This is a genomic window from Verrucomicrobium sp. BvORR034 (assembly GCF_000739635.1).
Classification (GTDB): Bacteria; Verrucomicrobiota; Verrucomicrobiia; order Verrucomicrobiales; family Verrucomicrobiaceae; genus Verrucomicrobium.
The window spans coordinates 1-57671 of the sequence record NZ_BATQ01000117.1; the positions used below are offsets into that span (position 1 = coordinate 1).

Annotated in this window: 47 protein-coding genes (1 of these 47 running past the window's edge); 27 read left to right on the plus strand and 20 right to left on the minus strand. The window is 59.6% G+C overall.

Annotated features, from left to right (window positions below):
• Positions 1 to 820: 820 nt before the first annotated feature.
• The gene (locus tag BV034_RS19120; RefSeq protein WP_050028596.1) at positions 821 to 2470 is read left to right on the plus strand and encodes an ATP-binding protein; all 1650 of its coding nucleotides are present in this window, start codon (positions 821 to 823) and stop codon (positions 2468 to 2470) included.
• 1247 nt (positions 2471 to 3717) lie between these two features.
• Here the strand turns inward: BV034_RS19120 and BV034_RS19125 are convergent.
• The 5 genes from BV034_RS19125 to BV034_RS19145 all read right to left on the minus strand — a co-directional run bounded on the left by BV034_RS19125 (position 3718) and on the right by BV034_RS19145 (position 8531).
• Complete coding sequence (locus BV034_RS19125) at positions 3718 to 4470, minus strand: CAAX prenyl protease-related protein (RefSeq protein ID WP_081887937.1); 753 nt, start codon at positions 4468 to 4470, stop codon at positions 3718 to 3720.
• 19 nt (positions 4471 to 4489) lie between these two features.
• Positions 4490 to 5689, minus strand: a complete 1200-nt coding sequence (locus BV034_RS19130) for an aminotransferase class I/II-fold pyridoxal phosphate-dependent enzyme (protein WP_050028598.1) — start codon at positions 5687 to 5689, stop codon at positions 4490 to 4492.
• Positions 5686 to 6165 (minus strand): Lrp/AsnC family transcriptional regulator, encoded by a 480-nt coding sequence (locus BV034_RS19135; RefSeq protein WP_009961507.1) that lies wholly within the window; start codon positions 6163 to 6165, stop codon positions 5686 to 5688. The genes BV034_RS19130 and BV034_RS19135 overlap by 4 nt, the downstream gene beginning before the upstream one ends.
• Before the next feature lie 225 nt (positions 6166 to 6390).
• Positions 6391 to 7476: an ATP-dependent 6-phosphofructokinase gene (locus BV034_RS19140; RefSeq protein WP_050028599.1), complete on the minus strand. Its 1086-nt coding sequence runs from the start codon at positions 7474 to 7476 to the stop codon at positions 6391 to 6393.
• Positions 7477 to 7553: 77 nt separating this feature from the next.
• Entirely contained in the window at positions 7554 to 8531 is a 978-nt protein-coding gene (locus BV034_RS19145) for a serine hydrolase (RefSeq protein ID WP_050028600.1), read from the minus strand.
• A 344-nt stretch (positions 8532 to 8875) separates the two neighbouring features.
• Between BV034_RS19145 and BV034_RS19150 the strand changes: the two genes are divergently transcribed.
• Positions 8876 to 9292, plus strand: a complete 417-nt coding sequence (locus tag BV034_RS19150) for a ketosteroid isomerase-related protein (RefSeq protein ID WP_050028601.1) — start codon at positions 8876 to 8878, stop codon at positions 9290 to 9292.
• A gap of 15 nt (positions 9293 to 9307) precedes the next feature.
• Here BV034_RS19150 and BV034_RS19155 read toward each other — a convergent pair whose 3' ends face one another.
• Entirely contained in the window at positions 9308 to 9592 is a 285-nt protein-coding gene (locus tag BV034_RS19155) for a 4a-hydroxytetrahydrobiopterin dehydratase (protein ID WP_050028681.1), read from the minus strand.
• A 134-nt stretch (positions 9593 to 9726) separates the two neighbouring features.
• Between BV034_RS19155 and cysK the strand changes: the two genes are divergently transcribed.
• From cysK to BV034_RS19170, 3 genes are all read left to right on the plus strand, one after another.
• Positions 9727 to 10710, plus strand: coding sequence for a cysteine synthase A (cysK, locus tag BV034_RS19160; protein ID WP_050028602.1), 984 nt, complete (start codon positions 9727 to 9729; stop codon positions 10708 to 10710).
• Between the two features lie 57 nt (positions 10711 to 10767).
• Entirely contained in the window at positions 10768 to 11808 is a 1041-nt protein-coding gene (locus BV034_RS36190) for a tetratricopeptide repeat protein (RefSeq protein ID WP_050028603.1), read from the plus strand.
• 272 nt (positions 11809 to 12080) lie between these two features.
• The gene (locus BV034_RS19170; RefSeq protein ID WP_050028604.1) at positions 12081 to 13091 is read left to right on the plus strand and encodes a polyprenyl synthetase family protein; all 1011 of its coding nucleotides are present in this window, start codon (positions 12081 to 12083) and stop codon (positions 13089 to 13091) included.
• 40 nt (positions 13092 to 13131) lie between these two features.
• Here BV034_RS19170 and BV034_RS19175 read toward each other — a convergent pair whose 3' ends face one another.
• Positions 13132 to 14061 carry a transglutaminase family protein gene (locus BV034_RS19175; protein WP_050028605.1) on the minus strand — a complete coding sequence of 310 codons (930 nt, stop codon included), beginning with the start codon at positions 14059 to 14061 and terminating at the stop codon, positions 13132 to 13134.
• Between the two features lie 18 nt (positions 14062 to 14079).
• On the minus strand, positions 14080 to 14967 hold the full coding sequence (locus tag BV034_RS19180; protein ID WP_050028606.1) for a transglutaminase family protein: 888 nt from the start codon (positions 14965 to 14967) through the stop codon (positions 14080 to 14082).
• 74 nt (positions 14968 to 15041) lie between these two features.
• On the opposite strand from BV034_RS19180, the gene radC reads away from it, so the two are divergent.
• Entirely contained in the window at positions 15042 to 15737 is a 696-nt protein-coding gene (radC, locus tag BV034_RS19185) for a DNA repair protein RadC (protein ID WP_009961495.1), read from the plus strand.
• A 313-nt stretch (positions 15738 to 16050) separates the two neighbouring features.
• Here the strand turns inward: radC and aqpZ are convergent, their stop codons facing one another.
• On the minus strand, positions 16051 to 16746 hold the full coding sequence (gene aqpZ / locus BV034_RS19190) for an aquaporin Z (RefSeq protein WP_343123295.1): 696 nt from the start codon (positions 16744 to 16746) through the stop codon (positions 16051 to 16053).
• A gap of 502 nt (positions 16747 to 17248) precedes the next feature.
• Between aqpZ and lpxA the strand changes: the two genes are divergently transcribed.
• Positions 17249 to 18046 carry an acyl-ACP--UDP-N-acetylglucosamine O-acyltransferase gene (gene lpxA / locus BV034_RS19195; RefSeq protein WP_050028607.1) on the plus strand — a complete coding sequence of 266 codons (798 nt, stop codon included), beginning with the start codon at positions 17249 to 17251 and terminating at the stop codon, positions 18044 to 18046.
• A 28-nt stretch (positions 18047 to 18074) separates the two neighbouring features.
• On the opposite strand, the gene BV034_RS19200 is transcribed toward lpxA, so the two are convergent.
• From BV034_RS19200 to BV034_RS19210, 3 genes are all read right to left on the minus strand, one after another.
• Positions 18075 to 18950, minus strand: coding sequence for a transglutaminase family protein (locus tag BV034_RS19200; protein ID WP_050028608.1), 876 nt, complete (start codon positions 18948 to 18950; stop codon positions 18075 to 18077).
• Positions 18951 to 19021: 71 nt separating this feature from the next.
• Complete coding sequence (locus BV034_RS19205; protein WP_050028609.1) at positions 19022 to 21529, minus strand: circularly permuted type 2 ATP-grasp protein; 2508 nt, start codon at positions 21527 to 21529, stop codon at positions 19022 to 19024.
• A gap of 42 nt (positions 21530 to 21571) precedes the next feature.
• A complete protein-coding gene (locus tag BV034_RS19210; protein WP_050028610.1) occupies positions 21572 to 25048 on the minus strand; it encodes a transglutaminase family protein in 3477 nt (1158 codons plus the stop codon).
• 252 nt (positions 25049 to 25300) lie between these two features.
• Here BV034_RS19210 and BV034_RS19215 point away from each other — a divergent pair, with 252 nt between their 5' ends.
• The 5 genes from BV034_RS19215 (at position 25301) to msrB (ending at position 31771) form a co-directional block, all read left to right on the plus strand.
• Positions 25301 to 27760 (plus strand): LptA/OstA family protein, encoded by a 2460-nt coding sequence (locus BV034_RS19215; RefSeq protein WP_265593188.1) that lies wholly within the window; start codon positions 25301 to 25303, stop codon positions 27758 to 27760.
• Positions 27761 to 28308: 548 nt separating this feature from the next.
• A complete protein-coding gene (locus BV034_RS19220; protein WP_050028612.1) occupies positions 28309 to 29622 on the plus strand; it encodes a UDP-glucose/GDP-mannose dehydrogenase family protein in 1314 nt (437 codons plus the stop codon).
• On the plus strand, positions 29619 to 30863 hold the full coding sequence (gene rsmB / locus BV034_RS19225; RefSeq protein ID WP_050028613.1) for a 16S rRNA (cytosine(967)-C(5))-methyltransferase RsmB: 1245 nt from the start codon (positions 29619 to 29621) through the stop codon (positions 30861 to 30863). Before BV034_RS19220 ends, rsmB begins: the two co-directional genes overlap by 4 nt.
• 60 nt (positions 30864 to 30923) lie before the next feature.
• Complete coding sequence (locus tag BV034_RS19230; RefSeq protein ID WP_050028614.1) at positions 30924 to 31301, plus strand: S4 domain-containing protein; 378 nt, start codon at positions 30924 to 30926, stop codon at positions 31299 to 31301.
• Positions 31302 to 31390: 89 nt separating this feature from the next.
• Positions 31391 to 31771, plus strand: a complete 381-nt coding sequence (msrB, locus tag BV034_RS19235) for a peptide-methionine (R)-S-oxide reductase MsrB (protein WP_050028615.1) — start codon at positions 31391 to 31393, stop codon at positions 31769 to 31771.
• A 428-nt stretch (positions 31772 to 32199) separates the two neighbouring features.
• Here the strand turns inward: msrB and BV034_RS19240 are convergent, their stop codons facing one another.
• Both BV034_RS19240 and BV034_RS19245 read right to left on the minus strand, forming a co-directional pair.
• Positions 32200 to 34239 (minus strand): DNA gyrase/topoisomerase IV subunit A, encoded by a 2040-nt coding sequence (locus BV034_RS19240; protein ID WP_081887938.1) that lies wholly within the window; start codon positions 34237 to 34239, stop codon positions 32200 to 32202.
• 72 nt (positions 34240 to 34311) lie between these two features.
• Complete coding sequence (locus BV034_RS19245) at positions 34312 to 36228, minus strand: DNA topoisomerase IV subunit B (protein ID WP_050028616.1); 1917 nt, start codon at positions 36226 to 36228, stop codon at positions 34312 to 34314.
• A gap of 388 nt (positions 36229 to 36616) precedes the next feature.
• On the opposite strand from BV034_RS19245, the gene kdsB reads away from it, so the two are divergent.
• From kdsB to BV034_RS19280, 7 genes are all read left to right on the plus strand, one after another.
• Positions 36617 to 37363 (plus strand): 3-deoxy-manno-octulosonate cytidylyltransferase, encoded by a 747-nt coding sequence (kdsB, locus tag BV034_RS19250; RefSeq protein WP_050028684.1) that lies wholly within the window; start codon positions 36617 to 36619, stop codon positions 37361 to 37363.
• Positions 37364 to 37391: 28 nt separating this feature from the next.
• Positions 37392 to 39002 (plus strand): CTP synthase, encoded by a 1611-nt coding sequence (locus tag BV034_RS19255; RefSeq protein WP_050028617.1) that lies wholly within the window; start codon positions 37392 to 37394, stop codon positions 39000 to 39002.
• A gap of 244 nt (positions 39003 to 39246) precedes the next feature.
• Positions 39247 to 39519, plus strand: coding sequence for a WXG100 family type VII secretion target (locus BV034_RS19260; protein WP_050028618.1), 273 nt, complete (start codon positions 39247 to 39249; stop codon positions 39517 to 39519).
• 18 nt (positions 39520 to 39537) lie between these two features.
• Complete coding sequence (locus BV034_RS19265; RefSeq protein ID WP_050028619.1) at positions 39538 to 40074, plus strand: hypothetical protein; 537 nt, start codon at positions 39538 to 39540, stop codon at positions 40072 to 40074.
• Positions 40075 to 40147: 73 nt separating this feature from the next.
• On the plus strand, positions 40148 to 40360 hold the full coding sequence (locus tag BV034_RS19270; RefSeq protein WP_009961474.1) for a hypothetical protein: 213 nt from the start codon (positions 40148 to 40150) through the stop codon (positions 40358 to 40360).
• A gap of 4 nt (positions 40361 to 40364) precedes the next feature.
• The gene (locus BV034_RS19275) at positions 40365 to 44243 is read left to right on the plus strand and encodes an FtsK/SpoIIIE domain-containing protein (RefSeq protein ID WP_265593189.1); all 3879 of its coding nucleotides are present in this window, start codon (positions 40365 to 40367) and stop codon (positions 44241 to 44243) included.
• 135 nt (positions 44244 to 44378) lie between these two features.
• On the plus strand, positions 44379 to 45086 hold the full coding sequence (locus BV034_RS19280) for a PEP-CTERM sorting domain-containing protein (protein ID WP_050028621.1): 708 nt from the start codon (positions 44379 to 44381) through the stop codon (positions 45084 to 45086).
• Positions 45087 to 45577: 491 nt separating this feature from the next.
• Here the strand turns inward: BV034_RS19280 and BV034_RS19285 are convergent, their stop codons facing one another.
• A complete protein-coding gene (locus BV034_RS19285) occupies positions 45578 to 45862 on the minus strand; it encodes a hypothetical protein (RefSeq protein ID WP_265593190.1) in 285 nt (94 codons plus the stop codon).
• A gap of 140 nt (positions 45863 to 46002) precedes the next feature.
• On the opposite strand from BV034_RS19285, the gene BV034_RS19290 reads away from it, so the two are divergent.
• Positions 46003 to 46380 carry a VOC family protein gene (locus BV034_RS19290; protein ID WP_050028623.1) on the plus strand — a complete coding sequence of 126 codons (378 nt, stop codon included), beginning with the start codon at positions 46003 to 46005 and terminating at the stop codon, positions 46378 to 46380.
• 11 nt (positions 46381 to 46391) lie between these two features.
• Here the strand turns inward: BV034_RS19290 and BV034_RS19295 are convergent, their stop codons facing one another.
• Together BV034_RS19295 and BV034_RS19300 are read right to left on the minus strand one after the other, a co-directional pair.
• On the minus strand, positions 46392 to 46835 hold the full coding sequence (locus BV034_RS19295) for a rhodanese-like domain-containing protein (protein WP_081887939.1): 444 nt from the start codon (positions 46833 to 46835) through the stop codon (positions 46392 to 46394).
• Between the two features lie 13 nt (positions 46836 to 46848).
• Positions 46849 to 47541 carry a DUF1573 domain-containing protein gene (locus BV034_RS19300; RefSeq protein ID WP_050028625.1) on the minus strand — a complete coding sequence of 231 codons (693 nt, stop codon included), beginning with the start codon at positions 47539 to 47541 and terminating at the stop codon, positions 46849 to 46851.
• Between the two features lie 99 nt (positions 47542 to 47640).
• Between BV034_RS19300 and BV034_RS19305 the strand changes: the two genes are divergently transcribed.
• The 3 genes from BV034_RS19305 to BV034_RS19320 all read left to right on the plus strand — a co-directional run bounded on the left by BV034_RS19305 (position 47641) and on the right by BV034_RS19320 (position 51464).
• A complete protein-coding gene (locus tag BV034_RS19305; protein ID WP_050028626.1) occupies positions 47641 to 49560 on the plus strand; it encodes a flippase activity-associated protein Agl23 in 1920 nt (639 codons plus the stop codon).
• Positions 49557 to 50405 carry an FAD:protein FMN transferase gene (locus BV034_RS19310; RefSeq protein WP_050028627.1) on the plus strand — a complete coding sequence of 283 codons (849 nt, stop codon included), beginning with the start codon at positions 49557 to 49559 and terminating at the stop codon, positions 50403 to 50405. The genes BV034_RS19305 and BV034_RS19310 overlap by 4 nt, the downstream gene beginning before the upstream one ends.
• A gap of 606 nt (positions 50406 to 51011) precedes the next feature.
• Positions 51012 to 51464 (plus strand): MarR family transcriptional regulator, encoded by a 453-nt coding sequence (locus tag BV034_RS19320; RefSeq protein ID WP_009961459.1) that lies wholly within the window; start codon positions 51012 to 51014, stop codon positions 51462 to 51464.
• A 125-nt stretch (positions 51465 to 51589) separates the two neighbouring features.
• Here BV034_RS19320 and BV034_RS19325 read toward each other — a convergent pair whose 3' ends face one another.
• From BV034_RS19325 to BV034_RS19335, 3 genes are all read right to left on the minus strand, one after another.
• Complete coding sequence (locus BV034_RS19325; RefSeq protein WP_050028629.1) at positions 51590 to 52303, minus strand: carbonic anhydrase; 714 nt, start codon at positions 52301 to 52303, stop codon at positions 51590 to 51592.
• A 138-nt stretch (positions 52304 to 52441) separates the two neighbouring features.
• The gene (locus tag BV034_RS19330) at positions 52442 to 53917 is read right to left on the minus strand and encodes a sulfatase (protein ID WP_050028630.1); all 1476 of its coding nucleotides are present in this window, start codon (positions 53915 to 53917) and stop codon (positions 52442 to 52444) included.
• 47 nt (positions 53918 to 53964) lie between these two features.
• Positions 53965 to 55440: a sulfatase gene (locus tag BV034_RS19335; protein WP_050028631.1), complete on the minus strand. Its 1476-nt coding sequence runs from the start codon at positions 55438 to 55440 to the stop codon at positions 53965 to 53967.
• A gap of 91 nt (positions 55441 to 55531) precedes the next feature.
• On the opposite strand from BV034_RS19335, the gene BV034_RS19340 reads away from it, so the two are divergent.
• The 4 genes from BV034_RS19340 to BV034_RS19355 form a co-directional block, all read left to right on the plus strand.
• Positions 55532 to 56242: a GNAT family protein gene (locus tag BV034_RS19340; RefSeq protein WP_050028632.1), complete on the plus strand. Its 711-nt coding sequence runs from the start codon at positions 55532 to 55534 to the stop codon at positions 56240 to 56242.
• 114 nt (positions 56243 to 56356) lie between these two features.
• Complete coding sequence (locus BV034_RS19345) at positions 56357 to 56845, plus strand: hypothetical protein (protein ID WP_050028633.1); 489 nt, start codon at positions 56357 to 56359, stop codon at positions 56843 to 56845.
• A 19-nt stretch (positions 56846 to 56864) separates the two neighbouring features.
• Complete coding sequence (locus BV034_RS19350; protein ID WP_050028634.1) at positions 56865 to 57542, plus strand: response regulator transcription factor; 678 nt, start codon at positions 56865 to 56867, stop codon at positions 57540 to 57542.
• Positions 57539 to 57671, plus strand: partial view of a histidine kinase dimerization/phospho-acceptor domain-containing protein gene (locus BV034_RS19355; RefSeq protein WP_050028635.1) — the start only. 1271 nt of this gene lie beyond the right edge of the window; the window shows 133 of its 1404 coding nt (coding positions 1-133); the start codon lies at positions 57539 to 57541; its stop codon lies beyond the right edge, outside the window. The genes BV034_RS19350 and BV034_RS19355 overlap by 4 nt, the downstream gene beginning before the upstream one ends.

Genomic DNA, 57671 nt, shown 5'->3' on the forward strand with positions numbered 1-57671 from the left:
AAGAGACATTCCTGCCCCAGCCCCCCACGCCCCTCTCCCACTCCGGCCCCCCAACAAGTCCGCGGGGCCGGAGCCCCTGCCTCCTGTACTCCGCGGCCAAGTCACCTCACAGCCTGTCCCCATGATAAAGGAGGCGGGGGTTCCCAGCCCCGCTCACGCCCCAAACGTCCCACAACACCGCCTCATCACCCTCAGTTCCCAACAGCCCCGGGCTGTAGGGCATCCCGACCTGTCGGGATTGCCAAATCAGGGGTCGCTCACCTCGCGATCCCCGCCCTTGTACCACCCCAGATGACGCAACGCATTGGGTATTCCTTGGCTTGACCGCGTAAACGCGGAACTCCAACACTGAGGTCAGCTCGTTGGGCACTGAAAAGGCAGCCTCACCCCAAAAAGGGCTGGACGCTGATTACACCGAACCGTCGTGATACCGCGCTTCGTCCAGCAAACGGGATAGGGTAGCGCCAACGAAGGAATAAGGAGTAAAGCCCACGCCCTCTTTCGTCCCGGAGGGACGCTGGACTGTAGCCGGTGGTGCCAACCACCGGATCACCATCTACCCGCGCGATCGCGTCCCGGAGGGACGCCGGAACGTGTGGCGCGGCCCCTCCTCTGGGACTATCACCGCCAAAATCTCCCGCACTTTCGCGCTCTCCCCGACCCAAAACCTCAATAATCTACATCATCAAAAACTCAGTAAATCTAAACTATATGCAAATAATTATGACAATTATGTTTTGTATCCACAATAGTATGGTTATATTTCGTAATTATGGGTCGAGAGTCTCACGCGAGGGAAAGCTCAGATGACAATAGCGGCATGCCAAATTCTCCCGAGGAGAAGGTTTTGTCCGACCCTACGCCCCTTCCACCCTACCATCTGGCTCGTTTTCACGCCCTCGCCGACCTGATCCCGGATGCCTTTCTGGTGCTGGACTCAAGCAACCGTATTCTGGCGGCCAATGCAAAGTTTCTGGAGATTTTTGGTCTCGCCCCAGAACTCCCCTGCCCATCCGGACTGAAAGATCTTCAGGGGCAGTTGGAGGGCTGCTTCGCCTCGCCAGAGGCCTTTGCAAAGAAGTGGCAGATCCTGCTCAATGATCCGGCTTCCCTCTACAACGAGGAATGGGAGCTGATCAAACCCGCGCCAAAGATCCTCAAGCTTTCCACCATCCTCGTCAGCCCCATTCCAGGCACGCCAGCCACCGAAAGGGTCGTTTTCTGGAGAGACCGCACGGATATCCGCAATCTGGAAGGCGCACTTCAGCAGGCCCAGAAGATGGAGGCCATCGGAATTCTTGCTGGCGGGATCGCTCACAATTTCAACAACCTGCTGACGGCCATCACCGGCAATCTTGGGATCGCGCTCCAGCAGCTCAACGCCAATCCATCTGGGCAATCCACCGCGGAAGTGATCTCCCTGTTGGCCGATGCCTTCAAGGCAGCCGCAGGCGGGCGGGAGCTGGTAAAACAGATGCTTTGCCACGCCCGGCACAACAAGCACTCCGTTGAGAGCACCGACATCCGCACCATTGTGACTGAGGTGCGGGATCTCCTGAAGCACTCTATCTCTGTCTTGGTCCAGGTGGAGGTACAGACACCTCGCACCCTTTGGCCCGCGATGGCTGATCGCAGCGATCTCCAGCAGGTCCTCATGAACCTGTGTGTGAATGCGGTGGACGCCATGAAAGGCCGCAGCAACAGCGAAATTCTCATCACCGCCTCCAACCGGGCGCGCACCGCTCCCCCTGAAGGCCTGTCCAACGGTGCCAAGCTTGGCGACTACGTCTGCATTGAGGTGCAGGACAACGGCCCTGGCATTCCCTCGGAGGTCATGAGCCGCTTGTTTGAACCCTTCTTCACCACGAAGCCCCGCGGCGAAGGAACAGGCCTGGGACTGTCCTCCTCCCGCGATATCGTCGAAAAACTGGGGGGCTGGGTTGAATGCGAATCTCACTTGGGCCAAGGAGCCGTCTTCTCTGTCTTCCTGCCCCGGAGCACCTCGATGCCCGACATGGCCACAACGAGTGTCGTAACAGCCAATCCAATCCCACCCAAACCCTCAGGCACAGAAGTGATTTTGGTGGTGGATGACGACCCGCTTGTCCGCAACGTCAGCAAGCGCCTCCTCAGCGGTGCCGGCTACCAGGTCTTCACCGCCTGCGATGGCCAGGAAGCGGTGGACTGGATGAAAACTCCCGGCAACGTGGCTGATCTCGTTCTTCTAGATGTCGCCATGCCCCGTCTTTCCGGCCCTGACGCCATGGTGGAGATCCGGAAAATGATCCCCTCCCAGCCCGTGGTCCTCTGCAGCGGCTTCCTCTTTGACCCCGCCGCCTTCCGCGATGCCCACGGCATGCTCCCCGATGCCAGCCTCTATAAACCCTACGAAGTAGGAGAACTGACCGGCACCGTCCGCAGCGTGCTCGACAAACATTCCTCAGGTCCCCCTCCGGCCCTGCCCTCGTAAGGGAAATGATGTTGGCACCAAGAACCTTGCGTGTTGCAACACGCCAGAACAGACCGCCACAACTCCTCCGGAGTAGTCTCTCTACTCTCACCTACCCAACGTAACCTCACTGGAAGCTCGTTAACGTTGGGCTTGTAGCCATATCCTCTTCGAGGAAAAGGTACCCAGGGTTGACTGGCTTAGGGCTAGTCCAACTACTGGGCTGTGCTCCAAATCCCCTTCGGGTATGAACTGCGGACTGAGCAGGAGTTGGTTCCTTGGCTGTCACCCCAAAAAAGCGCGCAGGGGTGGTCTATTCTCCTCACGTCGATAACTACAAGGACCTCAGGTATGTCCTGGCATAAGGAAAGGCGCTGGTCGATCTTGTGCCTGAGGCAGGCTGAACGGACGAGGTCGTCATCAGCCCTGCTGACCTCTCGGGATTGCAGGAAATCACAGGGGCACCAAAGCGGCGTCGAGCCACCAGCTACTCCAAGACGCTGACGCGTTCATCGGCCATGCCACATAGGGCAACCCCTTGATTGGGACATACAAGTGTCGCGAAGCGTCTTGGAGTGCGTGCGGCTCGACGCCGATCTCGCCTACCGGATACACATGCCAACTTCACCCCTCATCTCCGCCAGCCTGCCATCCTCAGCGTGCCTACGGACACTCTGGGTCTGCGACAAAGCATTCTGCCGAGCAACCCACAACACCAATTGCTAGTTGTCGACGTAAGGAGACGCTAACTGAAGCGCCTGTAGCGATGCACTTGCTCAAGTCGCCGCCTATCCCAGCTGCCCAAGATGCATTCGGCTGATACTGCCAGTCAAGGAGGGTCAGGGGACGGAGCATCTACGCAACGCTTTCAGCGTTGGACCTCTTTTCCATACATACCCAACGTCGACTCGCTTGAGGCTCGTCCAACATTGGGCTGTGCTACACATCCCATTCTGGGATGAGCTTTGGACTGCGGCTGGCAGGCCGACAAGAAACCGGCTCAGTCGAAGTTCTTCCTCGAAGAGGATGGGGCTACAAGCCCAACGTTGACGAGCTTCCAGCGAGTCTACGTTGGGTACGGGTGTTGGAGGTTTTTACTCCGAAGGAGTTGTGGCGGTCTGGGAGCCTTGCGCATCCAAGGTTCCTTGGCAGGCACTAACTGAAGCGTCTACAGCGATGGTCCCGCTCAGATCCAACCGCCTATCCAACACCCCGCCGCTCACTCCATCACTCCATCACTCCATCACTCCATCACTCCATCCCCACCCTCACCAAAATCCCCACTGCCGTGTCCACATAACATAAAGCCCCAACAACAAATTGGCCACGGCATGCATCACGACGCAGGCCCCTAAACTCCGGGACTTCACGGTCAGCCAGTACATCAACGCCCCAAATCCCAACGCACCCAACCAATCCACGGGGGCATGGGCCGCCATAAAACAACCCGTGACAATCGCAAACGTCCGCCAGTCATGCCGGCCAAAGGGTACTTTCCTGAAATCGCCGCCATCCGCCTGGACATACCGCATCAGGAAACCGCGCCAGAAAATCTCCTCAATCAAGGGCACGACGACGACCATGCGAATGAAGCGCATCACCACAACGGCTGCATAGGCCGCACCGTTTCCTTCGAAAAGACTCGGATCAAACCCGTCCTTGCGCTCTGCCAGCCCCAGCCATTCCATCCATTCCGGAACTTTCGTTCCCGAAGCGGCGAGATTCTCATAAAGCAGCGCCGGGCCACACCACCAGACAATGCCCAGCGTCCCCAACCCGACCGCCCAGCCAAGCCCCCGCCAGGGGGCCAGCTGATAGTGCGACCGGAAGGCCAGCAGAAGCCCCCCTGCCACCAGCGTTTGCAGCGGGTAGATCCAGTGTTCTGGAGCATGCCTCCACCAGGGGAGTTGGAGATTCTCCACCCCCACGAGCGGCTGCAAGGCCCCGATCAGCATGAACACCGCCAGGGGCACGACATGCGCCGCCACAGGAGAGCGGCGTATGTCGGTCCACAACGGCATGCAGATCAGTTGGGCTGCATCAGGCTCCAGCCTTGCGATACTTGGCGACGAAAGCCGCCATCCCGTCCATGGCCTTCTCCAGGAGATCCGGCGCGGTGGCGTAGCAACACCGTACACACAACTCTCCACTCGGGCCGAAGGCATCGCCCGGCACCACGGCCACGCTCTGCTCCTCCAGCAGCTTCAGCGCAAACTCGCGGCCCGTGAGGCCCGTCGAGCTCACATCCGGGAAGACGTAAAACGCCCCGCCTGGGTTAAAGCAATGGAGGCCCATTTCATTGAGCCGCTTCACCACAAAGTTGCGGCGCTCTTCGTAGCTCTGGCGCATGCCCTCATAAGCCTCAGCCCCAAGACGCAGCGCCTCCACCCCTGCCATCTGGCTCATGATCGGAGCGCAGAGCATGCAGTACTGGTGGATCTTCATCATCGCCTCACGCAGCGGCGCCGGCGCACAGGCATAGCCCAAGCGCCAACCCGTCATGGCGAACGCCTTGGAAAACCCATGCAGCAGCACTGTGCGCTCCCGCATGCCGGGATACTCCACGATGCTCTTGTGCTTGGCCCCGTCATAGAGCAGCTCGCTGTAGATCTCATCCGTGAAGCAGAGCAAATCATGCTTCACACAGAGGGCGGCAATCTTCTCCAGTTCCTCCGGGGGCTCCACAGCGCCGGTCGGGTTGGTGGGAAAGTTCAATGCGATGACCTTCGTGCGCGAGGTGATCGCCTTTTCCACATCAGAAGCCTTGAGGGCAAAGTTGTCCTCCAGACGGGTGTTCACTGGCACCGGCACGCCATACGCCATCGTGATGCTCGGTCCGTAGGACACATAGCAGGGCTGGTGAAAAATCACCTCATCACCCGGGTTGAGCACGGCGCGGAAGGCCAGATCCAACGCCTCACTGACGCCGACGGTGACCAGGATCTCCGTCTTCGGGTCATAGGAAACACGGAAGTGCTCCTCCACGTACTTGCTGATGCCGATACGAAGCGACTCCAGCCCCAGGTTCGAGGTATAGCTGGTCTGCCCCTTTTCCAGGGAGCGGATCGCGGCCTCACGGATGGGCCAGGGAGTCGGCTTGTCAGGCTCACCCACCCCGAGGGAGATGACATCACTACGACCAATGACGAGCTCGAAGAAGTCACGAATGCCCGAGCGGGGAATCCCGCTGAGCTGGGTGGACAGCTTGCTCTCCAAATCCAGTTTGCGAGGATGGCTCATGGCGACACAAGAAGAGGGCCGTCGGTGGGCGGCGTGTTGAGCATGAAGCCGTCATGCTTGTACGTACGCAACTGGAAGTGCGTGGCGGTGGACAGCACCACATCCAGGGTGCTCAGCTTCTCGGCCACAAAGCGGGCCACGTCATAGAGGTCCTTGCCCTCCACCACCACCGCCAGGTCATAGGCGCCGCTCATCAGGTAGCAACCACGGACCTGCTCATACTGCGACACCCGGCGGGCAAAGCGGTCAAATCCGCCGCCGCTTTCCGGGGTGATGCGCACCTCAATGAAAGCCGTCACACCGGAGTGATCCGTCTTTTCACGGTCCACCACGGCATGGTACCCCAGAATGACGCCTTCTTTCTCAAGGGCGGCGATTCGGGCGGCGACTTCGGCTTCAGTGATGCCCAAACGCGTAGCGATATCGCCCGCGCTGAGGCGTGCATTTTCTTTTAGGAGTTCCAATAGACGTTCCATAGGGACGGCAAACCTAACCTAGGTTTTACAGCTTGCGAGAGGATTCACGGCCCCGTTTCGATGCAAATGTGACTGTGTTGGAATACAGTTCACGGTCGCCGGACCAGCGCCGCACCGAATTCGGCACCAACGACTTGGCCCCCATAGTCTGCCCCCCCTCCGGGCACAAAAAAGAGCGCAGGCCCGACAAACCGGGACCTGCGCTCTATGAAAGCTACGTCAAAATCAACGATCGCCAAAGCTGATGCCCACGGAGCGGGCAGCCTGCACCACTTCGCTGTCCGGCTGCACCAGACGGAGCTGGTTCACGGCCTCTTCAATGGAGACGTCACCGACGTGGTAGCTCTGGTAGCTGACCATGCGGCCGAACTTCTTCTCGCGAATCAGATTCACCGCCTTCACGCCGAAACGGGTGCCAAGAATACGGTCCAAAGGCGTCGGCGAACCGCCACGCTGAAGGTGGCCCAGACGCACGTCGCGGGTTTCCTTGCCGGTAAGCTGCTCCACTTTGCGGCCCACATATTCACCAATGCCACCCAGCTTCACCTGACGACGCTCTGCGTCCATCTGCTCGCGGGTCATGAGGCTGCCATCTTCCAGCTCTGCGCCTTCGGCCACAACGATCAGCACCGAGCGGTGACCGGTCGCATACAGGTGATTCACCTGACGGGCCACGTTGTCGATGTTGAACTTGATTTCAGGGAGCAGCACGATGTCTGCGCCGCCGCCGATGCCACCCCAAAGGGCGATCCAGCCAGCGTGACGCCCCATCACTTCCACCACCATCACGCGCTGGTGACTGTCTGCGGTCGTATGCAGACGGTCCAGAGCGTCCACCACCGTGGCTACCGCGGAGTCAAAGCCGAACGTCATCGCCGTGGCTTGCAGGTCGTTGTCGATCGTCTTGGGCACGCCCACAGCGGGCACGCCTTCGTTGCAAAGCTGCAGAGCGGTGGTCAGGGAACCGTCGCCCCCCACGATGATCAGTGCCTCAATGCCGAGATATTTGATGGTGGCCTTGGCCTGATCCATGATCTCCACAGGCACGAGCGCCACGTTGTCCACGCCAATCTTGGCGGCAAAGTTTCCCTTGTTCGTGGTGCCCAGAATGGTGCCACCCAACTTGAGAATCCCGACCGTACGGTCCACATCCAGCTTGATGTGCCCAGGGCCATTGGGCAGCAGCCCCTCAAATCCGTCGCGGAATCCGATAACCTCCCAGCCGAGTTCAGTGGCCGCCCCGACCACCCCATGAATCACTGCGTTAAGTCCGGGGCAATCGCCGCCGCTGTTGAGGATGCCAATGCGCATAGTTTAGGGAGTCTAGGTGTTGGTGTTGTTCTTAATCTGGTTGCTGTGGTGAGGAGAAATGACAGCGGGAAATGCGATCAAAAGCCGCTTAGCAATTGTTTGGCATCCGTCACAGCCCGGCCTGACTGAAGCCAGCCGTCATAGACGCCCCAAGCCTGCTGAAGCAGTCCTTGGGTCTCCGCAAAAGGGTCCGCCGAGCCCAGGACCACGGTCACCATGCGGTGACGGTAGAGGACTTCACGGCCGTTTTCCTTCATGATCGTGCCGCGGCGTTCCTCTGAAACGATCACGCAGCCTCCCGAGCGGGGCGTGTTGCCAGTCTTGATACCGTCGATCATGCCCACGCCCAGCAGCGCATTGGTATTCTGCATGGGCACACTCACCGGCTGCCCGCCGCGCAGAACCGTGATGTTGCGTGTCTTTTGGTTGGTGTAGAACCGGAAGGGAGCGCGGGAGATCGCATACATGCTGAGCCGGGCCATGTCTGCGGCGGTGGAGTATGGGACAGACCGGCTGTTCTCCAGCCCGTGCGGATTGGTAAACTTGGTGTTCACCATCCCTTCGCGGGCCGCGAGGTAGTTCATCTCCGTCACAAAGGCAGCCAGGGGATCCCCAGTCCGGCCTCGACGGTAGTTGACGTCCTGCCCGACGAAGAGCGCCAGCGTCGTCGCCGCGACATTGTCTGAGGACATCATGGAGGCGTACAGCAGGTCCCGCAGGGTGATCTGATCGCCCGGCACCAATTGCAGAGGGTTCATGCCCGCGATTTGCAACGCCTCAGGCGAGACCGTTGCCAGCGTGTTGAGAGGCACTTTGGTGGCTTCCGACCAGTCCAGAGCGACCAGAGCCGTGGCCATCTTGGTCAACCCACCCACCGGACGCTTCAAGTTCCCGCCCGCCTCGACATGGATCTTCTTGTTGTACACGTCCACGGCGATCACGCTGGACTGGGCATGCACCATGCTGGCGCCTGCAAAACAGGCGACCACCGCGACACTTAACAATCTTGCAAAAGAGCGACGCATCTTGTCGTACACATGGTTGGGGTGAAACATGGGAGCGGCACACTAGCGGGCATGGCGGAAGGGTCAAGGGTTCTTGGTTGCGCGCGGCCACCATTGATTCTCGAAATTCATCCCTGAGAACTTGTTGGGATGAAAATGCCGGGGGTGTTGCGAGGCATTTTGAGGCTGGACACACCCCGGCGAATCCTCACTTCGCTCAGTCAGTCCAATCTCACCTGCCACCGCTGGCATTTTCATCCCAACAGGTTCTGAAAGATTTTCCCTAGTGCGAATCCTTGGCGTGATGCCCTTGCAGCCGACGCCCCTGCGATCTATCAAACAGCCCACGGCCACATTGGGTTGCACCGTCCCCTTTTTTCATCCCCACCATCATCATGTCCACCGCCCGCGAATCCGCTCTCGCCCTGGTCACCTCCTACTACGAAACCTTCAACTCCGGCGACCGCGAGGCCTTTTTGGCCCTGCTCACAGACGAAGTGCGGCACGACACCAACCAAGGTGGCCAGGAAGCAGGCAGGGAAAAATTCCGCACCTTCCTGGCACGGATGGACCGTTGCTACGCAGAGCAGGTCAAAGAACTCCAGGTGTTTGCCAGCGAGGACGGCACCCGCGCCGCTGCGGAGTTTTTCATTGATGGCACGTACCAGTCCACCGACGCGGGTCTGCCCGAGGCTACCGGACAGAAATACTACCTGCGTGTGGGCGCCTTCTTCGAGTTGGTGAGCGGCAAGGTCGACCGCATCACCAACTACTACAACCTCCAGGAATGGCTGCGACTCGTCGGAGCCTAGCTTCCCCGGAAGGGATCAACTGGCAATCTGATCCACCTCGCGAGCCAGGGAGAAGTCCAGCTCCGTCAGACCGCTTTTGCTATGGGTGCTGAGACGGAGCGTCACCTTCCGCCACCCAATCTGAATGTCTGGGTGGTGATTCAGCGCCTCAGCCCGGGTGGCCACCTCGTTCACAAAGCTGATGCCCGCCAGATAGTACGGAAATGAAAACGTGCGGGTGATTTCGGCCCCCTCTTTCTTCCATTCCGGCACAGTGGCCAGTTCTGACTCCAGCGAGGGTTCATCGAGCAATTCAGGCATTTTTGACCATGGCACGGTTTTCCAGACGTGCATCCTTTTTGCCTTGCAAGGTAGTTCGCCTCACCTATAAACAACCCCTCGCCGTGGTACACACGGCGGGCTTTTCTGCAACCATCACCTGCCGCCTAAATCCTATGGGTCAGATTTACAACAATATCGTAGAAACCGTCGGTCGCACCCCACTGGTAAAGCTCAACCGGGTCACCGAAGGTCTCGAAGCCACGATCGCTCTGAAATGTGAGTTCTTCAACCCCCTGGGTTCCGTGAAGGATCGCATCGGCATGGCCATGATTGAAGACGCTGAACAGCGCGGCGTGCTCACCAAGGATACCGTGATCGTCGAGCCCACCAGCGGCAACACCGGCATCGCCCTCGCTTTCGTGGCCGCCGCCAAGGGCTACAAGCTCATCCTCACGATGCCAGAGACCATGTCTCTCGAGCGCCGCACCCTTCTCGCCTTGCTCGGTGCTGATCTCGTGCTGACGCCGGGTCCACAGGGCATGAAAGGCGCCATCGCCAAGGCCGAGGAAATCGTAAGTTCCACACCGAACGCCTGGATGCCCCAGCAGTTCGAGAACCCCGCCAACCCTGCCATTCACCAGAAAACCACAGCCGAGGAAATCTGGGCCGATACCGAGGGGCAAGTTGACATCCTCGTGGCAGCAGTCGGCACGGGCGGCACTATCTCCGGTTGCGTGGAAGTGATCAAGCCCCGCAAGGCATCCTTCCAGGCCATCGCCGTGGAGCCGGAAGCCTCCCCTGTGATCAACCAGACCCTCGCAGGTGAACCCGTCCAACCCGGACCGCACAAAATCCAGGGCACTGGCGCAGGCTTCGTGCCCAAGAACCTCCACCTCAAGGATAGCGCTGGCAATCCCCAGATCGTGGAGTGCGTGAAGGTGTCCAACGACGACTCTTTCGCCATGGCCCGCCGTCTCGCCAAAGAAGAAGGCATCCTTGTCGGCATCTCCACCGGAGCCAACGTCGTGGCCGCTATTGAGGTGGCCAAGCGCCCCGAAAACAAAGGCAAACTCATCGTCACCGTTGCCTGCTCCACTGGCGAGCGTTACCTCTCCACCGCTCTGGCGGACGAGGCCCGCGCCAAAGTCGGAGCGTAATCCGCCTCCTTGCCTCTTTTCAGTCCGCCGCACGCATCCCCAGCCAGTCACCTCAACATGTCAGAATTCACGCCCAAATCGGCCCCAGAGATTGATCTCACCCCTCCTCCCCAAGGCAAGGTTGAAGAGTTCCTGGAGCAGCACATCAAAAAGATCCTCGTGGGCGTGGCCTTGTTGGCTGTGGTCCTGTTGACTGTCGCCATTTCGCGTCACTTCAAACACAAGACTGAGGTGGAAGCAGCCGAGCGTTTCACCGCCGCCTCTACGATTGAAGATTGCGATGTGGTGATCGCCAAGTATCCCGGTTCCACAGCAGCAGGCAACGCCCTGCTGCTGAAGGCCGACCTGCTCTGGAAAGAAGGCAAAAAGGAGACCTCTACCGAAGTTCTCCAGGAATTCGTCAAATCGCACGCCCAGCACACGCTGCATGCCAGCGCTCTGCTCGCACTTGGCAGCAAGCAGATGGCCTTGGGAGACAAGGACGGGGCCGCCCAGTCCTTTGAAACCTTGAAGAAATCCCATTCCGCGAGCGAACTGCTGCCAGCTGCAGATATTTACAGTGCAGACATCCTCTGGGCTGATGGCAAGCCCACCGAGGCCAAGGCCCTCCTGGAAGGCATGTTGAGCCGCTATCCCGGCAAAATGACCGCCTTCACGAATCAGGTGGATGAGCGCATCAAGATGATTGATGCCGGCCTTCCCCAGACTGAAGTGGATCCGCCTCCAGCACCGAAGGCCCCTGAAACGCCCGGCCTGCCGATGCCGACCATTCCAGGTCTCCCCGGCCTCCCCGGTGGCCCGCTTTCTATTCCCGGGCTCCAGACACCTTCCCTTTCAACGCCTCCCGCAGTTCCGAGTCTGCAAACACCGGCGCCTGCACCTGCTCCAGAAGCTTCCGCATCCCCTGCAGTACCTGCTCCTGCTCCTGTGCCGGCTCCTGAAGCACCTGCGACTCCGGCCCCAGCGCCAGCACCCGCTCCGGCCCCAGAAGCTCCCGCGACTCCTGCTCCTGCACCGGCACCGATTCCCACCCCGGCGGCCCCTGCCCCTGCACCTGCTCCGGCCCCAGAAGCTCCCGCGGCACCTGCGCCCCAGTAGTTCAGCTACTTTTTCAGATTCCCACAAGCCGGTCCGGCACTCGCCAGACCGGCTTTTTTTGTGGCAACCTGGTCCCCTTCCGCCCGATCAACTCGCTTTTCAAAGCTCTTTGGCCCAGTCCAAGCGTAACAAAGTTGAAGGGATGCACAGGTGGAATGCCGTCACCTGCCCGTGGCAAAATGAAGTAAACTTTCCTTGCCGCCAAAGTTGACTTCGCCCGTGCCTCGCGCTCCTTGTGAAAGTTTTCACAATCAGATTCTTACGCCGGAAAAATGAAGCTTCCCTCGTTCTTGAAACCCCGCCCGGCGTTTCCATTTGAGCTTGTCAAACCGGAGATCGAACGGGTCGAAGAACTGCTGATGGAGCAGGCCCGCGCCTTTGACCCCAATGTCGAAGGCTACATCTCCTACGTCTGCAACACTTCGGGCAAACGCATCCGCCCTGCCCTGGCCGTCTTGGCTGGGGGTGCCACTGGCGGCGTGACCAACGAGCATCGGCAGCTGTCGATCATCCTGGAGATGATCCACATCGCCTCTCTGGTTCACGATGACATCATGGACGGTGCCACTATCCGCCGCGAAATGCCGACCGCTGCCGCCAAGTGGGGCAACGCCCTCAGCGTCCTGCTGGGAGACAGCCTCTTTGCCTACGCTCTCGAGCTGGCCACGCAGTTTAATGAGTCATCCATCTGCCGCAAGATCGCCCGGGCCTCCCGCGATGTGGCTTGCGGTGAAATTCTCCAGACCCAGCGGCGCTTTGATTTCACCCTCTCGATGGAGGAGTACTTCAAGATCATCGAGATGAAGACGGCAGCGTTGTTCGCCAGCGCCACTGAGCTGGGTGCCCGCCTCAATGGCCGCAGCGATTCCGTGGTGACCTCCATGTACAACTACGGGAACCGGCTCGGCACAGCCTACCAGATCTACGACGACTGCATCGACCTCGTCGGCGATGAGAAGGAGATTGGCAAGACACTCGGCACCGACCTCGCCAAGGGCAAGCTGACCCTCCCGATGCTCTTCCTCCTGCGTGACGCCACCGAGGCCCAACGCACCAAGCTGCAACGCATGGTGCTCAAAGGTGAACCCATGGACACCACCATCCTCGCCAGCATCGCCGACTACGCCGGGGCCATCGAGCATGCGGTCAACACGGCCAAGGAAATGCTGGAAGAAGCCAGGAAGGACCTGATCTGCCTCGATGCCTCCCCTCACAAGGAAGCGCTGGTCACGATCACCCAGTACCTTGACGGCCTGCTCGACCAGTGCCGCACCTCGGTGTGATTGCTGCTCGCGCCGTTCCAAGCGACGACAGTCCATTCGTTCATGAAACAATTCCGGCAGGAGCTGGCACCTCACTCGGTCGCAGCTCTTGCGCGGCACCCAGTTCCTCCCGCTGAATCAGGACGCTGACCTTCATGCCAGCGTAGCTTCCGGGAGGGCCTGAGAAGATGCCGCTCACCGGCATCACCCCACGAGGATGGGCACTCGCCCCCAACGCAATGTGCTTGTTGGAAACCTGCTCACCGAGTGTGGGATCGAACCCGCACCAGCCGCAGTCTGGCAGGTACACCTCGATCCAGGCGTGAGTGGCTCCGTGTCCGGCCGTGGATGCCCGGGTGTCGAGGTATCCGCTGGTGAATCGCGCAGCAATGCCCAAGGTGCGGCAGGCTTCCATCATCAGGGTGGCCATATCCCGACACGATCCCGTGCGGAGCGACAAGGTCTGAGTGGGACTTTGCACGCCCGCCTCTTCACGACGTCGATATCCCGTTCCTGAATGAATGGCCTGGTTGATCTGAACGACGGCCCCCATGGCGGAGGCCGCGGGAGACCGCCTTAACACCTCGTTGACCCAACTCCGGACAACCTCAGACTCGTCGGGATAGCTCAGCTTCAGATAGCCGTCGACCACGGCCGTTTCGATCAGCGGATACGCCACGGGCAGCGCTACCACGGAACAACGGCTCCCCTCCATAGGAGCCTCATCGCTCAGGGCGTCCACGACGTCCATCTTCACCTCGCTCACAATTTCCAACCGGTCTGACTCTTCTTCGATCTCAGCCAGAGCGACATGGTTTCCATAGAGGTCGTTCATCCAGAAAAACCGCGCCTTGGGCTGAAGAGCCAGATGATGTTGCAGAACCGTTGTGCGGTGGCCTTCCCTCGGCCTGAGCACCAGGCGATGAAGCCCAAACTTCACCGGAGCCGCATATCGGTACTCCGTGCGATGAACGATGCGAAATCTGGTCATGATGTGGACTGAAAGTATCTAAGCCGCCACGCTGCGCGGCCCCCTACCCGGTTCGGCTGAGGTGAGAGAAATAGCCTGTTCCCGGATCTCAGATGGGCTCATCTTCTGGTAGAAGTCGTCCACGGCCAGACAGCTCACCTTTTGGTGGTTGAGCTGGAGCGGCCCGAATGAGGTGGAAATGGAAACGTCCGCAGCATCTCTCCCCGTACCGATCCGGACCATTCCGTCTGGCGAGGCCAGCCCCGTAGCGTCCCACACCAACCAGCGCCCCCCAATCCAGGTCTCAAAACAGGCATGGAAATCCGGCGGCTCCAGTTCATACGCATACCCGGTAAAATACCGTGAGGGGATGTTCATGGCCCGGCAGAGAGCAATGCCCAAATGCGCAAAGTCCCGGCATACCCCTGCCCGCTCCACGAGCGTGTCCACCGCGGAGGTGCTCGCATGAGTGGACCCGCTTGTATAGCTCACGTGATTTCGGATCCAGTCGCAGACGGCCAGCACCTTCTCATACGGCGTGGCGGCCCCATCGAACTCACTGGCCGTCAGATCACCCAGCCGGTCTGACTGGCAATAGCGGCTGGGATAGAGGTAATTCAGCAGCTCAAGATCAAAGTGCCCGGGATCGGTTTCAGGGAGCATCCGTCCATCCAGCCTCTCCACGGACACCTCCACCGTGGCCTCGTATCGGATCTGGTAGATTCCGGGAACCTCCAGAGTGATGAGATCGAACCGGTTGCCGGTGCTGGCACAAACGTGCGTTTCAAAAGGGATTCCCCCTGTGATCACAAACCGTTCCTGCTCCACCCGCTGCCGCTCACAATCGCCAGCTCGGATGTTCAGCAGGAAGGTAACAGGAAGGGTAGCGGTGTATTCCAGCTCGCTGGCAACGTTAAATCGCGTCATGATGATAAAGGCTTGGCAAAAGTTGAGGCAAGGTGCCGCTTGACCGGGCCAGCTCTCCCGGCGTTGTTTGTCCGATGCAATTGCGCATTCAGGACCTGCCCGAAAACGATCGCCCACGTGAGCGCCTCCTCAACACCGGGGCAGACTCCCTCACCAACGCCGAACTTCTGGCGATCTTCATCAATACGGGTCTGCCTGGAGAAAATGCTGTTCAAGTCGCTCAGCGGCTGCTCAAGACATACCGCACGCTTCGCAATCTGTCTCGACGATCGGCCAAAGAATTGCAGAAAGAGTTTAAGGGGCTGGGCCCCGCCAAGACGGCTCATTTGGTGGCCGCCTTCGAATTGGGCCGACGCGCCGCGCAGGAGGAGGTGCTTGAGGACAAGATGGACTCCCCAGAGCTGGTGTACCGCTATCTGGGTGCCGACATGGCGCGACAGGGCTACGAAACCCTTCGGATTCTGGTGCTCAATACCAAACTCTGCCTGGTGCATGATGAGGTGGTCTTTCAAGGCACGCTCAACGAAAGCCCCGCGCACCCTCGTGAAATTATTCGCGCCGCCCTCATCCACCGCGCTCACGCTTTTATCCTGGCGCACAACCACCCCAGCGGAGACCCGGCCCCCAGTGAAGCCGATCGCCGTTTCACCCGTCGTATCAATGAGGCGGCTCAGCTCATGCAGATCGAGCTCCTCGACCACGTCGTCATCGGCGCCCCCAGACCAGGCGCCAAGCCCTACTTCAGCTTCAAAGAAAGCGGCATGATCTGAGAGTGCCGCCTCACCTCCTCATGGCAGTTCGTCAGATCGCAGCTCGTAGCTCGTAGCTCGTAGCTCGTAGCTCGTAGCTCGTAGCTGCACTTGTAAAAGTGCGGTGGGCGCACAACCCTGTAGCGGGAACAACACACGCCCCCGCCTGACCGCGTTTTCACAAACGCAGCTACACGCGAGTGCGGTGGGCGGCGCGGCCCTACAGCCCCATCCAAGCCCACCACAACCACCAGCACCAGGACCGCGCTCTCACGAACGCGATCACAGGTACACCAGCGAAGCAACGCTGCCCTGCCTCGAAACTACCCTCTCCCTAATTCTTCGCGCAGACCACCTTGTGGAAGATCCCCGCTGCAACCGCTCCCAAGATCGGAGCCACCCAGAAGAGCCACAGTTGAGAGATCGCCCAACCACCCACCACCACGGCGGTTCCCGTGCTGCGGGCGGGGTTGACCGAAGTATTCGTGATGGGAATGCTGATCAGGTGGATCAGCGTCAAGCCAAGTCCAATGGCGATGGGTGCGAACCCCGCAGGGGCACGTTCATCTGTAGAACCCAGGATGATGATCAAGAACATGAACGTCATCACGAACTCGGTCAGGAAGCCCGCCGCAAGGCTGTAGCCACCCGGCGAATGCTCCGCGAAACCGTTGGATGCGAACCCGCCTTCCAGACTGAATCCCGCCTTTCCATTAGCGATCGTATAGAGGGTAAAACCAGCCACAATCCCCCCTGCGACCTGGGCCACCACGTAGGGGATCAGATCCTTGGCCGGAAAACGGCCTCCCACCAACAAGCCGATGGAAACGGCAGGGTTCAGGTGACAACCGGAGATATGGCCAATGCTGTAGGCCATCGTCAATACCGTAAGCCCGAAGGCAAACGACACCCCTACCAGACCGATACCTACCTCAGGAAAGGCAGCGGCCAGGACTGCACTTCCGCAGCCTCCCAGCACCAGCCAGAAGGTGCCTAGAAATTCCACAATGGCTTTCTTCGCAATGGACATGAGTTGAGTTCCTTTCTCTATGATTTTTTGTTGACGCTGCTGTCTTGCATTTCACTTCTAACGTTCCCCCGCCGCACAAGTCGGCAGAGGGAAATACTCCTGCTCGATCCACAGGGGAGATGAGTCCTGGGAAGAACCTGCCAACCCAAGAAGACGTACCTGCATCATCTCCTGCCCGGATCTCTCAGAGACCAATCCCTTCGCGATCTGGTTTTTCGTATTCATTAGCTGAGAGGTGCCCACCGAGGAACTTCTAGGGTTAGAAGCCTGCCCGATGCGGGTTTAGGGTTGCTTCAATTTATGAATCATATCTCAACCATGAGATCAATTTCTATCCAAATTCCGCAAAAGTTCGGACAAACCACCCTTCGTTGCCATTTGGGGCGGTGGGATAGTTTCTTGGATCGCTCCCGACTCCCTGAGCTGCTCTAGCACCTCAAGGTTGCGCTCCCCGCGCTCCCGCCTAAACTTTTAGCCGACGTTTCCGACGCAACTGCCACCCATGATTCACCCGACCGCCCTTGTATCCGCTGAAGCCCAAATTGACCCCAGCGCAGAGATCGGAGCCTACGTGATCATTGAGGGGCCCGTGCAAATTGGTGCAGGTTGCCGGATCGCCCCCCACGCTCAAATTGTAGGAGACACCGTCATTGGCGAAGGCACCGCTATCGGCCGGGCTGCCGTCATCGGCGAGTTCCCCCAGGACATCGGATTCACCCCAGCGATCCAGAGCGGGGTCCGCATTGGCCGGAACAACGTCATCAGGGAGCACGTCACGATTCACCGGGGTTCCAAGGAAGGAGGGCTCACCGAGGTGGGAGATGGCAACTTCATCATGGTGGGGGCGCACCTCGGCCACGACGTCAAGCTCGGGAGCAAAAACATCATTGCCAATGCGGCACTGATTGCCGGCCACGTGCACTTGGGAAACAACACCTTCCTGGGCGGCGGTGCCGTCTTCCACCAGTTTCTGCGCATCGGCGACTACTGTGTGGTGCAGGGCAACAGTTCCTTCAGCAAGGACATTCCCCACTATTGCTCCGCCGGACGCACCAACCTGATCACCGGGATGAACATCATCGGTCTCCGCCGTCAGGGCTTCTCTTCGGACGACCGGAAACACATCAAGGAGCTTTTCGATCTCATCTACCGCAGCGGGAGAAACCTCAAGCAGGCCGTTGCAGAGGCTCGCACCCGCACCTGGCCGGACCACGCTGAAAAATTCCTGCAGTTCTTCGAGGCCCCCAGCAAAAAAGGCGTGGGCACACTGCGCATGCGTTCTGAAGCCGACGACGAGTAGAAGGGCACTCCCGCTTTCCGGGCAGCCCCTACCGCGGCGTCACATCCACGGCGACCTTCAGGCTCTGTTCCCCGCTGCCGTAAACCACCCCACGCAGGGGTGACACGTCTGCGAAGTCACGTCCGAAAGCAACGGTGATGTGGCGCTCCTGGGGCCGGCATCGGTTGGTGGGATCAAGATCCTGCCACTGATGCACCGGACCGCACCACACACTCACCCATGCATGAGAGGCATCCGCTCCCACCAGCTTGGGTTTGCCCGGAGGAGGCAGGGTCTCCAGATAGCCCGATACATAGCGGGCGGGGATGCCCAGTGAGCGAATACAGGCAATCAAGATGTGGGCAAAGTCCTGGCACACCCCCCGACGCTTCTCAAACGCCTCGTGCACCGGGGTGGCCACATCCGTGGCGGCCGGATCGAATTTGAAGTCACGGAAAATCCGCTCGTTGAGATCCAACGCCGCCTTGAGAACCGTCACCCCGGGCTTGAAGGACTCTAGGGCATAGTCAGCAAACTGTTTTCCCGGTTTCACCATCACCGAGGCGAACGCATACTCTCCCGCTGCCACGTCAGGCGTCAGGAAATCACCCCGAACCGCCTCGCGCAGTTCCTCCCACGGAGGCGTCTCCCCGGGTGCCGCCAACACAGGTGGATGCACCACCACGAAGCTGTGCGCCGTGACAGTCAGTGTTTTGTGCGCCCCATGCAGCGCGAAGAACAGGCACTGGTTGCCGAAGTAGTCCCGGTGGCCCGCCAGACTCATCGGCTCCGGCTCCACATCCACCCCATGCCACTCACAATGCTGGTGCAGCATCTCACGGGGAGCGAGACGTGCCAGATGATGTCCGATGCTGACGGACTCATCATAGGTGTAGGTGGAGCGATGGTGAATCTCGTAGCGCAAAACTCTTGTGGTTTGAAGTGAGGATCCAGAACTAGAAATGCACGGAGCCCCTTCGGGCCACCGCACCAGAGCTAGCTGACACGTCGGAGGGCATGACTGAAATAGTGCTGGCTGATGGTATCGGAAAGGGACTCCAGTCCGGCCTGCAGGCGGGTACAGAGACGGACCAGCAGACCGGGGCTGCGATCCTCCGCTCCCGCCAGCGCGGTCAGGTCCACACCTGCCAGCTCGGAGAGCATCATATCCACCTGCTTCTTTTCACTCCCCGTCATGCCTTCCATGCCATCACGCGGGAGTTGAGAAGCATGTCGGGTAAGCTGGTAGAGCTGCCAGATCAACGAACGCGGGTTCGAATCATCGGCAATCAGAAGGTCCAGCACCGGCCCCAATTGTGGACGGGCGTGATACCGCCGCCGATAGGTCATGGCGCTGTCGCAGATCTCCAAGAGAGGTCCAAGAACGGCATCATTCCGCGGCGAGGGATGAATGGTCGCATGAATCAGCCGGACCAGTCCACGGGCCCTCTCCAGGCGCCGACCGAGATCCAGGAACCGCCAGCCATGGCCGCGGGTCATGTTCTCCATCTCCATGCCGGAGAAAGCAGCCAGGTCCAGGACCACCGCATTCAGCATCTCCAGCACCTCAGGCACCTTCAACCGCGTGGCCTGGGAGCGGGTATGGCGCTCCAACTGGTTGAACAACCGCCAAGTGTCATCAGAGAGACGGTCACGCAAGGCCGTGGCATTGTAGCGCACCCGGTTGAGCAGATCTCTTACGCTGTCTTCACGCCGGGAGTTTTCCAGCAACGCCAACAGTTCCCCGCGCAACTCACCCGGCACCACCTTCTTGCCAAACCGGTCCGGAAGCCTTCCCAGGGAAACCATCCACGGCACCAAGGCAGCGAGTTCCCTGGCCTGCTCCTCACTCCCCTCCCCAGCGAATCTTTGCACCACACCCCGCAGCACCCGCACACCGTCTTCCAGCCGCTCAACATAACGCCCCAACCAGAAGAAATGGTCCGCCACACGGCTGGGCACCTCGCCCGCCTGACGCTCTGGACGGATGGCAACCGTAGGTGAGAGCAACAGCGTCAACTGCTCCACCGGACCATCTGCGAGCACCCAGGTGTCCTTGCTCACCCCGCCAGACTGCATGGAGACGACCAGCCCCTTACGGGACGGACTCACCCGGGTCAATCCACCCGGCATGACCGCGAAATCATTGCCGCAAGGTACGATGTAACAACGCAAAACCAGAGGACGCGACTCGATCCGCCCCATGTCAAACACCGGGGCTGAGGACAAGGAAAGAACCTCCTGGGCCGCATATTCATGCGGAGCCATCCGCACCTTCGCCAGCAGAGCCTCTCTTTCAGCTTCGGTCAGGTCGGCACCGAACACGGGCTGCCCTGCTCCACCGACAAAGGCGCGCTTTAAGACAAAGCGATCCAGATTCTTCTCCACGTGCTTGAGCTCTTTCGGCTGGCCGCACCACCACGTCACCGCATTGGCCAGCTTCAGATCCTCGCCAAGCAAATGGCGGGAAAGACCCGGCAGAAATGGCAGCAGGGCTGGCGTCTCCACCACCCCGGCACCCATGCCGTTGACGATTGCCACGGTCCCCGCCCGCCAGGCCTCCATCAGGCCGGGCACTCCCAGCCACGTGTCCGTGCGGAGTTCGAGGGGATCACAGAAAGTGTCATCCACCCGGCGCACAATCACATCGACCTGGCGCAGGCCTTCCAGTGTCTTCAGGAACACCTTCCTCCCCCGCACGGTCAGGTCCGCGCCCTCCACCAGGGGAAAGCCGAGATAACGCGCCTTGTAGGCGTGTTCGAAATAGGTCTCGTTCAGAGGTCCAGGGGTGAGCAGCACCACGGTGGGATCACCCCGGTGTTGGGGTGCCAGATCCCGCAGCGAATCGCGCTCCATCTGGAAGAAAGAAGCCAGTCGCTGCACATTCATGTCCCGGAACTCATCCGGGAACAGACTGGTCAGCACGATCCGGTTCTCAAGGGCATAGCCCTTCCCCGACGGGGCCTGGGTGCGATCCGCCAGGACGATCCATCGCCCATCCGCGCCCCGGGCAAGGTCCACGGCATGGTGAAAGAGAAACGAGCCCCCAGCCGGCTTGATCCCGTGACTCGCACGCAAAAAGCCTGGGTTGGCAAAAACCAGACCCGGAGGGATCCAGCCTTCCTTCAGGAGGCGCTGTTCGCCATACAGGTCATTCACGACCTGCCGAAGCAGCCGGGAACGCTGCTTCAGCCCAGCCTCAAGCAGGCGCCATTCCTCTGGCCCAATGATGTGGGGAAAGATGTCCAGTTGCCACAGGCGGCTCAGGGCCTGCTGGTCATTGTAGATCGTGTAGGTCGCCCCGTGATCACGGAGCAACTGGTTCGCCGCCTCGCGCTTCTGCGCCAGATCAACAGGCTGCATCCGGGCCAGACTTTCCAGAAAAGCACCCCAAGCGGGGCGTGTAGCACCGTCGGGCCGCCAGACTTCGTGAAAGCCGTCGCCAGCCGCCCGGGCGGACGTGAGCATTTCAGCAATGCTCACGCTGTCAGGTGAGGGATCCATGGGGGCAGTTGATACGGCGTGAGGCACGCCGTATCTAGAACGCTAACCTTGGGTACGCAAATCCAGCGTGAACGGAAACTCGCGTGAGCGAATCGGCTCTGGCAGATTCAACATGCCCCAGGTGTGCCCGATGGATTCAAACCGGGAAAGTCGGCGGCTCTCAGCCTCATAGGCATTCACTGGCAGGGTCTCGTAGCTGCGACCGCCCGGATGCACGACATGGTAGCGGCATCCGCCCAGTGAGCGCTGGTTCCAAGTGTCCACGAGATCGAAGGTCAACGGGGTATGGACTCCGATCGTCGGCTGCAGGCAGTTCGGTGGCTGCCAGGCCCGATAGCGTACTCCGCAGACATATTCGCCATTCACACCGGTGGGATGCAGGGGCAGCTTCCGGCCATTTACGGCCACCACATGACGCTCATCCACCATGCCCGTGACCTTGACCTGGAGTCGTTCCAGGGAGCTGTCCACATAGCGCACCGCGCCGCCCGTAGAGCCCTCCTCCCCCAGAACATGCCACGGCTCCAAGGCCGCGCGCAGTTCCACGTGCACGTTCCGCTGGGAGAACTCTCCAATCAGCGGGAACCGGAATTCCCGGTGGGGGGCAAACCAGTCTGCCACCATCTCGATGCCGTCGGCTCGGAGGTCGTTGATGACATCCGCAAAGTCATCCCAGAGGAAATGCGGCAGCATCCAGCGATCATGGATGTCGGTGCCCCATCGTACGGGGGTGCTGGAATAGGGATTGTCCCAAAACTTCGCCACGAGCGCCCGCAGCAGAAGCTGCTGCGCCAGGCTCATGCGACTGTGCGGAGGCATCTCATAGCTCCGTAGTTCCACCAAACCAAGCCTTCCGGTCGAACTGTCGGGGCTGAAGAGCTTGTCGATGCAGAACTCCGCCCGGTGGGTGTTGCCGGTGGAATCGATGAGCAGGTTGCGGAAGAGACGGTCCACCAACCACGGTGGCAGGTCTTTGCCCTTCTCCGGCACCTGCTGGAAGGCCAAATTCAGTTCGTAGAGCGAGTCGTTGCGGGCTTCGTCCACCCGCGGAGCCTGGCTGGTGGGCCCAATGAACAGACCCGTAAACAGGTAGCTTAGCGAGGGGTGATTTTGCCAATAACCGAGCAGGGATTTCAAAAGATCTGGCCGACGTAGCACGGGAGAGTCCGCTGGAGTCTCCCCACCAATGATGATGTGATTGCCCCCGCCCGTCCCCGTATGGCGACCATCGAGCATGAACTTCTCCGTCCCCAACCGCGTGAGCCGGGCTTCCTCATAGAGGGTCTCCGTTTTGTCCACGAGCTCATCCCAGGTGGCCGACGGGTGGAGATTCACTTCGATCACGCCAGGGTCAGGCGTAACCTTCAACACCTGCAATCTCGGGTCATACGAAGGTGGCGCCCCTTCGAAGACTACGGGCATGCCCAGATCGGACACGGCAGCCTCGATGATTTCCACCAGTTCCAGATAGTCTTCCGTGGTCTCCACGGGCGGCATGAAGATGTGAAGACGGCCATTCCGCGGCTCCACGCACAGAGCCGTGCGCACGATCCAAGGAGCGCTCTGCTGAGGGTCCGGTCGGCGAGTGTGCTCCAAGTCGGCCGCCTTTTGACGCGCCACCAGCTCATCCAAAGCTCCCGAACCGTCACCTTTGTCAGAAGCCTCCTTTTCCCCAGCCGCTCCAGCACCACCAAGAGAGTCAGGATAGGGAGAGGTGGGGGCATTTACCCCAGTCTTAAATCGATACAGCGGCCCACTCCCCGACGCGGAGGTGATCTCCGGATCGCGACCGATGAACCGCTGTCCAGTGTGCTCCTTGCGGGAAGGCAGGGGCGACAACTTCTCCATCGGGTCCCGCTCATAGACCCAAGGGTACTCCCGCTCCTCGACCCACGGCAGAGAATCCAGCGGCAGTCGCAACCCCATGGGCGAGTCTCCCGGCGTGAGGTAAAGCGTCTCACGGCGGAGAAACCACGGCCCACTTACCCAAGCTGGCTGTCCTTTGTCCGCGCTGCGTTGGACCGGCAAGGCGTACCCGGTGACCGAACCCAGTCCGCGCTCAAAGATGCGGCGAATGCGCTCGCGCTCCTCCTTGTCCGCCAAATTGGCCTTGAGCGGATCCACGTTGGACGGCAGCCGACGTTCGCGCCAGATGTAGTAGTAAACGTCCTCGTAGGCCGGGATGAGCCACTGGGGATCCACCCCCAAGCCCTCCATGATCCGATCAACGAGCCTTTTGGCGTCATCCACGCTATAGCCATAGTCAACCGACTCATCCGCGATCAGATTCGGGTCGCTCCAGATCGGCTCGCCATCCTTGCGCCACCAGCAACCGAGTGACCAGCGTGGCAGACTCTCTCCAGGATACCACTTGCCCTGTCCGTAGTGCAGAAACCCGCCATCGGACGCGTACTTGGTCCTCAGACGCTTCAGAAGCTCACCCGCCAGTTCCCGCTTCTTCAAGCCGTTGGCGGTAAAGTTCCACTCGTCGCCGTCCGGATCGTCAATCGAGACAAAGGTCGGCTCGCCCCCCATCGTCAGCCGCACGTCGCCCCGGCGCAGCTTGTCATCCACGGATCGGCCCAGGGCCACGATCTTTTTCCATTCCTCCTCAGAGTAGGGCTTCGTCACCCTCGGGGATTCATAGATGCGAGTGACCTCCATCTCATGATGGAGCGTGCTCTCGCACTTCTCCAGCACCCCGGTCAGCGGGGCTGCCGTGCCAGGCTCCGGGGTGCACGCCACCGGCAAATGCCCCTCTCCCGCAAAGAGCCCAGAAGTCGGGTCGAGCCCGATCCAACCCGCCCCTGGCAGGTAAACTTCGCACCATGCGTGCAAATCCGTGAAGTCTTTTTCCGCCCCGCTTGGGCCGTCCAAAGCCTTTACATCCGCCTTAAGCTGAATGAGATAACCGCTCACAAAGCGAGCAGCAAAACCAAGAGCTCGCAACACGTTGACCAGGAGCCACCCCGTGTCCCGGCAGGACCCACTCCGAATCTTCAGAGTCTCCTCAGGCGTCTGCACCCCAGGCTCCATCCGGATGGTGTAGCTCACGTCCTGGCTAACCTGGAGGTTCAGCGCGACCAGGAAATCGATCATTCGCATCTGCTTGCCCTGCCAGTCGAGGGCGTACTGATGCACCTCAGGGCTGACGGTCTCCGTCTGCACGTAGGGGGACAAGTCACGGAACAACCAAGGCTCGTACTGGAAGGGAAAGTTTTCTGCAGAGGGCTCCAGAAAGAAGTCGAAGGGATTGTACACCGCCATCTCCGCGACCAGATCGACGATGATGTCGAGTTTCTGCGTCTTTTCAGGGAAGACCAGCCGGGCCAGATAGTTGGCATGAGAGTCCTGCTGCCAGTTGAGGAACTGATCGGCGGGCTCCACCTTGAGCGAGTAGCTCAAGACCTTGGTCCGACAATGCGGCGCCGGTCGCAACCGGATCGTCTGCGGCCCAAGGGAGATTGGACGATCATAAGAATAGGTCGTGCGATGATGAAGGGCGACGTGAATGGACATGTGAGCAAACGTAAAGCATGCCTTGTGCCAAACCAAGGGCGGCTCCCTGACGAATCTGCAACGGCGTCAAAGAGTAACGCAACTTGCCTGGCTAACATCAAGAACGGCCAAAGAGGCAGGCCGGTTGGCCCAGATTTTTCTTTTCCTTTTCCTTGCTGCCCCGGCTGGCATCGCCTATTTCATACGTTTTAACAACCTCTCCCACTCCCCCTGTCCAGCGCCCGCATGAGACCTCTCACGACTCCCCGCGCCATGAAGCTAGCCTTATCTCTCGCCAGTTGCGCCCTACTCCTCTCCGCCAACGCCCACGGCCAGGCCGATGTGCTGGGGGCTCTGACCAGCAACATCAACATCGAGGGTATGGAAACTGGCTTCGACCCCATGACGGGCGTAGCCACCGCAAAGGGGGACGTACACATCAAATATGAAGATGTGGAAATCAAGGCTGGTCAGGCTGAGTACAACGCCAACACTGGCGATGTCGTGGCCCGGGATAATGTGACAGTCGTGAAGGACGGGGAGATCTTTCGCGGAGAGAACATCATCTACAACGTCAAGACGGAAGAACTGAAGGCCAACAGCGTTCGCAGTTCCCTGCCCCCCATCTTCTACCAGACCGAAGGTTTCAAGACCAACTCCGGCAAGGTGGAACGCATTGACGGCACCAACGCCTGGTTCACCACGCATGACAGCCAGGTCCAGAACTACCGGGTCCGCGCCAAGTCCATCACGATCTATCCTGGTGACCGCGTCATCATGAAGGGCGTGAAGGTGTATGCTGGCAAGACCCCGGTCTTCTGGTTCCCCTACATCGTCCAGCCGCTCGATGACGAACTCGGCTACTTCTTCCAGCCTGGTTACACCAGCCAGTGGGGCGCCTTCCTGCTCAACCAGTATGGCGTGATGCATGGCGACCACACCCTCGCCAAGTACCATCTGGACCTTCGCAGCTCCCGTGGCGTCGGCATTGGTGCTGACTTCTATTCGGAAAAGTGGCGCAAAAATCCCCACATCGGTCAGCTCAAGCTTTACTACGCTTACGACACCGACCCCCTCACTGGCGTCAACGACTCGACTCGCTCCGATGCCTTGGTGGATGAGAACCGCTATCGCATTGGCTTCCAGCACCGCATCTACATTCCAGGCCCTCAGGAAAGCACCTGGTACCTTGACTTCGACCTCACCAAACTGAGCGACGAGTTCATGCTGGAGGATTATTTCCTCAACGACTTCCGTCTTGAGCCCCAGCCGGACAACATCATCAATCTGGTCAAACGGGACGACCGCTTCACGGCCTCCCTCCTGGCCCGTATGCAGCTCAATGAGTTCTACCATGCAGATGAGCGCGTCGAGCTGGCTTTCGACTTCACCCGCTCCCGCATCCTGAACACCAACTTCTACTATCAGGGTGAGACGAGCTTGGGAGCCTACCGCGACAAGCTTTCCGACAACGAACGCGCTGTTCTTCAGAGCAAGATTGCGCAGCAGGAAAGCTATCTGAGCACCGCCTACGGTGCCAATGGCGGCACCACTGGGCTTCTTGACGCAAACGGCAACGCGCTCCCCTCCACCACCACCGCCCTGGCTGGCAGTACGCTGGTGAGCAATGACGCCGCCGTGATTCGCGCCGTGCCCAAGCAGCTGTTGACTCGTGATGACGTCGAGAACGACCTCGAACTGCTCCAGGCTGAGCTGAATGAGAACAAGTTCCTCCGCGCCCACACTTACCACGAGTTCCTCTATCCCATCAGCTTCGGCCAGGGCGATTGGATCAGCTTCGTTCCCCGCCTCGGCGGTGGCGTGACCTACTACAACGATGTCGAAGGCGGCACGTCGGATGTTGGCAATGATACCCGCCCCATCTTCGCCGCAGGGTTCGACCTCTCCGCGAAGTTCAGCAAGACCTGGGAAGACGTGCAGAACCGCCGGATCGGTCTGGATGGGCTCCGCCACATCATTCAGCCCTACCTCAACTACTCCTATGTTGAGGCCGACACCATCGAAGGTCTTGGCACCATCGACCGTCTCACCCCGTCCACCCGCCCCCGTCCAATCGACGTTCCCTTCTTCACGGCCATTGACGACCTGAAGAGCTGGAACATCGCCCGCATCGGTGTGCGCAACCTCTTCCAGACCAAGCGCGACGGAGGCACTCACAACTACGCTGGCATCAACACCTACGTGGATCTCTTCATCGAAGATCCCGAGTTTGATCGCGATGTGTCCAACCTCTACAACGACCTCTTCTGGTCCCCCCTCCCCTGGTTGGCTCTCTCCATCGACAGCCAGCTCCCCATCGGCAGCAGCGACTACAACTTCACCGAGGTCAACTCGAACATCACCTGGATGCCCACCAAGACCTTCTCCTGGTCCTTGGGCCACCAGTTGCTGACCGACAACCCGATCTTCGTGGACAGCAGCCTGATCTACTCCCGCATCTACACAAAGATCAACTCGAACTGGGGCTTCTCCATGAACCACATCTACGAGATGGAGGACAGCACCCTTCAGTACCAGAGCTACAGCATCCACCGCGACCTTGCGAGCTGGACGATGTCTCTGGGCGGCCTGATCCGCGAAAATCGCGGCCAGAAGAACGGCAAGGACAACGAGTACGGCTTGGTGCTCTCCCTTACGCTCAAGGATTTCCCTCAGGTCAGCATCCCGCTTGACCTTGACCCAAATCCGACTGGCCAGGGCGGACGCGAGTAGTCCCAGCGCCTGAAAGGCAATATCTCTTGAAAACCCGGCATCTTCGGATGCCGGGTTTTTTGTTGAGTTCGCACGATGAATCAGACTGCCCTTCGCGAACAGCTCCGGCGCACTCCGATGGTCCCGTCGGCTCAGTCGCCACAGGAACGCGCGATTAAATCGCCCCGTCCCAACCTCCACTCCCAGCACGCTCTTGCTCAGGTTGTGGACACGACAACGCCTCGACCTGACAAACGATCGGGGTGCCACCAACGGACTCCCCAGAAACCCCCTTCGCTCCCCAATCCAACGGGCCGTTCGGACTACTCCGCCGCAGCTCGCCAATCACCCTCAGCTATACCGGCAGAGTGAACACTTAGCAGGGCGAAACCTTCCGCGAAATTGGCACCATCTCGCCCCTGCAATCCTTGCCAATTTGTGATATTCAGACATCCGCAGGTTGTTTTGGTATCTTTTCTCCCGTCCTTCGGGCTTGTGCCCTCCCCCAACCTCCGCATTAGTCCCGTCCTGCTCCGGCTCAAGGCCGACCGTATCTCTCCACTCTTTGCATGAAACTCACGATCATTGGCTCCGGTTACGTTGGACTCACTACAGGCGCCTGCTTCGCAGAAGTCGGCCATCACGTTGTTTGCGTGGACAATGACGAACGCAAAATCAAGAGCCTGTTGGAAGGCAAGATTCCGATCTACGAACCCGGCCTGGAAACGATCGTCCGTAAGAATGTTGTCTCCAAGAGGCTGCAGTTCACCACGAGCACAGAAGAAGGCGTGGATCACGGTGAGGTGATCTTCATTGCGGTGCCCACCCCACCCCAGGCCGATGGCAGCGTGGATCTCAGCTTCATCGAAAAAGTGGCTCGCGAAATCGCGGTCTGCCTCGGCAGCTATCGCGTGATCGTGGACAAGAGCACGGTGCCCGTGAAGACCGGCGAGCGCGTCGCCCAGACGATCCGCCGTTACGCCAAGCCCGGAGTGGAGTTTGACGTCGTGAGCAATCCCGAGTTCCTGCGTGAAGGCAGCGCTGTGGAAGATCTCATGAGCCCCGACCGCATCGTCATTGGCGGCAACAGCGACCGCGCCCTGGCGGTGATGCAGAAGGTCTATGAGCCTTTTGTCGCCCCGGTGCTCGTGACCGACATCAACAGCGCAGAGCTTATCAAGCATGCCGCAAACAGTTTCCTGGCACTGAAAATTTCCTATGTGAACGCACTGTCCGAGCTTTGCGAAGTCAGCGGTGCGGATGTGGAGAAAGTCGCCGAAGGCATCGGCATGGACAAGCGCATCGGCCGCAGTTTCCTTAATGCCGGCCTGGGTTACGGGGGGTCCTGCTTCCCCAAGGACATCGCCGCCTTCATAGCCATTGCAGAGCAGCTGGGCACCCCTTTCAATCTGCTCAAGGAGGTTCAGAAGATCAACGCCCGCCAGCTCAATCGCTTCCTCGACAGCGTGCGGGAAGCCCTTTGGGTGCTTAAGGACAAGAAGATCGCCGTCTGGGGTCTCAGCTTCAAACCCAACACGGACGACGTCCGCTCCAGCGTCGCCATCAATCTTGTGGAAACCCTGGTCAAAGAGGGCGCTGATGTCACGGCCTACGATCCCAAGGCCATGGACAAGTTCCGTGAGCTTCCCATCGCCGGCAAGGTCACGCTCACCGACAATCCGGTTGAAGCGGCCCGTGGTGCCGAGGCCCTCATCGTGGCCACCGAATGGCCGGAGTTCGCCACAGTGGATCTCCAGGAACTTCGCGACGCCATGCGTACACCCCTTATCTTCGACGGGCGCAATCTGCTCGACCCGACCGCAGCAGCAAGCTACGGATTCCAGTACCGTGGCATCGGCCGGGGCACCCTTGCAGCAGAATGAGCGTCATCCCCCTCAATTCCCGACAGCTCGCGCTTCAGATTCTCGTCGAATGGGAGCGCAGTGAAATCTATGCGGCAGACCTGATCGAAAAGGCTGCCGCCACCCATCGACTTGATCATCGCGACACAGCGCTCCTTCAGACGCTGGTGATGGGCACGCTTCGCAACATCGACCTGCTGGACATCTGGCTGGAACGAGTGTGCGACAACCAGCACCTTGAAACCAGCGTCCACTGGCTGCTCAGGCTCGGCATTGCCCAGCTTCTTCTGCTGGAGATGCCAGCCCATGCCGTGGTGAACGAAACGGTGAACCAGGCAGGTAAGGCCCGTGGGCTGGTCAACGCCGTGCTTCGCCGGGTGGACCGGGAGAGAATCCCGCTCCTGGCCCGCATGGATCGCCTTTCCATCGCCGAGCGCACCTCGCATCCGTCCTGGCTTGCGGAGAGATGGACCAAGCAGTTTGGCAAGTCAGCGGCAGAATCCCTCTGCGAGTGGGACCAGCAGCCCGCGTCAACGTATGTGCGGGTGAATCAATTGCACCCCCAGCCGCTCACCCCGGAAGAGGTGCTCCCGCTGGAACCTATTTCTTTCCCAGGGTTCTACCGCGCCGACACCTTGCCGCGTGAGTGGCTGGCCAGCGGTCGGTGTTATGCTCAGGATCCCAGCACCGCAATCTCCTGCGAACTCCTCGCCCCTCAACCGGGCGAGACGATTCTTGATGCTTGCGCCGCACCAGGCGGCAAGTCCGCGTATCTGGCGCAGAAGATGCAGAATCAAGGACAGATCCTGACCTGTGACTCTGTGTCCCGCAGGCTCCAGCGCATGCAGCAGAATCTGGAGCGACTGAACGTTACCATTGCAGAGAACCGACAGGTGGATTGGACCAAACCGTTGCCACCCATCTGGAAGGGCGTTCAAGTCGATCGGATTCTTCTTGATGCCCCCTGTAGCAATACGGGCGTGATGCGTCGTCGCGTGGATGTCCGTTGGCGGTTGGATCCTGAAGTCTTCGTCGAGATGGCCCAACTGCAGACCAAGATTCTGTCCACTCTGACACCTCTCCTGAAGTCCGGCGGAAGCTTGGTTTACAGCACTTGCAGTCTCGATCGCGAGGAGAACGAGGACATCATTGCTTCGTTCCTGGTCGCTCATCCGGAATTCAAGCTGGTGGAAACTCGGAGCTCCCTCCCCTGGAGAGATGGATTCGACGGCGCGTTCGCTGCGCTTTTGTTGAAAAGTTAGGGCTGTTTGACGTAGAATAGGAATCGGGCGGAGCTCTCACTCCGCCAGAATACCCCCTTCATGCGCGCCGACCTCTATCTGCACCACGTCCGCATTTTCAAGACCCGCTCACTTGCCACCCAGGCCTGCACCCGTGGGCTGGTGCAAATTGGCGGTCAACCGATGAAGCCCGCCAGAGAGTTGAAACTCGGCGAAGTTCTCGACATTCAGCGCGGCGACCTGAGTTTGGTCGTTCGTGTGCTTGATTTCCCCGCCACACGCGTGGGCGCACCGCTGGTGAAGCTCTTCATGGAGGATCTGACGCCAGTGCAGAACTATCAGAAGGCAGCCGAAGCCCGGCGGGAAAAAGTCATGCTCACACCGCATGCCTTGGCTGCCAAACCTGACAAAAAACAACTGCGCCTCATCCGCGAGCTGATGGAACGCAATCAGGCCTGATGGGACGTCGCCACCTAAGTGGCCTCAACCTGGTTCAATGAAGCAGGCGTTGCTTTGTTGAACCCTGCCAAATCTACGTATGCTTCAGCATGGACAAAGCTGATCTCCAAGAACGCCTCTCCCCAGAACAATGGCGGGTGACCCAGGAACAAGGGACAGAGTATCCGTTCACTGGCAAATTCTGCGATCACAAGGCCGACGGCACCTACACGTGTGTCTGCTGCGGTGAAGACCTGTTCCACTCGGCCACGAAATACGACTCCGGATCCGGCTGGCCCAGCTTCTGGAGCCAGGTGAATCGAGAGGCCGTTTCGATGCACGAAGACGAAACCCATGGCATGAGCCGCACCGAGATCGTCTGCGGCAAATGTGGTGCCCACTTGGGACATGTATTTCCCGATGGCCCTCAACCCACCGGATTGAGGTATTGCGTGAATTCGTTGTCGCTGGAGTTCAGGGCGGCCGGCTAACGAGTGACACTGGCTTCCAGCCAGTGCGTGTTACCGGCGTCCCGCCGGTTCAGTTGGGAAGGCACATCCTACGCGCACCGCTCCGGCTCCTTGCTTTGCCACTCGCCTTGCCAGGCCCCCCTTATGCAGAGCCCCTGTGAGGTTGCTCTGTTACCACGGGGCCGGATAATTCAGATTTGGGGATCATGTTTCGGCGGCGACTGGGTCGATAGGAAGACCTTCGAGCAAGGAAGCTCATCGCTGAAGGCGATGAATTTCATTGCTCGATGCCCACCAACTAAATTCCCATCCATCTGCATGGCCTCACTTCACTGCGTCCTGCGTGACACCGGCTTCCAGCCGGTGCGTGCTACCGGCGTCCCGCCGGTTCAGTCCGAGACGCCACGCCAGATGCAACCAGCGCGGGAACCAACCGAAACGCCTGCGCCCTACGAGTCCACCACTTCCTCTTCTTCCGCCTCACCCGAGGCGCTCTTGCGCAACCGGGTGATCTTTTCCACCGACTTCTCGGTGACGAGATTGCCCTTGGAATCACGCCCTTTGATGGCGAGGTCTCCAAACTTGTAGGGAAAGGCATCCACCCGCATGCGCAGTTCGTGCTTGAGCTTGATGTTCAAGATCTGGGCGTTGCTTTCTTCCTCCGTCTCATGCCGTGAGAAGAACATGACTTTCGTCCCGGGGGACTCTTGCGTCAGAGGATACTCCTTGTCGCGGGTAATACCGCCCACACGGAACCGCTTCGCATACACACGGCCCTGCTTGCCGTCGCGGTAGATCAACGAATACACCGCCTGCTCGTCTCGCTTGAAGATGGCCAGGTAGACCGGGTTCTTACCCACGTGGAATTTCGGCGCCACTTTCACGACGCTCATCACGCCTTCGCGGGTGATGAAGAGGACCTCGTCCATCGTGGAGCACTTGCTCACCGGCTCCCCTTCCCGTTTCAGGCCATAGCCAGCGAAACCTTCTTTCGGATCGAGATAGAGCGTCTCGTTGGCAATGGCCACGTCTGAGGCCGCCACCCGGTCAAAGCCAGCAATCACGGTGCGACGTTCACGCTCCTTGCCATAGGTCTTCTTGATCCGCTCGAAGTACGATGTGGCGTACCGGGTCAACCCCTTGAGGTAGCGCTGCACCTGGTCAATGTCGTTCTCCAATGCACGGATCAGCTCATCCGCCTCGAAGGAGTTGAACTTGGAGATGCGCTTGATCTTGATCTCCGTGAGCTTGGTGATGTCGTCCTCGGTGATCTCGCGCTTCAAAAGTCCAAGATAGGGATTCAGCCCTTTCCAGATCGCCCCAATCACTCCATCCCAGGTCGTGCACTCTTCAATGTCACGGTAGATGCGCTTCTCGATGAAGATCTTCTCCAGCGAGCTGAAATGCCATTTCTCCTCCAGCTCTCCGAGCTCGATTTCCAGCTCCTGCTTGAGCACCTCCCGGGTGTGCTCCGCGTTGGCCTTGAGGATGTCGGTGACGGCGAGGAAGTGGGGCTTGTCATCCTTGATGACCACCGCGTTGACCGAAATGCTGACCTCACAATCCGTGAAGGCATAGAGCGCCTGGATCGCCTGGTCAGGGTCGGTGCCGCTGGGCAGGTGCACCAGAATTTCCACGAACTCCGCGGTGTTGTCCTCCACCTTCTGAATCTTGATCTTGCCCTTTTCGTTCGCGGCAACAATGGACTCCTGGATACTGCCCGCGGTGGTTCCAAAGGGAATTTCCGTGATGCGCACCATGTTGCGCTTCGGCACGGTCTCAATCTTGGCCCTCACCCTCACCTTGCCACCGCGCTGACCATCATTGTAGTCGGCGGCATCCATGGTGCCCCCTTGGGGGAAATCCGGAAAGACCTGGAACGGCTCACCGCGCAGTGCTGCAATGCAGGCATCACACAGTTCATTGAAATTGTGGGGCAGCACGCGGCAGGAGAGGCCGACGGCGATCCCTTCTACGCCCTGCGCGAGCAGCAGCGGAAACTTCACTGGCAGCGTCACCGGCTCCTTGTTGCGTCCGTCGTAGCTGGAGGCCCAGTCCGTCACTTTCGGGCTAAAGACGACATCAAGCGCGAACTTCGTAAGCCGCGATTCGATGTACCGCGAGGCAGCTGCGCCATCCCCAGTGAGGATGTTCCCCCAGTTTCCCTGGGTGTCTATCAGCAGCTCTTTTTGACCGAGCTGAACCATGGCATCCCCGATGGAAGCATCCCCGTGAGGGTGATACTTCATCGTGTTCCCCACCACGTTTGCCACCTTGTTATAGCGTCCGTCCTCCAGCTCACGCATGGAGTGCAGAATACGACGCTGCACCGGCTTGAGCCCATCGTTGATGTGCGGCACCGCACGCTCCAGGATCACGTAGGAGGCGTAGTCCAGGAACCAGTCACCATAGAGTTCATCCACAAGCTTGGTGTGCAGTTCTCCAGGATGGGAGGGACCGGAGGTGGGGGGAAGGGAATCAGGAGTCACGCTCGGAACAAAAGGCAAAAATCAAAACTCGATACTCAACGGGCAAACTTCAAGACGAGGCGGAAAACGAGATCAGAAGGGAGCCTCCAGAGAGATCACCTGCTTCTGCTTCTTCTTGCGCTCCTCTTCATCACGAGCCTTGTCTTCCAGCTCGATATCGTGCTCCACCCGCAGGTTCTGCACAATGTACTCCTGGCGGTCAGGGGTGTTCTTGCCCATGTAGAAGGTCAGCAGTTCCTTGATGCTCTTGTGCTCTGGCATGAGCACAGGCTCCAGCCGCATCTTGGGACCGATGAAGTGCTTGAACTCATCCGGTGAGATTTCGCCCAACCCTTTGAACCGGGTGATCTCAGCGGCCTTGCCACACTTCGCGATCGCCTTGAAGCGCTCTTCATCGCTGTAGCAGTAAAAGGTCTCCTTCTTGTTGCGCACACGGAACAGCGGCGTCTGCAGGATGTAAAGGTGCCCACGCCGGATGAGTTCCGGGTAAAACTGCAGGAAGAAGGTGATCATGAGCAGCCGAATGTGCATGCCATCCACATCAGCATCTGTCGCCATCACCACGTTCTGATAACGCAGTTCTTCGAGATCTTCCTCAATGTTCAGTGCGTTCTGGAGGAGGTTGAACTCCTCATTCTCATAGCAGACCTTGCGGGTGAGGCCAAAGCAGTTGAGCGGTTTGCCCCGCAGGCTGAACACGGCCTGGAAGTTCACATCCCGGCTCTTGGTGATGCTTCCGCTCGCGGAGTCCCCTTCCGTGATGAAGAGCGTGCTCTTCTCACGGTCGGCATGCTTGGTGTCCAGATGGACGCGGCAGTCACGGAGCTTCTTGTTGTGCACCTTGGCCTTGCGGGCGCTCTCGCGGGCAATCTTCTGGATGCCGCTGATTTCCTTGCGCTCCTTCTCGTTAGCCTGGATTTTCTCCAGCATGGCCTTGGCAACGTCGCCATGCTTGTGCAGGTAGTTGTCCAGCTGCGAGGTGACGAAGTTGACGATCGTGGTCCGCAGACTGCGGCCATTGGGCTCCATGGTGGTGCTGCCCAGCTTCGTTTTCGTCTGGGACTCGAAAACTGGCTCCTGCACCTTCACACTCACCGCCGCAACTAGGCTCCCGCGCACGTCACTGGGATCGAACTGCTTCTTAAAGAACTCCCGCGCCTCGGCCACCAGCGCCTCACGGAAGGCTGCCAGATGCGTCCCCCCTTGCGTGGTGTGCTGGCCGTTCACAAAGCTGTAGCACTCCTCGCCATACCCCACGCCATGCGTGAAGGCCACCTCCACCTCCTTCGAGGCGAGATAGATGATCGGGTACTGCGGCTCCTCTGTCAGCTTGGCATTGAGGAGGTCAATGAGACCGTCCTTGCTCCGAAACTTCTCACCGTTCAACGTCAGCGTCAGGCCTGGATTCAACCAGGCATAGAAACGCAGCATCTCCCGGATGAAATCCAGGCGGAAGGCATAGTCGCCGGCGAATGAAGTCGGGTCCGGATGAAACGTGATCTTCGTGCCATCCCGGTCCGCCGTGGCCACCGGGTTCTTCATTTCCTTGACCACCAGCCCCTGTGAGAACTCGATGGCGCGGGTCTTGCCCTCACGATAGGCCTGGATGTCAAAGCGGTCGGACAAGGCGTTCACCGCCTTGATACCCACCCCGTTCAAGCCCACGCTCCGCTTAAAGACTTCACTGTCGTACTTGGCACCCGTGTTGATCTGGGCGGCGCACTCCATCAGCTTGCCCAAAGGGACGCCGCGTCCGTAGTCGCGAATCGTGCAAACATTCTCTTCAATCGTGATCTCAACCTCCTTGCCGTACCCCATGACATGCTCGTCGATGGTGTTGTCGATCACCTCTTTGAGCAGCACGTAGATGCCATCTTCAGGAGCAGTGCCGTCCCCCAGCTTGCCGATGTACATGCCGGGGCGCAGACGAATGTGCTCCCGCCAGTCGAGTGAACGAATGGAGTCTTCGGTATATCCGTGGTCAGCCATGAGAGAAGGGGGGAAAGTGGGAGAGGTTGAACATTTCGTTAACCCGATTCCCCCCAACGTCAAGCAATGGTATTCATTTGACCAGTAGGGGAGGACGGGCTCAGGAAGCCTTTACTTTTTCGCCTCAGCAGTCGCCGGGCGCACGTCAGGCTCCACCCTGACTAACCGCAGATCAAGGCTGAGCAGCCAGAACCATCCCAGGCTGACCGCAATCAGAATGAGGGAGATCCACCATGGCCACGCACGAAACATAGATTGAGTTTGCCGGGGAAACCGGTCACCGCAAGCAGGATGTCCGTCCACCCTCAATTGGCGGGGGCGGAAGGTGCGGAAAATGTTTGCTTCTGCAATCCTTTCGCGCCATGAACATGAAACCGCGCCGCCTGCTTTGTCCTCATCACGTCCGCAAGTCCTCGTTGTCATTCCTGCGCGCTGGGGGTCCACCCGGTTCCCTGGCAAGCCGTTGCACCTCATCGCCGGAAAGCCGCTCGTCCAGCACGTCTGGGAGCGCTGTCTCCAGTGCCGACAGGTGGATCGTGTTGTGATCGCGACCGACGATGTGCGGATCGCCGATGCCGCCCGCCGCTTCAATGCGCTGGTGGTGATGACGGACCCCGACCACCCCAGCGGTACCGACCGCGTGGCCGAGACGGCGGCATCTTTCCCGAACCATCAAGTGGTGATCAATGTGCAGGGTGACGAGCCCTTGATCTCCCCCGCCCTGATCGACGAGCTGGCCCAGACTCTGGTGCAGGAGCCAGCTGTCCCAATGATCACCGCAGCCGCCCCCATCGAGGATCCGGCGCTGCTTCAAGACGCCAATGTGGTGAAGGTGGTGCTTAACGCCCGGCGTGACGCTCTCTATTTCTCACGCTCGCTCATTCCGTACCCGCGGAATCCGGACTCCGGCATTGTCTATTACCGCCATCTGGGCATCTACGGCTTCCAGCGCGACTTCGTCTTCCAGTTTGTGAACTGGCCGCCATCGTTGCTGGAGCGCACCGAATCCCTCGAGCAACTCCGCGCTCTGGAGAACGGAGCCACCATCCGCGTCGTGCTCACCCACGAGACCTCCCCCGGCGTAGATACTCCTGAGCAGGCCATCGCCATCGAGAAAGCTTTACAGTCCTCTTAACACCCACATCCCACACACAATCTCCTCAATGAAATACATCTTCGTCACCGGTGGCGTCGTCAGTTCGCTAGGCAAAGGCCTGGCCGCCGCCTCGCTCGGCACCCTGCTGGAGCACCGTGGATTGAAAGTGATCCTGCAAAAGTTCGACCCGTACCTGAACGTGGATCCCGGCACCATGAACCCGTACGAGCACGGCGAAGTGTACGTGCTGGATGACGGGGCCGAAACCGACCTCGACCTGGGCCACTACGAGCGCTTTACCAGCACCAATCTCTCCCGCCTCAATAACCTGACGAGCGGTCAGGTGTACACGAACGTCCTCGCCAAGGAACGCAGCGGTGCCTATCTGGGCAGCACCGTGCAGGTCATTCCGCATGTGACCAACGAGATCAAGGAGCGCATCCGCAAAGTCGCCCGTGAAATGACCGCCGACGTGATCATCACGGAGATCGGCGGCACCGTGGGGGACATCGAGGGCCTGCCCTTCCTGGAGGCCATCCGCCAGTTCGGCCAGGAAGTCGGCCCGGAGAACGTCCTCTACATTCACACGACGCTGATCATCTACATCCGCGCCGCCGGAGAGCTCAAGACCAAGCCCACTCAGCAGAGCATCGCCAAGCTGCGCGAGATCGGTATCAGCCCCGGTATTGTCCTCTGCCGCACTGAGATGCGCCTGGATCAGGACGTGAAGGACAAGATTTCACTCTTCTGCAACGTCGAACCCGAGGCCGTCATAGAGGCCGCTGACGTCAAGAACTCCATCTACGAGGTACCGCTCAAGCTGCACGAGGAAAAGCTCGACGACCTCGTCTGCAAACTGCTTCACATCGAGACCAAGCAGCCCGACCTCGCCCGCTGGCGCAAGTTCGTGAACCGCGTCATCTATCCCACGCATCACGTGCGGATCGCCGTGGTGGGCAAGTACATCGAACTGCAGGATGCCTACAAGAGCATCTATGAAGCCATCGTGCACGCGGGTGCCGGCAATGACGCCAAGGTCGAGGTGGTGCGGGTGGATGCTGAAGACATCGAGAAAGGCGGCCCCGAGATGCACCTCGCAGGCATGCAGGGAATCTTGGTCCCGGGCGGATTTGGCGACCGGGGAACCGAAGGCAAAATCACCGCGTGCAAGTACGCTCGTGAGTCCGGAATCCCCTACTTTGGCATCTGTCTCGGCATGCAGATCGCCGTCATCGAGTTCGCCCGCAACGTCTGCGGCTGGACGGACGCGAACAGCACCGAGTTCAACAAGACCACCACCCACCCGGTGGTGAACCTGCTGGAGGAACAACAGCACGTCACCCAGAAGGGCGGCTCGATGCGACTGGGGGCCTGGGTCACGGATCTGGCACCAAACACCAGGGCCTACGACCTGTACCACAGCGCGACGATCACAGAGCGCCACCGTCATCGGTACGAGTACAACTCCATTTACAAAGAGGAGATGGAGTCCAAGGGCTTCATCATCAGCGGCATGTCTCCGGACGGCACCCTGGCGGAGATCATCGAACTCAAGGACCACCCCTTCTTCATGGCCTGCCAGTTCCACCCGGAGCTGCTCTCCAAACCAAACCATCCGCACCCGATTTTCTACGGCTTCGTGCGGGCGGCACTTCATCATCACGCCCCCATCGACTGAGGCCTGATCTCGCCCGATTGATCCCGGAATTATCTACCCTCCTGTCCGCCCGTCGGCAGGAGGGTTTATTTTTTGGAATGAAGGCGAGGCGACCACGCTTTCCCGAGCAAGGCGCTTTTCCGAACGGGCTGGGATTTTTGCCTCGCCCCTTCTCCCTCGAATATGCATAAATGGTACAACCAAAGGCAAATTGCGACGGTTCTAATCAAGGTCCGCGACGAGTCACAGACGTACTTTCATACATATGGCACAGGCAATCATGGATCCAGAGGAGGTGCGGCGCTTCGCCAAGGAGCTGAAGCGCTTCAACGACGACGTGCAGACCAAGGCCTCGGCTTTGAATGCCCGTTTCACGGCGCTGAGCGGCACCTGGCAGGATCAGGAGCATGAGAAGTTTGCCGAGGAGTTCATCACCACCATGAAAGCCCTCAGAAAATTCGTGGAGATCTCTGAGAAGCACACCCCATTTCTCCTGCGAAAGGCGCAACGCATCGAACAATACCTCGATCAACGTTAAGCTGCTTTCCGGCATATCATGGCTGATCAGGCAAAAATCACCTCACTCGACGCCCTCCAGAGCTTCCGGGCGCACCTCGTCATTTTCATCACGAAGGCCCGGCGCTCACTTGACCAGTCAGGGGACGAAGTCCGCCGTGCCCGCGCCTGGGTGCAAACGGAACAGCGCACTCATTGGGAGGGGCAGATTCGTCGGCGACGGCGCATGCTGGAGCAGGCGGAGGGAGAACTGATGACCGCCCGGATGTCCGAGTTCGTGGACTCCCCTTCCCAACAACAGGCCGCTGTGCGGAAGGCCAAGGCAGCCGTCGCCGAGGCGGAGCAGAAACTGGAGCGGGTCAAAGCGTGGAACCGGAACTTCGACAGCACCTTTGATCCCCATGTTCGGAAGATGGAAATGCTGCGGGACTATGTAGATCACGACCTGCCCAAAGCCGTCGCCTACTTGGACCAAGTTCAGAAGATTCTGGAGTCCTACCATCAGATGGGAGGCCCCGCGCCCTCCGGGCCAAGCACCGCCTTGCCGAGTGCGGCGGAATCTGAACAACCTTCCTGAGGTTTTGTCCCTTAAGACTCCTCGTTCGCCACGGCGTTTTCGATTCTTTTCAGCCGCTTCTATTTCCTATCGCATGAGCACTCGCGTCAGCGCCTCCAATCTCGCCCAAGCCCTCCGTGAACTAACGGTGGAATGGCAGCAAACGCGGTCCAGTTGGCGGGACCAAAAGGCCCTCGAATTTCAAGAACACTACCTCGAAAAACTTCCGCATTTGGTGACCCATGCGCGGAACGTCATGGAGGAGATGGACAATTTGCTTAGAAAGGTGAAAAACGACTGTGAGTAACGGGTTGGATCTCAGAGCCAGCCGGAGTGTCGAGTTGCTCGGCGCACTGGAAAGTAAAGTGGCAGACTTCGCCAAGCGCGAGGATCTGCTGCAAAAGGAACTGCGCACCCAGCGCAATACCGTCACGCAAAAACATCAGGTCACCATTGATCAGGCCCAGAGCCGGCTCGACCGCGAAGTTTCCGAGGCCCAAGCCCATCTGGAGGCAGAATCAGCGCGGCTCAAACGCGTCTATGAACGTCGGCGCGCCCGTGTGGAACGTTCCCACCTGGTGCTCACCCGGCATCTGCCTCGCCGCGTGCGTGAAGTGCGGGAGAGCTGGCTGGGCGAACTGCAAATGCGTCGCTTCCGCCTGGAACGTCAGTTGGAAGCCTCCGGCGTGGTCAATCCGGAGTTCACCCGTCGCCTGGCCACCTATCAGTCCCAGTTCACCGATCTGTTGCACCGCACGCGGGATGCCTTCGCAGGCTCCAGTTCGTTCATCAGCATGATCCGGGTGCGTCGCAAGGCCCCTCTTCCGGGCCCCGTGCCTGCGGGTGAGGAGGCAGAATGGCTCAACAACCTGCAGGCCCATCTGGCCGCCGGGGAGAAGCAGCTGGAAGAGTTCAAGCAGTTCCCCCTCCCCCGGCTGTTTGCAAAGGTCCCGCTCACCTTCTTTGCCCTCGGCATCATTTTGATCGGCCTGGGCGCCTTGTATGGGATGGGGCTCCATCCGAAGGACTACAGCGTCGTCGCCACCGGATGCGCCGTGGCCTTCGTCTCCGTCTGGATCATTTACCTCATCGGCATGTCCAAGGTGAAACCAGTGGCAAAGGAACTCGCCGCATCCATCAAGGAAGCCCGCTTCCTCCAGGACAGCTGCCGGGCCACCGTGGACTCTCATACCCAGCAGGGACGCGGAGCCCTGCAAGACGCGTTTGACCGTGAAGTGGCGGCGATCGAGGAACAGAAGCTCCGCGCCGACGATGTCGCCCAGGAGTTCGAGGAACGCACCAAGGCCAAACTCGCGGCACAATACCCGCGCTTGCTGGCAAAGATTGACCACACCCTGGCCAGCCGCCTGGCACGCGTGGAAGCCGACCAATCCCACAGGATCGAATCCGTCACGAATACGGACTCCGCCGCCATCTCCCAGTTGCGCGCTGCCCAGCAGGCCGATGTTGCCTCGCTGGAGTCCGGCGAGAGCGCACGCTGGCATCAAATCGAGACCGAATGGAAGAGCGAGATCACCCCGATCTATGATGCCATCAGCCAGATGAACTCGGCCACCGCCGCGAGGTTCCCCCAATGGCACCCGGGCTATGCAGAGGGCTGGAAGCCCCCGACTGACTTCACCCCCGCCACACGCTTCGCCCAGCTTGAAGTGGATCTGGCCCGCCCAACCGCCACTCTGCCCAAGGATCCACGATTGGCCCTCCCCGGACCATCGAAGCTCTCCATCCCGCTTTCGCTCTCCTTCCCCTATCAGGGCTCTCTGTTGTTCGAGACCAATGAACCCGGTGGCACCACCGCCATTGATGCGCTGAACAACATCATCCTCCGCCTCCTGGCCACCACCCCTCCCGGCAAGCTCAGCTTCACAATCATTGACCCGGTGGGACTGGGCCAGAGTTTCGCCGGCCTCATGCACCTTTCCGACTACGAGGAAACGCTCATCAATCGCCGCATCTGGACGCAACGCGACCAGATCGAGGAGCGTCTCGCTGAGTTGAGCGAGCACATTGAGAAGGTCATCCAGATGTACCTTCGGAATGAGTATGCCTCCATCACGGAGTACAATGAGCAAGCGGGAAGCGTGGCGGAGAAGTATCACTTCCTCGTCATCGCCGACTTCCCGGTGAACTTCAGCGAGACCGCAGCCAAGCGCCTTCAGAGCATCGCCACCAGCGGCCCTCGCTGTGGCATCTACACTCTCATTCATTGGGATCAGCGCCACCCCCTGCCCGATGGCTTCACGCCAGATGAACTGCGTCAGAACAGCATCTGCATGCGCAAGGAACGGAACGGCTTTGTCCTGGCCAATGATGTGGTGAAGAAGTCTGGGGCCACTCTGGTCTTCGACGCTCCGCCCAATCCGGACCTCGCCGTGCAACTCGTGCACCGGATCGGGAAAAGCAGCATCGACTCCAACATCGTCCAGGTGCCCTTTTCCCAGATTGCCCCGCCACCAGGAGACCTCTGGGCGGGCGAAACCACCAACGAACTGCGCATTGCCATCGGTCGCACCGGGGCCACCAAACTCCAGTACCTGGCCATCGGCAAAGGCACCCGGCAACACGCCCTCTTCGCCGGCAAGACGGGTTCAGGGAAATCGACGCTCTTCCACGTCATCATCACCAACCTCGCGCTCACCTGCAGTCCGGAGGAAGTGGAGTTCTATCTCATCGACTTCAAGAAAGGGGTCGAGTTCAAATGCTATGCCTCGAAAAAACTGCCCCACGCGAAGGTGGTCGCCATTGAGAGTGATCGCGACTTCGCTCTAAGCGTGCTTCAGCGCGTGGATGGAGAATTGAAACGTCGTGGAGACATGTTCCGCAAGCTCGGGGTACAGGACGTCGCCGGCTATAAGCGCGCCGGTGGCACTGAGCCCATGCCGCGATCCCTGCTGCTCATTGACGAGTTCCAAGAGTTCTTCGTGGACGATGACACCATCGCCCAGACGGCCTCTCTGCTCTTTGACCGTATCGTCCGCCAAGGCCGAGCCTTTGGCATTCATGTACTGCTGGGTTCACAGACACTGGGCGGCGCCTACTCGCTGGCTCGCGCCACTCTGGGCCAGATGGTCATTCGTGTGGCCCTCCAGTGCAATGAAGCAGATGCCTATCTCATCATGGATGAGAACAACGCCGCACCGCGTCTCCTCACCCGTCCGGGCGAGGGCATCTACAATGATGCCGCTGGCGCGATTGAAGGGAACAGTCCGTTCCAGGTGGTCTGGCTGGGAGATGACGAACGCGACGAGTGGCTGGACAAGGTCCACGATCTGGCCGTAGAGCGCGGTCACGAATACACCTCCCCCATTGTCTTCGAAGGCAACGCCCCCGCCGATCTTCGCGAGAACCAACTGCTCCGCTTTGCCCTCGACACCAAGCCGGCCAATCAGCCCCTGGCTGGCAAAGCCTGGCTGGGAGCGCCGAATTCCATCAAGGGACCTACGGAAGCCGCCTTCCACCGCCAAAGCGGCAACCACCTGCTCATTGTCGGGCAGAGGGACGAAGCCGCCCTCACCTTGTTGGGCACCTCATTGCTTTCCTTGGCCGCCCAGTATCCCGTGGGGGGAGCCAGGTTTGTGGTGCTCCACGGGTGCACCCCAGGCACGACGGATTCAGACTTCATCGAGCGGGTCATCGCAACGGTGCCCCACGAAATCACTGTCTCACGCGGGCAGGACATCGGCACGATCATGTCGGAACTGTCCACCGAGATGAAGGCTCGCAGCAGCGGTGAAGTCGAAGCCACCCGTGCCCCTGCGGTCTTTCTGCTCATTCACGGCCTGCACAAGTACAAGAAACTGCGTCAGGAGGATGACTTCAGCTTCTCCATGAGCAGCGACGACGAGGGCGGAGGCAATCCGGGCAGTCAGTTCGTGGATCTCATCACCGAGGGCAGCTCGCTCGGGATGCACGTCCTCACGACGGTGGATACATTTAACAACGTCAACCGGTCCCTGAGCCGGAAGGCGCTGAGCGAGTTTGAGATGCGGGTGGTCTTCCAAATGAGCGCCAACGATTCCGCGAGCCTGATTGACTCGCCCAAGGCCAGCAATCTGGGGCTGCACCGGGCTCTGTTCTACAACGAGCACGAAGGCACCCTGGAAACCTTCCGTCCCTACGCGATGCCCGATGCGGGTTGGATTGAGGAGGCAGGACAGAAGTTAAGGTGACCCTTCCCAAAGCCTGACGGCGCATTAGACCCGTTTCCGGACCCCTTCTGGAGACGGGTTTTTCATTGTGCAGTAGCGCTGCTAATAAATAGATGTTGCCTTTAGCATTACTTTTTCTTATCTTTATGGCGACTCATGAAAACCCTGCTAATCATCCTGGCGGCAGGGCTCTGGATCGGTGCTTCCACAGCATCGGCTCAGGTGCTCATTGCGAACGCGTTGGACCGGACTCCTGCGGAGACGGTCACGCAAACAGCCCTTGTCGCCACGGTGGGCACCACCAACAGTGCCAATCTTGGCGCTGGATGGACTGCCTCCAACACCTTCGTCGGAGTCGCGTCCAGCCAGACGCTGACGCTGAACCCGGGGATTGCAAATGACTCCGGAGGACTGTTCCAGATTGCCCAGAGCGGGTTGGCGGGGGTCGCAGGAAGCTTCTCAGCCACCAAGGCCTTTACGGGAATCACCCTGCTGGATAACACCACCTATAATCTCACCATCAGCGGCAACTCATCGTCTACGGTCGCCATCCTCAGCGCACTGAACGTCAATATTCTGGTGAATGGAGGTGTCGTCTACCAGACGCCGACCAGCACCCTGCTTGGACTCTTGGACCAAACTGCCACGGAGTCCTTTGTCTTCAGTTTTACAACGGGTGACGTGGACAATGTCCAACCCGTCAACGTCCAGATCGCAGGCGGCACCCTGGTCGGAGCTCTCGGCCAAAGCGCCTCTCTCACCAAAATCAACCTGGCCGTCGCCCCTGTTCCAGAACCCGGCAGCCTCCTGCTGTTCCTCACGGGCATTGCAGCGATCATGCGGCGTCAGCGTCCGCGGCGGTAGCTTGGGGACGGAGTCGCTGTGAAGCGCCGCTTCCGCTTGCCTGATTCACTCGCGTCACTCAATGCTTGGCCTTTGACCTCCCCCCTCTGTTCCGCCAGCAGGGTTGGAGTCCCGCATCGATGCGGTCAGGAGGCGCGCGACCCAGGAGATATCCCCGCCCTGCTGCCCTCGCCCGGGTTCGAGGAAGCTTCGTCGATCCACCAAAGCGGCGGTTCCTGCACGCACTCCACAGCTGCTTCGCAACCAGGTGATGGGTGCGCATTCGCCTTGGACGAGAATCCGGCTTCCGACATCGGAGGCGCTGCGTACCATCACCAGAACGTCTCCACCACCTAAGCGCGCAGCGCTTTTGGGAGTGCGCGCGGGAACCGCCGCTATGGCGGAGCTTGTGATGGCCCACTACGACAAAAGCCAAGCAGGGCTTACCGATCGCCACGGACCTCACTACGCACCATATACATCTCCCCCCCAAACTCATTGCCCCTCAACCATCACTCCGGACCCGAATTCAGAATCCCGCGAACATTCACCCGCTCGACGTAGTGCGTCATGAGCACACCGCACGGCCGGGCCATCAGTTCAAAAACCGCCACAGCCACCAGGAGATTTCGAGCGGTCCGTCTCTGGTCATCCCGCGACCACAAACAAGTCAGAATGAAAAGCGCAATCGCCGCCACGATGCCGACCACCAGCCAAAAGAGCACGTCCCCGATAGGCTGATCGTCAAAACCCCAAAGCACCTGTCGCAGCGGCACAAAGAACAGAAGCAGCGCCATAGGAAGGAACAAACTCACGCCCAAACCTGCGACAACAAGCATCCACCGGCAAAGCCGAACGCGTTGAGTGTTTGTCTCCATGGCAGCAGATTCGACACTGGAGCCCACCAATCGCTCAATTCCCCTCCGCCCTCCGTCTCATGCCACGTCGCTTCGATCACGTTGACCTTCGCGTATCCAGTCTGGCCAAAGTGCAGCCTTTTTACGAAGCGCTCCTGCCAGCCCTTGGGTTCACCCGGGACGCGAAGATTGAAGACTGGCTCCAGTTTGAAGCTTCAGAGGGACCAGTGACCGAGTTCTTTGGCGTCACTGAATCTGCGCAACACCAGGCCAACGAAAACCGCATTGCCTTCTGGGCGGAGTCGCCTTCAGAGGTGGACCGGCTCGGAGCGATCGCCGTGGCTGCCGGGGCTCTTGCTGTAGAAGGTCCCGACCATGAGGCACCGCACTACTACGCGATTTTCTTCGAGGATCCGTGCGGCAACCGCCTTGAGATCTGCCACCGGCTGCCGAGCTAAGCACCTCTGACCTACTTCTGAGCAGAGCCCAACGACTGGGCATCTTTCCACCCGCCGCGCAACACATAGATCTCCTGCGCGCCCACACGATCCTTCAAGTATTGGCGGATCTTGCGGCTGGCCTGACAAGCCTCGCCACTACAGTAAACCACAATCGGTTTGGTGTTGTCCTGCAGCTTCTCAAAGAGATCAAACATGAGGCTGTCGGCTTCCTGTTCGTTGAGCAAGACCGCCCCGGGAACATGACCTGCCTCATAGTCGGTCCTCGGCCGGGCATCGATCCACAAGACCTCTCCCTTCCATTTCTCCTGCACGAGGGCCAGCGTCACCTCATCGTCAGCCAGCCTCTCGTCCGCGACATACCACGCCGGGGCACGAGGGTGCCAACGTTGCGTAACAGCAGCCGCCACCAGTGTCAGTACCAGGATCATCCCTGCTTGGACGAATATCTTCATTCCCTGTCCTCGACTACTTCCCCGCCGCCTTCTTCTTCTCCGCCAGTTCCGGACGCACGATGTTGAAGAACGCCATCTGGCGGCTGTACTTGGGGATCTTGCTGTCAGTCTCAATCTTCAGCGCTCCGATGGTGACATCGGAGGTTGAAGCAGGTTTCATGGTGATCACGTACTCGCGCCCGGGGGTCACTTCCTTGGACTCGAAGGTGACGTTCTCCCGCGTGGCCGAAAGCTTGGTGATCCTCATCGGATCCGTACCGGTCATCTTCACCACAAAAGTCTTCGCCTGTGGCTTCTCTCCCACAGTCCACTCCAGAAGCTTGGGTTCGATGCTGATCACTTCAGGTACATCCAGCACGAAGTTCACGACCTTCTCAGGTTCCTGGTCGTCATCTGTATGCAAGCGCAGTGACTTTTCATGGCGGCCCACAAAGCTGCTCACCTTGAACTTGGCCTTCCCTTGGCCCTTCTCTCCGGGAGCGTACACGCGCTTGTCCAGGCTCGCCTCCAGACAGGAACAGGTGCTCTCCAGACGCACAATGGTGAGAGGCTTGCTGCCCGTGTTCTTAAACGTGAAGGTCTGTTCGACCTCGTCGTCCTCGGGCCGGGGTTTGAGCTCGATGGGTTCATTGTCCACCACCAGTCCGGCCTGCAACCGGGCAGAGACAAGGACAGCCAGCAAAAAAGCGTAGAGGGAAGAGCGCATGGATGTCTTTAGTCTGACACGAGGAATTCACCCAGTCCACGCGGTTTTCCGTGCGCTTGCATTGACGGGTGACAGATGCTGTCTAAACCTTGCCGCCCCATGGCGCGCGAACCTGCTCCGCTGAACTGGAAAAGCTTTATCCTTCTGCTCATCCTCGCCTTGGGGCTCGGATCTCTGTACAGATTCACGGATCTGGCGAAGAAGCCCATGCATACGGATGAGGCGATTCTGGCGCTGAAAACGCACGAGTACGCCCAGAGCCGCACCTTTGAATACGATCCGAAGGACTACCACGGCCCGTTTTTGCATCACGCGGCAGATCTCACCGGCAAGTGGCGCGGATGGGATCCCACCGTCATGGATGAGGGGGAACTCCGCTGGGTGGTGGCGGTGTTTGGCCTGGGCTTGGTGCTTCTGCCCCTGCTGATGATCGACGGCTTGGGCCGAACGGGAGCGGTCGTCGCAGCATTGCTGGCGGCGGTCTCGCCCATGCTGAACTACTACAGCCGCTATTATATCATGGAGGTGCCGTTCGTCTTCCAGACGGGGCTCTTCATCGCCTCGCTCTGGCGATGGTCTCAGAAGCGAAACTTCCTTTGGCTGCTGCTGGCGGGGCTCTGCCTGGGGTTCATGCATGCCACGAAAGAGACCTTTGTCCTCAACCTGGCGGCGATGGCGGCCGCTTGGGGGCTCGTGTCCCTCCGCATCGGTTCCTTTGAGCCACGGAACGCCCGCCTTTCCTATGCGGGAGCCCGCCCTACGATTCCCGACTGGCTCGCCTGGCTCATCGTGGCAGGGGTCGGCGCAGTGACTTCCATCTGGATGTTCTCCAATGGATTCAAGGAATGGCAGGGCGTGCACGACAGCATTGTCACCTATGACAGCTATCTGCGACGCTCCGGCGGCAGCGGCCATGAGAAGCCGTGGCACTACTACCTGCAACTCATGACCTGGCGGAAGGACGGTTTTGTCTGGTCTGAAGCCCTCATTCCGGTGCTGGCCCTGATTGGCATGATGGACGCCCTGCTGGACAAACGGCGGGCCAACAACGTCCGGGCCTTCCTGGTGTTCCTTTCAATCTACGGGCTCGTCCTGCTCGCGATCTACTCCATCATTCCCTACAAGACTCCCTGGTCGGTGATGGCAGTTCAGTACACCTTCGTCCTGCTGGCGGGCTTGGGCATGCGCCGGCTCTTCCGTGCGGTGCAGGTACCTTTGTTCAAGACGGTGCTGATCATCCTGTTCGCCACGGGCATCTACCACCTGTGCAGCCAGACGAACCTCGCGACGGATTACTCCTTTCCCGGTACCACCCGCTATGCTGCTGACAGCCGGAACCCGTACGTCTATTCCCATACGACTACGAACCTGCTGGCGCTCTCCAAGCGCATCCACGAACTGGCCGCCCGCCACCCCGCTGGGAAATCCACCCCTGTCCAGATTATCCAGGCGGAACATGGATGGCCCCTTCCCTGGTACCTGCGTGATCTCACGCAAGTCGGCTACCAAAATCAAATCCCAACCAAACTGGAAGCTCCCATCATCGTCACCGACAAAGGGAGGGGCGAAGAGATCCTGACCAAATTGCAGGGTGAATACATCTCCAGCGATTACGGGCTACGCCCGGGAGTGATGCTGTCTCTGCTCGTGGAAAAGTACCTCTGGGAAGCCTATCTCAATCCTGAGCTGCCTGCGGTCCCGCCGAACAAGGCAGAATTGGCGGTGGAAGAGGACGCTGCCCCCCCGGTTCCCGCCTCCCTGCCGGTGCTTCCACCCGGAGACACCACAGGCAGCACGGATCTCGCCGCACCTGCCACCCCGGAATCCTCAATTCGCCACCTTCCCGTTCCCGCCGGGCGCACCGGGCCGCTACCAGCGGCTCTCTCCCCTGCCCTGGCGCGGCCCGCCGAACCAGCACTGGGCGATGCCCCCGTGCGGAAGGCGGAACCCGTGCCCGAGATTCCCCCGGAAGGCGAAGCCACTCCCAAGCCCAAGCGCTCCAAAAGATCCCGTCAATGACGCCACTCTACCGCGCCCGCCATGAGGCGATGGCCACTGAATTCGAAATCATCATCGCCCAGGACGATGTTGATGCGACCTATGCTGGCAACGTAGCAGATGCGGTCTTCGCGGAGATTGATCGGTTGGAGGACGAGTTGAGCCGGTTTCGCCCAATGAGCGACATCTGGCGGGTGAACCACCTCCGCAAGGGAGAGAGGGCTCCGGTCGGATTGGCGGCAGCCGACTGCCTCGCTCTCGCCAAAGCAGTGCACGCCGAGACCAATGGGGCCTTCGACATCACGGTGGGCCCGCTGATGAAGATCTTCCGCAACAGCGACGGCACGCCCAGGACGCCCTCCCCGGAAGAAGTAGAGTTCGCCCGGCAGCGCGTAGGCATTCACGTCTTTGATCTCGATGAGACCGGCTTCGTCACCTCCCACGTGGACTATCCTCTTCTGGACCTGGGAGCCGTGGGCAAAGGGTATGCCCTGGATCAGGTGGTGACCGTCCTGGAAGATTGGAGCGTGCAGAATGTGCTTCTCAACGCGGGTGACAGCAGCATCCTCGCGATTGGGGCCCCGCCAGGAGAGCAGGGCTGGGTCGTCAGCGTAGGCGGAGAAAACAAGATCCCCCTCCGACTCACGGATCGTGCCGTGAGCGGTAGCGGTTTCCAAGTCAAAGGGAACCACATCATGAACCCACGCACGTTCCAACCCATGCCGGTACGGAAAGAACGTGTCTGGGCGAGCGCCCCCACCGCCGCGCTCTCGGATGCGCTCTCGACAGCCTTTGCCGTGATGACCCGCCAGGAAACCACCGCCTTCTGTGCCCGGCACCAGGAAGTGGAAGCCATTTGGGAATAGCGAGGCAACATCGCAACCGGGCCGATCGAGCTTCTCACACTCTTCCTCTATATATAGGGAGTCGTCTCGCGGTCCATCGCCCCCCTTGCCGCCGCCTTCTGACCCGGTGCCTTGATCAGGACCCCAAAAATCGGCCCGACCGCCCGTCCCCGCCTCGTGACAGGCATCGAAGATCAAGAAACCAAAGAATTTCACTTTTTTCGGCTTCCTGCCCTCCCCTTCGCTCATTTCATTTTTGAAAGGCGGATCCAATCAAACTCTCAAGATGAGGGATTCCACGCCAAGCCCTGATTTTTCGGCATCTGGGACAAATTTTTAATTGGCGATAACCCAGAAAAAGGAAGCTCCACTCAATATTGAAACTTCATACTCTCAGGCCCGGATTTTGAAAATTATTGAGTTTGCAGTATATTTTTTGAAAAAGGTCGCGTTTTTGCTTGATATTTTGCAGCCATTGACTATAAAATGGCGTGTGCCCTCAACAAATAGGGGGAATTACCAGTGTGGTTTTTAGAAAAATATCTTGTAATTCTATGTACTTAGAAGGTATAGTAATCTCAACACCACGACGTTCAGGCTTTGCAAACCTTTAATTCCTCATCACTCATGGCAACTCCCGTATCCAAAGCAGCCAACCTTAGCGATCCTGGCAAGCTCGCTGACTTCATCCTCTTCAGTCAGCGGGAATTCCTGCTGAACCTCTCCAAGGATCTCAGCCGCGGCAATGTATCCTTCGCCCAGTTCTACCTGATGAGCTACCTCAGCACATCCAAGGAACTGACCATGACCGACATCGCCCGCAAGATGGGCCACTCCACCGCTGCAGCCACCGGTCTTGTAGATCGTCTGGAAAAGCTCGGCTACGTGGAGCGCATGCACGCTGCAGACGACCGCCGCAAGGTGCTGGTTCGCATCACGCAAAAAGGCATGGAACTCGTAGGCAAACTGCGCGGCGCCCTTCAGGACCGTGTTGCCGAGGCCATGAGCGTCTCCAACAGCCCGGACATGAGTTCCTTCGTTGGGACCATCAGCGGTGCTGAAGCCGCCCAGGCCCGATAGTCAGCCGTCTGGCAAACAGACACTTTAGAACAAGGGTTGTTACCCACAACCCTGTAAAAAAAGCGGAGCATCAGCTCCGCTTTTTTCGTGTCTGCATTGCAGCTCGAAACCTACCGTCCAAAGGGTTACTTCGCGGTCAGGAACTCCACCGCACCCGTGTCCAGGTCATAGTGAGCTCCCACCACTGTCACCTTCCCCGCTGCCACTTTGTCGCTCAAGAACGGCCCTGACTTCTCCAGAGCCTTCACGACATTCATCACGTTCGCTTTGGCAGTCGTTTCCGCATCGGCATTGGCCGTGGCCACGACTGCCGGCTCGATCGCCTTCACCAGAGACTGCACATGCCCCGGGGCCTCGCTTTTGGCGGCAATCGTCTCGCGTGCGGCTTTCACCGCCCCGCAACGCTCATGGCCAAGCACCACGATCAGTGGGCTGCCTAGGTGTTCGACAGCGTACTCGATGCTCCCCAGGATTTCGTCGCTCAGCACATTGCCTGCGACCCGGATCACAAACAAATCTCCCAACCCCTGATCAAAGACCACCTCAGGTGCGGTGCGGGAATCCGCGCAGCCCAGCACAATGGCGAAGGGATGCTGCCCGGTCGCCAGTTGTGTTCTCCACTTGGGCGTCAGGTGGGGATGCTCCGGCTTGTTGGCGACGAAGTGGTTGTTGCCGTCCTTTAAGCGCTGCAAGGCCTGCGCAGGTGTGAGCTGCGCCTCATCAGCCGCCTGGGCATGGGTGTCAGTCTTTGCAGGCGCTTGGTCAGCAGCAATCGTGGAGGTTGTAAACGCGCCACTGCCAAGCAAGGCGGCGGCAAAGAGAGCACGATGGATTTTCATGTTGGGTTCAGAATGGACTTGGAGACACAGCAGGGGCGACGCGCTGGCCAGCAGCCTTTGCGCCATCGTCTAATGTATCTACCCCCTTCTTTTTGATCCGCTGCAGTTTGTGACAGTTCTGTCAAACTGCCCGCCCCTTCACTCCACTTTTCCCGGTAGCCGGGCGCCGCTGGGAGCGCGCTGGGTGAGCGAATCACCCAGATCTGCCCGCATGCCTTCTGCGAGTTTCTCCAGTTCCGCCACCACTTCGGGGTTGGCAGCCGCCACGTCCGTGCGTTCGGCAATGTCACTCACCAAATCGTAGAGCTCCTGCTTCTCCAGCTTTCGCTGTTCATAGAGGGCCGGAACCCCGCCCTTTCCACCGGGGCGTCCGTTCAGTGTGCGGTAGCTGTGTGGCAGGTAGAGCTTCCAGCGCCCCTTCATCACGGCCTGCAGTTCATTGTCATTGTAGTAGAAGTAGTAGGCCTCATGCGGGTTCTTCGCCCCGTCCGTGGCCGAGAGAAGCGGCCAGATGTCGCGCCCGTCGATCTTGTGATCCGGCAGCTGGCTTCCCGTCAGGGCCGCCACGGTGGGCAGGATGTCGATGGTCATGGCGGGCTCGGTCACAACCTTGCCAGACGGGATCTTACCCGGCCAGCGCGCCACAAAGGGCTCCCTCACCCCACCTTCCCAGACGGTGCCTTTGCCTTCCCTCAGCGGACCCGCAGAGCCGGAATGCGTGCCATAGCTGAGCCATGGACCGTTGTCGGAGGTAAAGATCACCAGAGTCTTTTCATCGAGCCCGTTCTCCTTGAGCGCCTTCAGCACCTCCCCCACAGACCAGTCGATTTCCTCAATCACGTCGCCATAGACGCCGTTCGCGGATTTGCCCTGGTACTTGTCACTCACAAAGAGCGGCACATGCGGCATGCTGTGGGCCAGGTACAGGAGGAATGGCTTTTCCTTGTTCGCGTTGATGAACTTCACAGCCCGCTGGGTGTACCAGGTGGTCAGGCGGGGCTGCTCCACTGCGGTCACTTCCGGCAGGACGATCCGGTCCCCGTCCACCAGGGGCAGCACCGGGAAGCCTCGGCGTTTCTTGCGCTGTTCCGGATTCAGATTCACCAACTCGGGGTGATAAGGCCACATGTCATTGGAGTACGGCAGGCCGAGATATTCATCGAACCCATGATGGACGGGCAGGAACTGGGGAGCGTCCCCCAGATGCCACTTGCCAAACGCCGCCGTGGCATAGCCGTTCTGCTTCACCAGTTCTGCCAAGGTGGTCTCCTCTTTGCTGATGCCCACCTTGGCTCCCGGTCCGAGCGCCCCTTTGATTCCCACCCGGTTGGGGTAGCACCCGGTCATGAGCGCCATGCGAGACGCGGAGCAGACGGGCTGCGCAACGTAGAACCTCTCAAACTTCACCCCCTCTGCTGCCATGCGATCCAGATTCGGCGTCGCTTGCCCCTTGGCTCCGAAGCAGCCGAGGTCACCATACCCCATATCATCCGCGAAGATCACGACAACATTGGGTGATCCTTGTGCGGCACTAGCAGGGGTAGCCGTGTGAAAGCTGAACAGCGCACCCGCCAATGCGGCGGCGTAGTGGATCAATCCATGAAGTTGTTTCATGACAGATAGTTGGAGTAGGATGAGGGATGCTGTCTGATTAATGTCCGTCAGTCGGCATCGGCATCGCCTTTGCCCTTCTTTTTTCCACCTTTTTTGCCCGCGGCCTTGGCGGTCTGCGGAGTGTTTGCCGTGGGCAGGGGCGCTTTCACATCCTTCCTCCAGGCTTCAAGGCGCTCGTGCAGTGCCTTCACGCGGTCCGGCTCTTGAGCCGCCAGATTGGTCTTCTCACCAGGGTCCTGTTGCAGATTGTAGAGCTCGCGGCGTCCGTCTTCGAAGAACTCGATCAACTTCCAGTCGCCCTGCCGGATTGAACCGCCGGGGGTGGTGCGCCAGGTGTCTCCGCCTGCCCCCAGATAGCCAGGGAAGTGCCAGAAGATCGCGTCCCGACCGCGAGGAGCTGCTCCAGGTTGGATCAACTCGTTCACATAGCTGACGCCATCCAGAGGCTGCTCAGCCACAGCAGGAGCCTTTGCCCCGGCCAGTTCCACCAGCGTGGGATAGAGATCCACAGAGTTGATGGGCGTGGTGTTGACCTGTCCGGCCTTGATGTGCTCCTTCCACTGGAACACGTAGGGCACCCGCACGCCCCCTTCATAGAGCATCCCTTTGCCGCCCCTCAGCGGAGCGTTGTCGGTGATGCCTTTGCCCTCGATCCCCTCACGCTCATAGCCGCCCACCCCGCCATTGTCGCTGGAGAAGACCACCAGCGTGTTCTCGGAAAGTTTCAGGTCGTCCAGCAGCTTCAAGATGCGGCCCACACTCTCATCCACACTGGCCAGCATGGCGGCATAGACTGGGCTGTGATGTCCGCCCACGGCGGGTTTGTCCTTGAACCGGGCAATCAGGTCCGCTTTGGCCTCATAGGGAGAATGCACACCATAGTGTGGGAGGTAGAGGAAGAACGGACCTTCTTTGTGCCGCTGGATGAAGTCCACCGCCCGGTCGGTGAGGAAGTCCGCCAGATAGGCGTCCTTGGGGACGTCCACTTTCGGGTTGGTATCAAAGTTGATGTGTCGTCCATTGGAAACAATGGCCTCGTCGAAGCCCCGCTTGGAAGGATGGTAGGCTTCACCGTTGCCCAGGTGCCACTTTCCAAACATCGCCGTCGCATATCCAGCATTCTTCAGCGTCTGGGCCAGCGTCACCTTCTCAAGCGGCAGGTTCACGACGTTGTCCACCGGGCGCAGAGAGCGGGTCTGCCAGGGAAATCGATCAATCCCTCCGACGGTGTAAACTCCGGTCCGGGGTCCGTATTGCCCGCTCATCAGAGCGGCACGAGTGGGCTGGCAGTTGGGCCCGCAGGAGTATCCCTGCGTAAACTTCACGCCTTGGGCCGCCATCTGGTTGATATGGGGGGTCTCGTAGTACTTGCTGCCAAAGGTGGCCACATCGGTGTACCCGAGATCATCGGCCAGGATGAAAATAATGTTGGGGCGGGTGGGAGTTTCAGCACGCAGGCCAGAAGAGGGCGCGGTCACCGAGCCCAGCACCAGTGCTGCAACAGAAGCGAGGAGTCTTTTCATAAGTCAGGAGAGGCGCGGTGAAACGTCGAGAACAGCATCGTCTCTCAAGAGATTGCCATGCCGGGAAAACTGGTCCTCAATTCCCCTGCTCATGATCACTCCCGCACCTCCCACTGGCACGCCCCTCCCCAACTGGTGCCCGCCACCCCGTCCTGAACGCGCCCCCATGCAAGGCCGGTGGTGCCTCCTGGAGCCGCTGACGGTGGCTCATGCGGCGGACCTGTTTGCGGCGGCCTCAGCGGACACCATGGGACACTCCTGGACCTACCTGCACTATGGTCCCTTCCAGACTGAGGCTGAGTACACGGCCTGGGTGGCCGAGCGTGCCGTGAGCACAGATCCCCTGTTCTTCGCCCTCGTGGATACCGACACAGGCCGCGCAGTCGGAGTGGCCAGCTACTTGAGGATCGATCCCACCAACGGGGTGATCGAGGTGGGCCACCTGTACTTCAGTCCTGCCCTGCAGGGTACCACCGCCGCCACGGAGGCGATGTACTTGATGATGCGTCATGCCTTCGACCTCGGGTATCGCCGGTACGAATGGAAATGCGACTCCCTCAATGCCCCCTCCCGCCGAGCGGCGCTTCGTCTGGGCTTCCAGTTTGAGGGGATCTTCCGCCAGGCCATTGTCGTGACAGGGCGAAATCGCGATACGGCATGGTTTTCTGTCATTGATGGAGAGTGGCCACTCCTGCGGGAACGCTTCGAGAAATGGCTGGCTCCAGAGAACTTCGACGCCCAAGGCCGACAGCTCTGTCCGCTTTCCGAAATAGTGCCACTGAGCGCCACGCAGGCCCGCTGACAAAATCGAAAATGTCTGTGTCATCATCTTCGCGTCATGTTCGCATGGCAGGATGTCGCGTGGTCACCACTGATGGAGCCACACTCCAAGCAAACCCTATAAAAACATCCGACTATGAAAACCAAATCCTTACTCTTCGTTCCTGCCGCCGCTCTTCTCGCCGCCCTCGGCTGCGTCCCTGCGCTCTCCGCCAAGGATATCACGCTGGCAGAATGCCCGGCTTCAGTGCAGCAGGCGATCAATCAAAATCTCGCCGGTGGCACCTTGGATGAAGTGGATCTCGTCAGCATCCAGGGGCAAAACCTGTACGTGGCCGAGGTCAAACTCCCCACCGCCAAGCGCGAACGCAAGCTCTACCTGAACGCCAGCGGCACCGTGATCAAGGTGCGTGACGACATCGCCCTGAGCGAGGCCCCTGCCGCCGTGCAGGACGCCGCCAAGAAACTGGCCAGTACCACAGGCAGTGTCGAGGATGTGGAAAAGGAAACCGAAGGCGACAAGGTGACGTACCGTGTGGAGATTGACCGCCAGGACAAGGACGGCGGCGACATCAAGGCGGTCTTCAGCGCGGACGGCAGCATCCTCACCCAGAAAGCTGACTGATCCTCATCCTCCTTGCCCAATGCGACTGCTCTTCATTGAAGACGCCACCCGATTGCGCAAGACCGTGGCCCGGGCGCTCACTCGCCTGGGCCATGCTGTTGATGAAGCTTCTTCCGCTGAGGAGGGGGCAGAACTGGCAGAGCTGGCCGAATATGATGCCGTGATCCTGGACATCATGCTGCCCGGTCAGTCTGGCCTGGAACTCCTGGCCACCTGGCGGAGGCAGCAGGTGGAGACGCCCGTGCTTCTTCTGACGGCGCTCGACAGCGTGGACGACCGGGTTCGAGGTCTCGTCACCGGTGCGGATGATTATCTCATCAAACCCTTTGCCATTGTCGAGCTGGCAGCGCGCCTTGAGGCCCTCGTCAGACGTCGTCATGGCAAACCTGACTCCAGGCTCCAGATCGGTCCGCTGGAGATAGACTTCGCGGCCCGGTCGGTTAGTCTCTTGGGCAATCCGATCACGCTGACCGCACGGGAGTTTGCCCTCCTGGAATGCCTGGCCAGACATCCGGGGCAAATCTTCAGTCGCGAGCAGATTGAAGCCCGGCTCTACAATGAAACGGACAGTCCTCTGAGCAATGCGGTGGATGCAGCCGTGTATTCGCTGCGGAGAAAGCTCTCTCCGCCTGGCGCACCCCAGCTCATCCACACTCGTAGGGGTCTTGGCTACGTGCTGGATCCCTCAGTTTCATGAGTTCACTCCTCACACGACTCACTCTGGCACTCTGCGTGGCCGCAGGGTTCCTCCTTCCTGCCGGCGGCTGCTTTGTGTACTTCACCGCAGAGCGTCTGCTATTGAGAAACTTCGATGGCATCCTGGCCG

Bases quoted from the DNA above. Each gene is read 5' to 3' on its own strand.
- BV034_RS19140 (WP_050028599.1), bottom strand. From the start codon at position 7,476: ATGCGCATTGGCATCCTCAACAGCGGCGGCGATTGCCCCGGACTTAAC.
- BV034_RS19310 (WP_050028627.1), top strand. From the start codon at position 49,557: ATGACGCCACTCTACCGCGCCCGCCATGAGGCGATGGCCACTGAATTC.
- radC (WP_009961495.1), top strand. From the start codon at position 15,042: ATGCAATTGCGCATTCAGGACCTGCCCGAAAACGATCGCCCACGTGAG.
- BV034_RS19255 (WP_050028617.1), top strand. From the start codon at position 37,392: ATGAAATACATCTTCGTCACCGGTGGCGTCGTCAGTTCGCTAGGCAAA.
- BV034_RS19230 (WP_050028614.1), top strand. From the start codon at position 30,924: ATGCGCGCCGACCTCTATCTGCACCACGTCCGCATTTTCAAGACCCGC.
- BV034_RS19340 (WP_050028632.1), top strand. From the start codon at position 55,532: ATGATCACTCCCGCACCTCCCACTGGCACGCCCCTCCCCAACTGGTGC.
- BV034_RS19320 (WP_009961459.1), top strand. From the start codon at position 51,012: ATGGCAACTCCCGTATCCAAAGCAGCCAACCTTAGCGATCCTGGCAAG.
- BV034_RS19260 (WP_050028618.1), top strand. From the start codon at position 39,247: ATGGCACAGGCAATCATGGATCCAGAGGAGGTGCGGCGCTTCGCCAAG.
- msrB (WP_050028615.1), top strand. From the start codon at position 31,391: ATGGACAAAGCTGATCTCCAAGAACGCCTCTCCCCAGAACAATGGCGG.
- BV034_RS19210 (WP_050028610.1), bottom strand. From the start codon at position 25,048: ATGTCCATTCACGTCGCCCTTCATCATCGCACGACCTATTCTTATGAT.
- BV034_RS19265 (WP_050028619.1), top strand. From the start codon at position 39,538: ATGGCTGATCAGGCAAAAATCACCTCACTCGACGCCCTCCAGAGCTTC.
- BV034_RS19125 (WP_081887937.1), bottom strand. From the start codon at position 4,470: ATGCCGTTGTGGACCGACATACGCCGCTCTCCTGTGGCGGCGCATGTC.
- BV034_RS19175 (WP_050028605.1), bottom strand. From the start codon at position 14,061: ATGACCAGATTTCGCATCGTTCATCGCACGGAGTACCGATATGCGGCT.
- BV034_RS19285 (WP_265593190.1), bottom strand. From the start codon at position 45,862: ATGGCGCTGCTTCTGTTCTTTGTGCCGCTGCGACAGGTGCTTTGGGGT.
- BV034_RS19220 (WP_050028612.1), top strand. From the start codon at position 28,309: ATGAAACTCACGATCATTGGCTCCGGTTACGTTGGACTCACTACAGGC.
- BV034_RS19290 (WP_050028623.1), top strand. From the start codon at position 46,003: ATGCCACGTCGCTTCGATCACGTTGACCTTCGCGTATCCAGTCTGGCC.
- BV034_RS19120 (WP_050028596.1), top strand. From the start codon at position 821: ATGCCAAATTCTCCCGAGGAGAAGGTTTTGTCCGACCCTACGCCCCTT.
- BV034_RS19180 (WP_050028606.1), bottom strand. From the start codon at position 14,967: ATGACGCGATTTAACGTTGCCAGCGAGCTGGAATACACCGCTACCCTT.
- rsmB (WP_050028613.1), top strand. From the start codon at position 29,619: ATGAGCGTCATCCCCCTCAATTCCCGACAGCTCGCGCTTCAGATTCTC.
- aqpZ (WP_343123295.1), bottom strand. From the start codon at position 16,746: ATGTCCATTGCGAAGAAAGCCATTGTGGAATTTCTAGGCACCTTCTGG.
- BV034_RS19350 (WP_050028634.1), top strand. From the start codon at position 56,865: ATGCGACTGCTCTTCATTGAAGACGCCACCCGATTGCGCAAGACCGTG.
- BV034_RS19215 (WP_265593188.1), top strand. From the start codon at position 25,301: ATGAAGCTAGCCTTATCTCTCGCCAGTTGCGCCCTACTCCTCTCCGCC.
- lpxA (WP_050028607.1), top strand. From the start codon at position 17,249: ATGATTCACCCGACCGCCCTTGTATCCGCTGAAGCCCAAATTGACCCC.
- BV034_RS19155 (WP_050028681.1), bottom strand. From the start codon at position 9,592: ATGCCTGAATTGCTCGATGAACCCTCGCTGGAGTCAGAACTGGCCACT.
- BV034_RS19330 (WP_050028630.1), bottom strand. From the start codon at position 53,917: ATGAAACAACTTCATGGATTGATCCACTACGCCGCCGCATTGGCGGGT.
- BV034_RS19145 (WP_050028600.1), bottom strand. From the start codon at position 8,531: ATGTTTCACCCCAACCATGTGTACGACAAGATGCGTCGCTCTTTTGCA.
- BV034_RS19325 (WP_050028629.1), bottom strand. From the start codon at position 52,303: ATGAAAATCCATCGTGCTCTCTTTGCCGCCGCCTTGCTTGGCAGTGGC.
- BV034_RS19280 (WP_050028621.1), top strand. From the start codon at position 44,379: ATGAAAACCCTGCTAATCATCCTGGCGGCAGGGCTCTGGATCGGTGCT.
- BV034_RS19130 (WP_050028598.1), bottom strand. From the start codon at position 5,689: ATGAGCCATCCTCGCAAACTGGATTTGGAGAGCAAGCTGTCCACCCAG.
- BV034_RS19345 (WP_050028633.1), top strand. From the start codon at position 56,357: ATGAAAACCAAATCCTTACTCTTCGTTCCTGCCGCCGCTCTTCTCGCC.
- BV034_RS19270 (WP_009961474.1), top strand. From the start codon at position 40,148: ATGAGCACTCGCGTCAGCGCCTCCAATCTCGCCCAAGCCCTCCGTGAA.
- cysK (WP_050028602.1), top strand. From the start codon at position 9,727: ATGGGTCAGATTTACAACAATATCGTAGAAACCGTCGGTCGCACCCCA.
- BV034_RS19300 (WP_050028625.1), bottom strand. From the start codon at position 47,541: ATGCGCTCTTCCCTCTACGCTTTTTTGCTGGCTGTCCTTGTCTCTGCC.
- BV034_RS19305 (WP_050028626.1), top strand. From the start codon at position 47,641: ATGGCGCGCGAACCTGCTCCGCTGAACTGGAAAAGCTTTATCCTTCTG.
- BV034_RS36190 (WP_050028603.1), top strand. From the start codon at position 10,768: ATGTCAGAATTCACGCCCAAATCGGCCCCAGAGATTGATCTCACCCCT.
- BV034_RS19295 (WP_081887939.1), bottom strand. From the start codon at position 46,835: ATGAAGATATTCGTCCAAGCAGGGATGATCCTGGTACTGACACTGGTG.
- BV034_RS19170 (WP_050028604.1), top strand. From the start codon at position 12,081: ATGAAGCTTCCCTCGTTCTTGAAACCCCGCCCGGCGTTTCCATTTGAG.
- BV034_RS19150 (WP_050028601.1), top strand. From the start codon at position 8,876: ATGTCCACCGCCCGCGAATCCGCTCTCGCCCTGGTCACCTCCTACTAC.
- BV034_RS19135 (WP_009961507.1), bottom strand. From the start codon at position 6,165: ATGGAACGTCTATTGGAACTCCTAAAAGAAAATGCACGCCTCAGCGCG.
- BV034_RS19335 (WP_050028631.1), bottom strand. From the start codon at position 55,440: ATGAAAAGACTCCTCGCTTCTGTTGCAGCACTGGTGCTGGGCTCGGTG.
- BV034_RS19205 (WP_050028609.1), bottom strand. From the start codon at position 21,529: ATGGATCCCTCACCTGACAGCGTGAGCATTGCTGAAATGCTCACGTCC.
- BV034_RS19245 (WP_050028616.1), bottom strand. From the start codon at position 36,228: ATGGCTGACCACGGATATACCGAAGACTCCATTCGTTCACTCGACTGG.